We start from the raw sequence: 55,953 nt of genomic DNA, 5'->3' as shown, positions 1-55,953 counted from the left end.
GTGCGCACTGGTCGGTCCGTTGATCTCCACCTCCGCCAACCCGGCGGGTCGCCCTGCCGCGCGTTCGAGATTGCGCGTCGAGCAGTATTTCCGCGGGCAGATCGACGGGGTTCTCGGCGGCAGCCTGGGCGGGCGTCGGAACCCCAGCGTGATACGCGATATCGCAACCGCGCAGATCGTGCGCGCCGGCTGATGCTGACGCACACAGCGCGGGTTCAGTGGTAGATCAAGGGATCAGAATGGTCGAGCCAGTGGTGCGCCGGGCCGACAGCTCGGTCTGCGCCTTGGCGGCGTCCTTCAGGGCGTACTGCTGAATGCCATCGACCTTTAGCTTGCCGCTGGCGAGCATGTCGAACAGCTCGTCAGCCATTGCCTGCAGGTTCTGCGCATTGTTGGCGTAAGAGCCCAGCGTCGGGCGGGTGACATACACCGAACCCTTTTGCGCCAGAATCCCGAGATTCACGCCCGAGACCGGCCCGGACGCATTGCCGAAGCTCACTACCAGCCCGCGTGGCGCCACGCAGTCGAGTGACGTCAGCCAGGTGTCTTGGCCCACCCCGTCGTAGACCACCGGGCATTTCTTGCCGTCGGTCAGTTCCAGCACGCGCTTGGCGACATCTTCGTGGCTGTAATCGATGGTTTCCCAGGCACCCAGCGCCTTGGCGTGCGCGGCCTTCTCCGGCGAACTGACCGTACCGATCATTTTGGCGCCCAGCGCCTTGACCCATTGGCAGGCCAGCGAGCCCACGCCGCCCGCAGCGGCGTGAAACAGAATGATCTCGCCCGGCTTTACCTGATACGTCTGACGCAGCAGATACTGCACCGTCAGGCCCTTGAGCATCAGGGCTGCGGCCTGCTCGAAGCTGATCGAGTCAGCCAGCTTCACCAGATTCGCTTCAGGCAGCACGTGCACTTCGCTGTACGCCCCCAGCGGCCCGGTGCCGTAGGCGACACGATCACCGACCTTGAAGCGCGTCACCTCGGCCCCCACCGCCTCGACCACCCCCGCCCCTTCGGCACCGAGGCCGGAAGGCAGCGGCGTCGGATACAGCCCGCTGCGGTAATAGGTATCGATGAAATTCAGGCCGATGGCCTTGTTACGCACAACCACCGCCTGCGGCCCCGGAGCCTCCGGCTCGAAATCGACATATTCAAGAACCTCGGGTCCTCCGACAGCGCTGAACTGGATACGCTTTGCCATGTGCTCTCTCCTTGATGGTTAAAACAAGCTGCGAAAGCCCCCATCGGACTCCTTCCCCGGACCTTCGTCAACTGCCAGCCCGCGTCGCCGATGGTATGCTACGCGCCAATTTGCCTGCGCCTCTTTTGCTGCGGGGGCTCAGCCGTTTGACGTCAGCCGTAAGGGATCCTCATGAGTACCCGTACCGAGGCCGTAAAAGCCTACCTGCTCGACCTGCAAGACCGTATCTGCACTGCGCTTGAACAGGAAGATGGCAGCGCACACTTCATGGAAGATGCCTGGACGCGTCCGGCGGGCGGCGGTGGTCGCACGCGGGTGATCGAGAATGGCACGGTCATCGAGAAAGGCGGTGTTAACTTTTCCCATGTTTTCGGCAGCAATCTGCCGCCGTCTGCCAGCGCTCATCGGCCTGAACTGGCCGGGCGTGGTTTCGAGGCGCTGGGCGTTTCGCTGGTGATCCATCCGCATAACCCGCACGTGCCGACGTCCCACGCCAACGTGCGCTTCTTCATTGCCGAGAAAGAAGGTGAAGAGGCCGTCTGGTGGTTCGGTGGCGGTTTCGACCTGACGCCCTATTACGGCGTCGAGGAAGACTGCGTGCACTGGCACCGGGTTGCCGAGCGCGCCTGCGCGCCCTTCGGCGATGACGTTTACCCGCGTTACAAGGCGTGGTGCGACAGCTACTTCCACCTCAAGCATCGCGATGAACCGCGCGGCATCGGTGGTCTGTTTTTCGATGACGTGAACCAGTGGGATTTCGACACCAGCTTCGCATTCATCCGTGCCATCGGCGATGCATTCATCAATGCCTACCTGCCAATCGTGCGCCGCCGCAAGGCTGCGGCCTATACGGTGCAGCAGCGTGAGTTTCAGGAATTCCGTCGCGGTCGCTACGTCGAGTTCAACCTGGTGTATGACCGCGGCACGTTGTTCGGTCTGCAATCGGGTGGGCGTACCGAATCGATCCTCATGTCGCTGCCGCCGCAAGTGCGCTGGGGTTATGACTGGAAGGCCGCGCCGGGCAGCGAAGAGGCGCGCCTGACCGAGTATTTTCTGACCGATCGCGACTGGCTGGCGGAAAACTGATGGACCAGTACGTCGTCTTCGGTAATCCCATCGGCCACAGCAAGTCGCCGTTGATTCATCGCCTGTTTGCCGAGCAAACCGGTCAGGCACTGAATTACCAGACCGCGCTGGCACCGCTGGACGATTTCACGGCGTTCGCCCAGGCGTTTTTCCTGATCGGGCGTGGCGCCAACGTCACCGTGCCGTTCAAGGAAGAAGCCTGGCGCCTCGCCGACAGCCTGACCCAACGTGCGCAGCGCGCCGGGGCGGTCAACACCCTGAGCAAGCTCGACGACGGAACTCTGCTGGGCGATAACACCGACGGTGCCGGGCTGGTGCGCGACCTGACGGTCAATTGCGCACGCAGCTTGCGCGGTCAGCGCGTGTTGTTGCTGGGCGCGGGCGGTGCGGTGCGTGGCGCGCTGGAACCGCTGCTGGCAGAAAAGCCCGCCGTACTGGTGATCGCCAATCGTACGGTCGAAAAAGCCGAGCGACTGGCGCAGGAGTTTGCCGACCTCGGGCCGGTATTCGCCAGCAGCTTCGACTGGCTTGAAGAGTCGGTGGACGTGATCATCAATGCCACCTCGGCCAGCCTGGCCGGGGAGCTGCCGCCCATCTCCCCGAGCCTGATCCAGCCTGGTGCGACCTTTTGCTACGACATGATGTACAGCAAAGCGCCCACCGCCTTCTGCCGCTGGGCCACAGAACAGGGTGCGGCGCAGTCGGTTGATGGCCTGGGGATGCTGGTCGAGCAGGCGGCAGAAGCCTTCCTGTTGTGGCGCGGTGTGCGTCCGGAGTCGACTCCGGTGCTGGCGGAGTTGCGCAGATTGCTGGCTGCGGGTTAATCGGCTATCTGCGGACTATCGTGCCAATGCTCCGAGTTATACACAAGTCCGCTTTTGATTCTGGCCAAAGGCCGTGGAAGGCAACCGGGCGACGCTTCGCTTGTTCGCGAAGGCGGTATTTCAGATGATGTATTTTCGGCGATTATAGCTGCCCTTTCGCGAACAAGTTCGCTCCCACGCCCTCCGGGCAGAAGCCAAATCTACGGGCTTATCGGGACCTTTGTAGAACGCAGAGCGTCGCGACGATGAGTTACAGCTCAATCCTCAAACAGAATCGGGCAGTTCTCCGGCCCTTCCAGCTTGTGCAATTCCTCGATCACCTGCGGTCTGGCATTGCGCAGAACCAGCACTCTGCCCTGCCGGCCCAGTCGTCTGGCTTCCTGATGAAGCATCTCCACGCCTGAGTAATCGATGAAGTTGATCTGCTGCGCATCGATCACCACTCGCACACCTTCGGTACGTTGCAGGCGGGTTTGCAGGTAGTGACTGGCGCCGAAGAAGATCGATCCGCCGACCCGCAGGACCTCCTCGTCGCCCTCGCGCCATTGCTGGACGCGCGGTTGCGAGGTGCGCTTGAGGTAGAAGAACAGCGAGGCCAGTACACCGGCGTAGATCGCGGTTTGCAGCTCCAGCAACAAGGTGGCCAGACAGGTCAGCGCCATCACGAAAAACTCGGCGCGGCTGACGCGGAACAGCGCACGAATGCCTCGACGATCCACCAGCCCCCAACAGATCAGCAGAATTGAGGCGGCCATGGCCGGGATCGGAATGTGCGATATCAACGAGGCGCCGGCGACCGCGAACAACGCCACCCACAACGCAGAAAACACTCCCGCCAACGGCGAGCGCGCACCTGCCTCGTAACTCAATGCCGCACGGGTAAAAGACCCGGCTGACAGGTAGCCGGAGAACAGCGAGCCGACCATGTTCGACAGCCCCTGGGCACGCACCTCCTGATTGGCATTGAGCATCTGCTGCGAACGAGCCGACAGCGAGCGGGCAATCGACAGGCTGTTGACCAGCCCGAGCATGCCCACCGCCACGGCGGTCGGCAGCAGCTTGAGGATCAGTTCGAGGTCCAGCGGCAACGGGCTGAAGGGCGGCAGATGGCCGACGAAGGCGCTGACCACACGGACATGGCCGAACATCGCTGGCCACAGCCACACCAGCAGGCTGCTCGATACCAGTGCGATCAATAGCGTCGGCCAGCGAGGCACCAGAAGCTTGAGTCCGATGCCCAATGCCAGGGTCAACAGACCGAGCATCAGCGAAGACAGATCCACTTCACGCCAATGCTCGAGCAAGGCGGTCAGGCTTTTGAGGGCGGTGGTCTGACTCGGCAGATCGATGCCCAACAGATTGGGCATCTGCCCGAGCGCAATCACCACCGCAGCGCCCAGCGTGAAACCCAGCACCACCGAATGCGAAACGAAATTCACCAGCGCACCGAAGCGCATCATCCCCAGCAACAGCTGAAACACACCGGCGATGAAGGTCAGCAGCAGGATCAACATGATGTAGTCCTGACTGGCCGGCACGGCGAGCGGGCTGACACTGGCATACAGCACGATGGATATAGCCGCAGTCGGCCCACAGATCAGATGCCAGGACGATCCCCACAGACAGGCCACGAGGACTGGAACAATCGCAGCGTAGAGACCGTACTCAGGCGGCAGCCCGGCGATCAGTGCGTAAGCGATAGATTGCGGCAGCGCCAGAATGGCGCCACTCAGGCCCACCAGCGCATCACGCCCGACGCTGACGCGATTCTGCTGCGGCAGCCAAGCGAGAAAGGGTAGAAATTTATGGCGATTGAGCCAGCGCATCGGTCCCTCATGTTGGATGGGTCACTGCATCACTACGTCAGACCGTTTCTGCCCGGAGCCGTGAGCGAACGCTAGTTCATGGCGTAGCATTTCGAGGTGGCGACGTTTGTGTCTGACCCGGTTCCAGCGCCTCTGAGCATGCAGATAACATAGTGTTTCTTGTTCTTGAGGGTCACCACCGGACCAATGTCTGCCACGTACGAAGAAACGACCGTTGCTCCTGCATTGAGCATCTCTTCCATAGAGACATTGACGGCCTCCAGCTTGGTCGGATATTCCAGAGCGTTTCCAGGCACTTTGGCGCTGGTTTCTGGTGGCCAGCTACCCGCAGAGGCAAAGGATGCGCTCAGAATCAGGGCCAGCGAGAGGGGTATAAGTGACCTTTTCATACTGTTCTCCAGAGTTAGCGGACAGGCCGCACGGCAGTCTAGTGGTTTGTCCCCTTTCGTTGGTTCCTTATTGCTATTCCAGAATGACGCTTCGGAGCGCTAATATTGCTGAAAAACCGGCGCAGTGGAAACTCCTGACGCCGGGTCACTACTTAGTGTCGAGGCCTACAACTTCGCCTTCACTGCCGCCAGACCGTCCTTGCCATCAGCGGTCTGTACGCCCTCCAGCCACTTTTCCAGCACCGCCGGGTTGGCCTTGATCCAGGCTTTGGCGGCTGCGCTATTGCTGACCTTCTTGTTGACCACCTCGGCCATGATGCTGTTTTCCATGTCCAGGGTGAAGCTCAGATTGGTCAGCAGCTTGCCGACGTTCGGGCAGGCTTGAGCATAACCCTTGCGGGTCAGGGTGAAGACCGAGCCGGTGTCGCCGAAATATTTCTCGCCGCCCTTGAGGTAGTGCATGCCCTTGATCTGCACGTTCATCGGGTGCGGCGTCCAGCCGAGGAACACCACAAAGGCCTTTTTCTTCACGTTGCGATTGACCTCGGCCAGCATCGCGGTCTCGCTGGATTCCACCAGCTTCCATTTGCCCAGATCGAATTCGTTCTTCTTGATGATCTCCTGCAACGACAGGTTGGCAGGTGCGCCGGAACCGATGCCGTAGATCTTCTTGTCGAACTTGTCAGCGAACTTGTTCAGGTCGGCAAAGTTATGCACACCGGCATCCCAGACGTAATCCGGCACGGCCAGTGTGAATTCGGTGCCCTCAAGGTTTTTCGCCAGTTGCGTCACATCACCGGTGGCCACGAACTTGTCGTAAAAGCCCTGCTGCGCCGGCATCCAGTTACCCAGAAACACATCGAGCTTGCCGTCTTTCAAACCGCCATAGGCAATCGGCACGGCCAGGGTATCGACCTTGGGCGTGTAGCCCAGGCCCTCGAGTACCACGCTGGTAATCGCGTTGGTGGCCGCAATGTCACTCCAGCCGGGATCGGCCATCTTCACGGTACTGCAACTGGCGTCCTCTGCCTGCGCTGCAAGGCTGCCGAGGGTCATGACCGCGACCGCAACGGCTGTGGATAACTTCTTCATTGATGTACCCCTTTGGTTTTTTTGGTGTGGGCAGGGTCAAGGTTGCGGAAAACGTGCCTTGCGCTCCAGATCGTCCAGATCAATGTGGTTGCGCATGTACTGCTGACTGGCGTCGACCAGTGGCTGGTGATCCCAACTCTTCAGCTTGCCGGTTGCCAGCGATTTGGCGACGAAGCGCCTTCTGCGCTGGCTGGCGAGCACCTGTTGGTGTATCGCCGGGATGTCCCACTTGGCCCGAGCTTCGGCCAGGAATTCAGCGAACAGCTTTTCATGGGCGGGTGACTGGCTCAGGTCCTTCTGCTCTTTCGGGTCCTTTTTCACATCGAACAGCAGGCACGGGTCCTGCTCCGAATAGATAAATTTGTACGCGCCACGACGGATCATCATCAGCGGGCTGGTGGTGCCTTCGGCCATGTACTCGCCGAAGACCTCATCGTGTCCGCCCTTGCGTTTCAAATGCGGCATCAGCGAGCGTCCGTCCAATGGCAAACCGGCGTCCAGTTTGCCTTTGGCCATTTCAACGAAGGTCGGCAGCAAGTCGGCAGTCGACACCGACGCACTGACCCTTCCCGGTTTGAACTGGCCCGGCGCGTACACCACCAGCGGTACGCGCGCGGCCATTTCGAACCAGTGCATTTTGTACCAGAGACCCTTTTCGCCCAGCATGTCGCCGTGATCGCCGGAGAACACCACGATGGTGTCTTCCGCCAACCCGACTTCATCGAGCGTCTGCATCAGCTTGCCGACGTTGAGGTCAATGTAGCTGCACGCACCGAAGTAGGCGCGGCGAGCATCACGAATCTTGTCGGTCGGCATGGGCTTGTCCCACAGGTCATAGACCTTGAGCAGCCGTTGCGAATGCGGGTCCAGCGCGGCCTGATTGGCGTGCGGCGTGGGCATCGGTATTTCGTCGTCGGCGTACAGGTCCCAGAACGGCAGAGGGATGGTGTACGGGTCATGAGGGTGAGTCATGGAAACGGTCAGGCAGAACGGCGCATCCCCGTCCTGGCGCACATGGTCATAAAGGTATTGCTGGGACTTGAACAGCACCTCTTCATCGAAGTCCAGCTGGTTGGTGCGAATGCACGGACCGGCCTGCAACACAGAAGACATGTTGTGATACCAGCTTGGCCGCACGTCCGGCTCGTCCCAGTTGACCGACCAGCCGTAATCGGCCGGGTAGATGTCACTGGTCAGGCGTTCTTCGTAGCCGTGCAGTTGATCCGGTCCGCAGAAATGCATCTTGCCTGCCAGGGCGGTCTTGTAACCCAGCGCACGCAGGTAGTGGGCATAAGTCGGAATATCGGCCGGGAAGTCGGCTGCGTTGTCGTACGCACCGATCCTGCTCGGCAACTGGCCGCTGACCAGGGTAAAGCGCGACGGTGCGCATAGCGGGCTGTTGCAATACGCCGAGTCGAACACTACGCCGTTGGCAGCCATGCGGCTCAGGTTCGGCATCAGAATCGGGGACCGGGCGTAAAACGGCAACATTGGCGCGGCCATTTGATCGGCCATGATGAACAGAATATTTTTGCGCTTCATGTAATCGCTGCGTCCCATTGTGAAAAGTTATGCGAAAGTGCCGGGTATGAGAATGGAGTCCATAAGTTTCAGGGTAAAGCCCATACACAGCAATGCCTAGGATAAGCCCAGCTAATGTTTGAATCTTTCGGCGATGTGTCACTCGACCTGCTGCGTGCCTTTGAGGTCGCGGCGCGCTTGCGCAGCTTCACCGCGGCAGCCCTCGAACTGGGCACGACACAGCCCGCTGTCAGCCAGCAGATCAAGCGCCTCGAAGAGCAACTCGCTACACGCCTGTTCGACCGCATCTACCGTGGCATCGAATTGACCGACGCCGGTGAAGTGCTGTTCAGCCATGTGCAGGCCGGACTGCAATCCATCGACAGCGGATTGATAGCGATCACCGAACACCATCAGCACGAAGTGCTTCAAGTGGCGACCGACTTCGCCTTCGCCGCCTACTGGCTGATGCCACGCTTGCACCGTTTCCACAAGGTTAACCCGGACGTGGACGTCAGCCTGGTCACCAGCGAGCGTACCCACAGCATGTTACGCGCCGACATCGACGTTGCTGTGCTGTTCGGTGACGGGCGCTTCAAACAGGGCGAAAGCCACTGGCTGTTCAGCGAAGAGGTCTTCCCGGTGTGCAGTCCGCAATTGCTCGCCGGGCGCCAGACGCCGCTGCCAAACGATGCGCTGCGCGACTTTCCACTCCTGCACCTGCGTGGCGAAAACATCAACAACTGGTTCGACTGGGCGGGTGTATTCCGCGCCCTGGACATCCCCCAGGCCCCTGCGCCCGGCCAGTTGCGCTTCGACAACTACACCCTGCTGATCCAGGCGGCCATCGGCGGACAAGGCATCGCCATCGGTTGGAAGCATCTGGTCGACGACCTGCTCGATCAGGGCCTGCTCTGCCGCCCCATCGCCGGCGCGGCGATTTCCGGTCAGGGCTATTACGTGGTCCTGCCCCAGCGCAAACGCCGCCTGCAGATCGTTCAGCAGTTCGTGGACTGGCTGGCCAGCGAGCAGGCGTTGAGCGGGGTTTCGCTGGCGGGTAGGCCATTGCCGTCGATTGCGGTGTAATATTGCCGCGCTGAAAAGTGACCACTCGGTCCATCACCGCGCGCACATCAACAAAATGGTCACGCATACGCTTCAACCTCATGAGCTGCCTGCCATGGGCGATTGAACCAAATGCTGAAAGACCAGAATAGAGGATCATCAGAAATGCCGGATCTACTCATCGACGGTAAGACACTTCACTATTCCGACCAGGGCACGGGCCCGGTGGTATTGCTCGGTCACAGCTATCTCTGGGACAAGGCGATGTGGAGTGCGCAGATTGATACCCTGGCCAGCCAGTATCGGGTGATCGTGCCGGATCTGTGGGGTCATGGCGATTCCAGCGGGTTTCCTGAGGGCACTCGCAATCTCGATGACCTGGCGCGGCATGCGCTGGCGCTGCTGGATCATTTGAATATCGAGCGTTGCAGCATCGTCGGGCTGTCGGTCGGCGGTATGTGGGGCGCAATCGCTGCACTGCTCGCGCCAGAGCGCATCACCGGGCTGGTGCTGATGGACACCTATCTGGGCAAAGAGACCGAGGCCAAGAAAGCCTACTATTTCTCGTTGCTCGACAAGCTGGAAGAGGTCGGGAGCTTTCCTGAGCCGCTGCTGGATATCGTCGTACCGATCTTCTTCCGTCCCGGCATTGATCCGCAGTCGCCTGTGTACACGTCGTTTCGTGCAGCGCTTGCTGGCATGAATGCCGAGCAGTTGCGTCAGTCCGTGGTACCGCTGGGAAGGATGATTTTCGGTCGTGATGACCGGCTCGGGTTGATCGAACAGCTGAATGCCGACACCACGCTGGTGATGTGTGGTGATGCAGACATTCCGCGCCCGCCTGAGGAAACGCGTGAGATGGCGAACCTGATCGGCTGCCCTTACGTGCTGGTGCCTGAGGCGGGGCATATCGCCAATCTGGAAAATCCCGCGTTCGTATCGGATGCGCTGATGACGTTCCTGGCGCGGGTTAACCAGAAGCAGGGTTGAGCTGAGCCGCGCCTTCAGGGACGGATGCACCCCATCAATTCAACACGCCATCCAGAATCGCGTACACAATCCCCGAACCCACGGCGATCAGCACGACGTCGGTGCCCAAGCGGCGCCATTCGTAGCCGTCATACTGTGGCAGGTATTGCAGCGAGCGGCTGTCCAGGCGCTTGCCGTAACCAGGTGGCAACGGGCGGCCCTTGGCGATGTGTACGCCCGGCGGCAGTGGCTGGCCCCGGCCGATGACGTCGCGGTGTTGCTGGAAAGTCTCGCGTACCGGGCCGAAATCCTGCGGTGGGCGGTTGCCGCCGCGGTTGTCCTGATGCGCCTGTCTGCCTGGTTGGCTGGCCGGGCCTTTGTCGGGACCCCTGCCATTGTCATTGCCCGGTCCACGGTCATTGCCGCGCTGGTTAGGCCCGCCGTCGTTCGGCGGTCCTGGCTGTTGGGCGCCACGGTTGTCGTCCGGGCCATTACCGCGCTGATCAGGTGGTGCAGCTTGCAGCAGCGGACTGGCGCTGATCATCAAGATACCCAGTCCGGTGATAAAACGGTTTGGCAGTTTCATGGTGCTTCCTCGGCTTCACGCGATGCAGCAAAAAGGGGTTCATGACGTTGGTCATGAACCCCTTATGTCTTGCTACATAGAGCGGCCGCTCAGGCTTTGATTCCTCTGTATCAGAAACTTTACCCTCAGCGACGAGCGCTACGTACGCCCTCGGCCAGTGCCGCGCACAGCGTCAGTACGCCGTCGATTGCGTGCTCCGGCGACTCGGCGCTGGCGATCTTGTCGACGAAGGCCGAGCCCACGACCACGCCGTCAGCCAGACGCGCAATCGCCGCGGCCTGCTCGGGTGTGCGGATACCGAAACCGACGCTGATCGGCAGATCGGTGTGGCGGCGCAAGCGAGCGATGGCCTCAGTGACGTGCTCGGTGGTGGCCGAGCCAGCACCGGTCACACCGGCAACCGACACGTAGTAGACGAACCCGGAGCTGCGCTCCAGCACACGCGGCAGACGCGCATCGTCGGTGGTCGGCGTGGTCAGACGGATGAAGTCGATGCCGGACGCCTGTGCAGGCGTCGCCAGCTCGGCGTCGTGCTCGGGTGGCAGGTCAACGATGATCAGACCGTCAACGCCTGCTTCTTTTGCCTGCGCCACGAAGGCTTCGACGCCAAAGCGGTGGATGGGGTTGTAGTAACCCATCAGCACAATCGGCGTAGTCTGATCGTCGACACGGAACTCGCTGACCATCTGCAGAGTTTTCTGCAAGGTCTGGCCAGCGTCCAGAGCACGCAGGGTCGCCAGCTGAATCGCCACACCGTCGGCCATCGGATCGGTGAACGGCATGCCTAGCTCGATCACGTCAGCACCCGCAGCAGGCAGGCCTTTCAGGACTTTAAGCGACGTGTCGTAGCCAGGGTCACCGGCGGTGATGAAGGTGACCAGCGCCGCACGACCTTCGGTTTTAAGCTGGGCGAAACGATGTTCTAGACGGCTCATACCAGCTGCTCCTGAGTGTGTTCGGCGGCGGCCATGTGGTTCATGACGGTTTGCATGTCTTTATCACCGCGCCCGGACAGGCACACGACCATCAGGTGGTCATCGCGCAGGTTGGTCGCGCGCTTCATGGCTTCGGCCAGGGCGTGAGCGGTTTCCAGCGCCGGGATGATGCCTTCGAGCAGGCAGCACTGATGGAAAGCGTCCAGCGCTTCATCATCGGTGATGCTGACGTACTCGACGCGCTTCACTTCGTGCAGGAATGCGTGTTCCGGGCCGATGCCTGGATAGTCCAGACCGGCAGAGATCGAGTGCGCATCGGTAATCTGACCGTCGCCGTCCTGCAGCAGGTAGGTACGATTGCCGTGCAGCACGCCCGGTACGCCGCCGTTCAGGCTGGCCGCGTGCTTGTCGGTGCTGACGCCATGACCGCCCGCTTCAACACCGATGATTTCCACGCTGGCGTCATCCAGGAACGGATGGAACAGGCCCATGGCGTTGGAACCGCCACCGACACAGGCGACCAGGCTGTCCGGCAGACGACCTTCCTTCTCCAGCATCTGCTCTTTGGTTTCCTTGCCGATGATGGCCTGGAAATCACGGACCATCGCCGGGTAAGGGTGCGGTCCTGCAACGGTGCCGATCAGGTAGAAGGTGTCTTCAACGTTGGTCACCCAGTCACGCAGCGCTTCGTTCATCGCATCTTTCAGGGTGCCGGTGCCGGAAGTGACCGGAACGATTTCAGCGCCCAGCAGCCTCATGCGGAACACGTTGGCCTGCTGACGCTCGATGTCGGTAGCACCCATGTAGATCACACAAGGCAGGCCGAAACGTGCAGCGACCGTTGCCGTGGCAACGCCGTGCATGCCGGCGCCAGTTTCGGCGATCAGGCGTTTTTTGCCCATGCGCTTGGCCAGCAGCACCTGGCCGATGCAGTTGTTGATCTTGTGCGCGCCGGTGTGATTGAGCTCTTCGCGCTTGAAGTAGATCTTCGCGCCGCCGCAGAACTCGGTCAGGCGTTCAGCGAAGTACAGCGGGTTCGGACGGCCCACGTAATCGCGCTGGAAGTAGGCCATTTCCTTGATGAATTCCGGATCTACCTTGGCCGCTTCGTACTCGCGGTTGAGGTCGAGCACCAGCGGCATCAGGGTTTCAGCCACGTAGCGGCCGCCGAATGAGCCGAACAGGCCGTTGGCGTCGGGGCCGCTGCGGAAATTGGTCTGGGTCATGAAGTGCTCCAGTTGCAGTATTGGGCGAATAGGTTGAGCCGTATTGGCAATGGGTCCACTTTAACCAGCGCAAGGCCGGATGAAAACCGATAAGATCGCCGTAACCTGTCAGGAAAACTCACAGATCATGAGCCGCGACCTCCCTCCCCTCAATGCATTGCGCGCCTTTGAAAGCACTGCCCGGTTTGGCAGTGTCAGTCAGGCGGCTGAACAGTTGAACGTGACGCATGGCGCTGTCAGTCGCCAATTGAAAGTGCTTGAAGAGCACCTGGGTGTAAGCCTGTTCAGCAAGGACGGACGAGGCTTGAAACTCACAGATGCAGGTATTCGTCTACGCGATGTCAGCGGCGACGCGTTCGACCGGTTGCGCGGCGTGTGTGCAGAGCTGAGCAAGGGCAGCGCAGACGCGCCGTTCGTGCTGGGGTGCTCGGGCAGCCTGCTGGCGCGCTGGTTTATCCCACGCTTGAGCCGCCTGAATGCCGAGCTGCCGGATCTGCGTCTGCACTTGTCGGCAGGCGAAGGTGATCTTGACCCGCGTCGGCCAGGGCTTGATGCCCTGTTGATCTTTGCCGAGCCGCCGTGGCCGGCAGACATGCAGGTATTCGAACTGGCAAGCGAGCGGATCGGACCGGTGTTGAGCCCACGCTTCGCGCGATTCGAGCGTCTGTGCGATGCACCTGTCGAGGCATTGCTGGAAGAATCATTGCTGCAAACCACATCGCGTCCGCAGGCGTGGCCAAGCTGGGCGCAGCAGAATGGTATCGACCCGCAGTCATTGCGTTACGGGCAGGGTTTCGAGCATTTGTATTATTTGCTGGAGGCGGCCGTGGCGGGCCTTGGCATCGCGATTGCGCCGGAACCTCTGGTCATCGATGACCTGAAGGCCGGTCGCCTGGCTGCGCCTTGGGGGTTCAGTGAAACCCCGGCGCAGCTGGCGCTTTGGGTACCCAGACGTGCGGCCGATGGACGGGCGCAGCAGCTTGCTCAATGGTTGAAAAATGAGCTGAAGCGGTCCGGGGAACCGATCAGAAACTGATCAGTTACCGCGCTTGAACAGCATATAGGCAGCGATCAGGCCGATGGCACCTACCGCAACGCCGGCGGTGGTCCAAGGATGTTCCTGAGCGTAGTCACGAGTTGCCAGTGCGTTTTCGCGGGTTTTCTCTTTGACGTCTTCGTAGACATCGCTGAGCAGGCTGCGCGAATGGCTCAGCGCGCTTTCAGCGTTGGCTTTCAGATTCTTCAGAGTCTTGCGCGACTCGTCGGTAGCATCGGCTTTCAGGCCCTCGAGGGACTTCAGGAGGCTCTCGATTTCAGCTTCCATACTCTGCAACGAGGCTTTGCGAAGTGACGTAGTAGCCATGGTGTTTCTCCTGCAATGATGAGTGAGCGTGTTGTTTCGGACTCCGGGCTTTTTGGAAAGTGCGATGGGATTTTTGCAAAGGTCTGAACTTTTGCGCGCCTTCTCCTGACAGAAGCAGGGAGCGCGCTCTATATCGCGTCTTTTTCAGACCTCAGGAGAACTGCCATGTCGGATCATCACACGTACAAGAAAGTTGAAATCGTAGGCTCTTCCACGACCACCATCGAAGACGCCATCAACAATGCCCTGGCCGAAGCCAGCAAAAGCCTCGACCTGATGGAATGGTTCGAAGTGACTGAAACCCGCGGCCATATCGAAAACGGCAAAGTCGCGCACTTCCAGGTGACATTGAAAGTGGGCTTCCGCATCACCAACAGCTGAGGGTGATCTGAACCTTTCGGCTGGCCGATTGCCATAAATTGCGCTACACGCAGATGTGGCCACGCGTTCGCTGTGTGAGCGTGGGGATTTCAATGGGCGCCTGTACCGATGGCGTCTTCATTTGGCCGGACGAAAGGGATTACCCATGAAGAAGTTTTTGTTGGCTGTAGGCTTGCTGAGCATTGCAGGCACTGCCCTCGCGGCAGGCAAGCCATGTGAAGAGTTGAAAAGTGAACTCGATGCCAGACTCCAGGCGAAGGGCGTAACGTCCTACACGCTGGAAGTGGTCGAGAAAGGCAGCGCAGCCGACAAGCAAGTCGTCGGCACCTGCGAAGGCGGCACCAAGGAAATCGTTTACCAGCGCGGTTGATTGCCAGCCAGGCCCGGCTCAGGCCGGTTTGCCCGGCTAATCCCGTTTGCAGGTTTCACGAACAGAATCGCCCCGGGCTGTCATCCAGTCCGGGGCGATTCTGTTTGTGGCTGGTTTTTTCCGATTCGGAAAATCGCTTAGCCGTGTGCGACCTGCGCGAGGATCTCGTATGAGCGCAGTCGATCCTCGTGCTCGTACATGTCACAGGTGAAGATCAACTCATCAGCGTCGGTCTGCTCAAGCAGCACATCCAGCTTGGCGCGGATCTTGTCCGGGCCACCCACCATCGCCAGCCCGAGGAAGCTTGCTACGGCCTCACGCTCGTGTGGCAGCCACAGACCGTCCATCGATTCGACAGGCGGACGCTGCATCAGGCTGTGTCCACGCATCAGCGCCAGAATGCGCTGATAGACCGAGGTCGCCAGGTATTCGGCATGCTCGTCCGTGTCGGCTGCCGACAGGGGCACGCCGAGCATCACGTAAGGCTTGTCGAGCACTTCCGATGGCTGGAAGTGATTGCGATACACGCGAATCGCCTCGTGCATGTAACGCGGCGCAAAGTGCGAGGCGAAGGCATACGGCAAGCCGCGCATGCCTGCCAGCTGGGCGCTGAACAGGCTCGAGCCGAGCAGCCAGATCGGCACGTTGGTGTTTGAACCGGGTACGGCGATCACTTTTTGATCAGGCGTGCGCGGGCCCAAATATTCCATCAGCTCGGTGACATCATCCGGAAAGTCATCGGCACTGCCGGAGCGCTCGCGGCGCAAGGCACGCGCAGTCATCTGGTCAGAGCCCGGTGCGCGGCCCAGCCCCAAGTCGATGCGACCTGGATACAGGCTGGCCAGGGTGCCGAACTGCTCGGCAATCACCAACGGCGCGTGGTTGGGCAGCATGATCCCGCCCGACCCGACACGAATGGTCGACGTGCCGCCTGCAAGGTAGGCGAGCAGCACCGCAGTCGCTGAACTAGCGATGCCGTCCATGTTGTGGTGTTCGGCCACCCAGAAGCGGTTGTAACCGAGCTTTTCGACATGCTGGGCGAGGTTCAGCGAGTTGCGCAGCGATTCGGCGGGCCCTTTGTCGTGGCGCACCGGCACCAGATCAAGGGTGGAAATTTTTACATCTGCCAGACGTTTCATAGGCCGGGGTAGCTCCTCGAATTGTGATGGGCCGGCTGCTGGAGCTGCCCACGATGAAACAGCAGTGCGGGCGCAAGTCCGGCTTTTCAATGGGGCAGTGTAGAAAAACCTACTGAAATGGTAGGTCTTTCCGACGGTTGAACTTTCCAGAGCCGTCTATCCTCAGAATGCTGTAACAGCAACGATCCAAATTCATTCCAAAAGGAGCCACTATGAGCATCGTCAAGAAAGCATCCGCCCACTGGGAAGGTGATCTGAAAAGCGGTATCGGCAGCATCTCCACGGAAACCGGCGTGTTGCGCGAAGCACCTTACGGCTTCAAGGCACGTTTTGAAGGCGGCAAAGGCACCAACCCGGAAGAACTGATCGGTGCAGCCCACGCAGGCTGTTTCTCGATGGCACTGTCCATGATTCTGGGCGGTGCAGGCCTGACTGCTGAAAGCATCGATACTCAGGCTGAGGTGTCGCTGGATCAGGTAGAAGGCGGTTTCGCGATCAGCGCTGTGCATTTGACCCTCAAGGCCAAAGTGCCAGGCGCGACCCAAGAGAAGTTCGACGAGTTGACCAAGCAGGCCAAAGAAGGCTGCCCGGTTTCCAAGGTACTGAACGCCAAGATCACCCTGGATGCGACATTGCTGAGCTGATTCACAGCCAGCCTTGCGGGGGCGCCTTGTGCGCTCCTGTATCTGCTGTATAAAGCTGGCTTGCTTCATCGGTCATGCGTTGGTTGACGCATGGTTTGATTATGATCAGGAGTCGAGCATGAAACGTTTTATTCTGGCAGCGACCTGCACCCTGCTGGCAACCAGTGCCCTGGCGGCACCGAAATCCTGCGAAGAACTCAAGGCTGAAATCGAAGCCAAGATCCAGGCCAACAACGTCACGTCCTATACGCTGGAAATCGTGAGCAACGAAGAAGCCACCGATCCAAGCATGATCGTCGGCAGCTGCGACAACGGTACGAAAAAGATCATCTATCAGCTCAACGGACGCTGATCAGATGCAGTGCACCCCGCCCTCTTCTTCCTCCTCGGCCACCACCTTGCGCTCTGCATCGTAAAGCCAGGCATCGACACTGTTCGCCAGTGAGCGTACCTCCAGCACATAGCGCTGCCCGGCAGCGAAGTGGTCGTAACGAACACTGACGTAACAGGTGATCTCGGTGTACTCGTCGCCGATCATCCCCATGCCGCCCGAGCGGTACTCATAGTCATAACGCACCTGCAACTCATGGCTGCCCGGCGTGACTTGAAAGTAGCGCCCGTCATACGTGTTCTTGCCATCGAGCTTGTCGCCCATGATCAACTGGCCGGTGATGGTGCGCATGTCGACCCACGCCATGTCCGGATTGACGGCGGGCAAGGGACCGGCGCATCCGGCGAGGGTGGCTAGAGTGAATGCGGTTATCAGTATCAGAAGACGGTTTGGCACCGAGGTGTACCTCTGTTTAAAAAGGTTTAGTGGCAACCGTTGAGATGACCTGCTGTTGGCCATTCATCCAGTCTGCAGAAACTGCGCAGCGTGTTTCGGTCAAGCGTTGGATAACGGCAAAATCGCTTCTCAGGTTTCGTGAAAAGATTGGCTCATGATGAGCAATTCGATTTCGAAGCAATCGGATTTGTTCGAGATCAGCCGCGATCTTTGCTCGGTGGGCAGATACAGTGAAGCACTTTTCGAGGTTTGGAAAAAAGCGGTACAGATAAGGGGCCCAGATACGGCCTTCAAATCGTTTTGTGAACATTTTTTCCCAAAAGACGAATTTCAACTCCGCGATGACGGCGCCGGTTGTGCCACATTTCTGTCGGGCTCTTGCAAGCTCTTGTTTTGGCTTGAAAACCGGACCTGTAACATTGGGCAAGCTCTGCTCGAAGCCGGGACTCCAAGGCCACTCGGGGCCGTAAACCGAAGCGATTGCGTCTGCAACACCGTTACGAACAATCACCTCGCACAGGTGTAGAGGCGTAAGGAACGCTGCAGAGACGAGGGCGTTCCAGGCATACAAGGTGAGGGCCTCATCAAGACCTCGGCCCACAGCGCGCGCTGCGTTTTCATACGTCGAAATCCGGGCAGAGGAAATGGATAATCTGATTGCCTTTGCGACCTCTAAGGCTGACATTGACGACAACTGCAAATCTCCCTATAGTCTTTCCACTTGCCGAGGGCCTAGCTGGCTTATGCCTCCCCCCACGGACAGATGATATAGCAATACCTAAAGCCCACCTGCACGGTGGGTTTTCTGTTTGTGTCTGATGAAAATAGCTTTTTACACGGGCGCACAGCTTGGTACGTTCCAGCTCGTCCGTGGTTTGAGTCTCCATACCCTTCAATCCTCGTAACAGTTGCACATCCCCACTCCCCTCCTGCATAACATCACCGTACCCAAGCCACCAAAGTCCTTCCCTTTATGGCCACACACCCTCTACCACGCCATCGACACCTGCTAGCGCTGACGGCCGTCACGCTGCTTGCCGGCTGCTCCAGCGTTTCCTATTACGGCCAGTTGGCTCAAGGGCAGTGGCGGTTGCTGCAGGCACGCGAGCCGGTAGAGAAGATCGTGGCTGACCCGACTCGGGATGCGGGTTTGCGCGAGCATCTGGCCCGGTCGCAGTTGGCGCGCACGTTTGCCAGTGAGCATTTGCATCTGCCGGACAACAAGAGTTACCGCCTGTATGCGGACCTGGGCCGCCCTTATGTGGTGTGGAATGTGTTCGCGACGGATGAGTTCTCGCTGGAGCCGGTCACGCATTGTTTTCCGATTGCAGGGTGTGTCGCGTATCGCGGTTATTACAGCCCTGGCGGGGCGCGTGGCGAGGCTGCGTTGCAGCGCCAGGCGGGCAAGGATGTGTATTTGAGTGGCGTGGAAGCCTATTCGACGCTGGGTTGGTTCAATGATCCGATTCTCAGTTCGATGATGGGCTGGGGTGACGAGCGTCTGGCCACGCTGATTTTTCATGAGTTGGCGCATCAGCGTTTTTATGTGAAGGACGACACCGAGTTCAACGAGTCCTACGCCAGTTTCGTCGAGCAGGAAGGTACGCGGCAATGGCGTGCGGCGCGGGGATTGCCGCCGGAGAGTGTTTCGCAGTCGGCGCGGCGTGATCAGTTTACCCGGTTGGTGCTCGACACCCGGGAGCGACTCAAGGCGCTTTATCGTCAACCCCTGTCGGCCGAAGTGATGCGCGCGCGCAAGGCTGAAGCATTCGAGCGGATGCGTCGTGATTACCGCACGTTGCGGGATGAGCAGTGGGCTGGCGACAAGCGTTTCGATGCCTGGATCAACAGCCCGATGAACAACGCCAAACTGCTGCCTTTTGGTCTTTACGATCAATGGGTGCCAGCGTTCGAGACGTTGTTCAGGCAGGTGAATGGCGACTGGCAGGCGTTTTATCACGCTGTGGATAAGTTGGGCGCGATGCCGGTCGAGGCGCGCAAGGCGGCGCTACGGGCGTTGATGCCTTGAAGCTCCTGTGGGAGCGAGCTTGCTCGCGAAGAGGTCGGTACAGCGCCCACACAAAGGGCGTTTGAACCGCGGCCTTCGCGAACAAGCGAAGCGTCGCACCGGCTCGCGCCTACGGCCTTCGGCCAGAATTGAAGGCCGACTGAGTGCAGAGCGCAGTATTAATAGCGGGCCTCAACCCTTATCAAACCCCTCAGCCAGGTGCTGATCCTTGAGCTTCACGTAATTAGCCGCGCTGTACGGGAAGAAGGCGATTTCCTTTTCGGTGAGTGCGCGCACCTGTTTGACCGGGCGACCGACGTACAAAAAGCCGCTTTCCAGCACTTTGCCCGGCGGCACCAGGCTGCCTGCGCCGATGATCACCTCGTCTTCGACAACCGCGCCATCCATGATGGTGGTGCCCATGCCGACCAGGATGCGGTTGCCGATTGTGCAGCCGTGCAGCATGGCCTTATGACCGATGGTCACTTCATCGCCGATCAGCAGTGGAAAACCGTCCGGGTTGAAGGGGCCGGCGTGGGTGATGTGCAACACGCTGCCGTCCTGCACGCTGGTGCGGGCGCCGATGCGGATGCGGTGCATGTCGCCGCGTACCACGGTCAGCGGCCAGACGGAGCTGTCGGCGCCGATTTCGACGTCACCGATAACCACCGCTGAATGATCGACAAAGGCCCGTTCGCCGAGGGCTGGGGTGTGCTCCTGAAACTTGCGAATGGCCACGATAGGCTCCTTCTTTGGCAGTGATAGGCGTGTAGAGCGGGTTTGGTTGCTGCGGTCGGCGTCGATTGTAATTAAGATGGCTGAGTGTTTCTTCAAGGCAAGGTGCAAAACCGTGAGCGCGAACAACCCTCTTCTGCAATCGTACGACCTGCCACCCTTTTCGGCGATTCGTGCCGAGCATGTCAAACCTGCTATCGAACAGATCCTGGCGGATAACCGTGCCGCGATTGCCGACATCCTCGCCAAACAGGGTTCGACACCGACCTGGGCCGGGCTGGTGCTGACCATGGACGAGCTGAACGACCGCCTGGGCGCTGCCTGGAGCCCCGTCAGCCACCTCAATGCCGTGTGCAACAGCGCCGAGCTGCGCGAAGCGTATGAATCGTGCCTGCCGGCCTTGAGCGCCTACTCCACCGAGATGGGCCAGAACAGCGCACTGTTCCAGGCCTATGAAGCTCTGGCCAATGGCCCGGAAGCCGCCGGTTTCGACGTTGGCCAGAAGACCATTCTGGAGCAGTCGCTGCGTGACTTCCGCCTGTCCGGTATCGATCTGCCGCCAGAGCAGCAGAAGCGTTACGCCGAAGTGCAGAGCAAACTGTCAGAGCTGGGCAGCCAGTTTTCCAACCAACTGCTCGATGCCACTCAGGCCTGGACCAAGCTGGTCGCCGATGAGTCCGCCCTCGCCGGCCTGACCGATTCTGCCAAACAGCAGATGGCCGCCGCCGCCAAGGCCAAGGATCTGGAAGGCTATCTGATCACGCTGGAATTCCCGAGCTACTACGCGGTGATGACCTACGCCGAAGACCGCGCACTGCGCGAAGAAGTCTATGCGGCGTACGCCACCCGCGCGTCGGATCAAGGCCCGAACGCGGGCAAGAACGACAACACGCCGGTCATGGAGCAGATCCTCGACCTGCGTCAGGAACTCGCGCAATTGCTCGGCTATGCCAACTACGCCGAGCTGAGCCTGGCGACCAAGATGGCCGAGTCCAGCGATCAGGTGCTGAGCTTCCTGCGTGACCTGGCCAAGCGCAGCAAGCCTTTTGCTGCCCAGGACCTGGAGCAGCTCAAGGCCTATGCCGCCGAACAGGGCTGCCCGGATCTGCAAAGCTGGGACAGCGGTTTCTACGGCGAGAAGCTGCGCGAGCAGCGCTACAGCGTTTCCCAGGAAATCCTGCGTGCCTACTTCCCTGTCGATAAGGTGCTCGGCGGCCTGTTCACCATCGTTCAGCGCCTGTATGGCATCGAGATTGCCGAGCAGAAAGGCTTCGACACCTGGCACCCGGATGTTCGTCTGTTCGAGATCAAGGAAAACGGCCAGCACGTCGGGCGCTTCTTCTTCGATCTGTATGCCCGCGCCAACAAGCGTGGTGGTGCCTGGATGGACGGCGCGCGTGACCGTCGCCGTACGGCGCAAGGCACGTTGCAAAGCCCGGTGGCCAATCTGGTGTGTAACTTCACACCTGCTGTTGCCGGCAAGCCTGCGCTGCTGACCCACGACGAAGTGACCACGCTGTTCCACGAATTCGGTCATGGTCTGCATCACCTGCTGACCCGCGTCGAGCATGCCGGGGTATCCGGTATCAATGGCGTGGCCTGGGACGCCGTCGAGTTGCCGAGCCAGTTCATGGAAAACTGGTGCTGGGAGCCCGAAGGCCTGGCGCTGATCTCCGGTCATTACGAAACCGGCGAGCCACTGCCGCAGGATCTGCTGGAGAAGATGCTCGCTGCCAAGAACTTTCAGTCCGGCCTGATGATGGTGCGTCAGCTGGAGTTCTCGATGTTCGATTTCGAGCTGCACGCCACTCACGGTGACGGCCGCAGCGTGCTTGAAGTTCTGGAAGGCGTTCGTGATGAAGTCTCGGTGATGCGTCCGCCTGCCTACAACCGCTTCCCGAACAGCTTCGCGCACATCTTCGCAGGCGGTTACGCAGCCGGTTATTACAGCTACAAGTGGGCTGAAGTGCTGTCCGCCGATGCGTTCTCGAAATTCGAGGAAGATGGCGTGCTCAACGCTGAAACCGGACGCGCCTTCCGCGAAGCCATTCTGGCGCGTGGCGGTTCGCAGGCACCGATGGTGCTGTTCGTCGACTTCCGCGGACGCGAGCCGTCGATTGACGCATTGTTGCGTCACAGTGGCTTGAGTGAGGACGCGGCAGCATGACCGATACACCGGTAGTCATTACCAAGAAACGCTTTATCGCCGGGGCGGTTTGCCCGGCGTGCAGCGAGCCTGACAAACTGATGATGTGGAACGAAAACGACGTGCCGCATCGCGAGTGCGTCAGTTGCGGCTACAGCGATACGCTCAACGAGCAGGGTATTTCGATACCGAAGGAGTTGGGTACGCGGGTCAACAAGGCGGTGGTCAAACCGGCGGATCCCAAGGTTCAGGGTGTGCAGTTCTTCCCGAATCCGAAGTTGAAGAAGCCGGTTGATTTGGAGTGATCAACGTCTGACTCAGCATGTCGAGGGGCATCGAAAGTGCCCCTCACTCCTGACGGTCGTGTCGCTGTTTACTTGATGGAAAGATTCATTTTGGTGAATGCTTTGGCCAGTTCGATCAAAATGGCGTCATCCTTGCCATCGATTCCCTCTACCCCATCAACGTCGGCTTTGCTCTTGACCGTATCGTAACCGTCGCCGTTACCGGAAGCCGTTACAAACGCCGTAAACGCCACGTCTCCCTTGCGGCCTGTTCTTTCATTGACAGCTTCACTGTCCCAGAACTCTACGAGTACTTCAGGCGTCGCGTCGCCTTCAAGTTCGGCGCTTGAAAGTCTTACTTCATAATTAGCCATGTTCTCAATCCTCTTTTATTGATTGAGATGCCAGTACTGCATACCTTTCCGGCACCTGCGTAAATCAGGTTTTATTACCAGGCGTCACCAATCGGCCAACTCAGCCACCTTCTTCCTGAAGGCCAGCGCCAGAACCGTCAGCACTTCCTCATCTCTGCCCAGTTCGCCGCGAATCTTGTGTTTTCCCCGCGGGTGCAGCCTGACCCAAGCGTGTTCCTGCAGGTCATCGTTTTCGTAAAATTCAATGGCTATTTCAGGATGGTCATGTTCCTCAATGTCTTCAGCCCACAACCGAATCTCATACTTGGCCATCACCCACCCCGTTCTCAGGTAAATGCGCCAGTACCCGATAGCCGAGTTGGCGTTTCGCTACACTAGGCCTGAAGAAAAAGGGCGTCTACTGGCAGAAGTAACAGGTGGTTTTTTGTACAGGGCGGGAAGTCAAGACGCAGAATCGCAACAACGCTGCGGGGGAAGCAGGGACAAGCGGTGAGCACCACTTGTCCCTGGCAGGCAAACGTCAGTCTGCCGTCTGCAGCCTGCGCTTCTCGGCCAGACGACTTCTGCCGTACAGCACTGCAATGGCGATCAGGGCGATCGCCTGTGCGCCGAGCGAGTACAGGTCGGCGTGAATGCCCAGCCAGTCGAACTCGAAGAACGGCACCGGCCGTGTGCCGAATATGCCCGCCTCCTGCAGCGCCTTGACGCCGTGACCGGCAAACACCACGGACAGTGCGCAGAGCAGCGCAGCGTTGATACCGAAGAACAGCGACAGCGGCAGCTTCGCCGAACCGCGCAGGATGACCCACGCCAGGCCCACGAGCAGCACCAGCGCCGTGGCGCCGCCCGCCAGCACGGCATCGTGTCCGGCAGGGCCTGCCTGCAGCCACAGGGTTTCGTAGAACAGGATGACTTCGAACAGTTCGCGGTAGACCGAGAAGAACGCCAGCAGCGCGAAGCCGAAACGACCGCCGCCGCCGACCAGGCTGCTTTTGACGTAGTCCTGCCACGCAGCAGCGTGACGACGATCGTGCATCCACACCCCGAGCCAAAGCACCATCACACTGGCGAACAGCGCGGTGGCACCTTCCAGCAATTCCCGTTGTGCGCCGCTGACGTCGATGACATACGCCGCGAGCGCCCAGGTGGCCAGCCCGGCCAGCAGCGCCAGACCCCAGCCGATGTTGACGCTGCGTACGGCAGACTGCTGGCCGGTGTTGCGCAGAAACGCCAGAATCGCCGCCAGTACCAGAATCGCTTCCAGCCCTTCACGCAGCAGGATCAGCAGGCCCGAAATATAGCTCAGCGACAGGCTCAGGCCGTCGCTGCCTAGCAGATCCGCTGATTCCTTGAGCTTGCCTTTGGCTGCTTCCAGCTTCTGCGCAACCTGAGGTAGCGGCATGCTGTCCTGCAAGGACTGCCGGTAAGCCATCAGGCTCTTTTCAGTATCTTTGCGCACATTGGCGTCGACGTTATCCAGCGAGCTTTCGACCAGCTCGAAACCCTCCAGATATGCCGCGACCGACAAATCATAGGCCTGCTCGCGATCACCAGCCTTGTAGGCTGCCAGGCTCTTGTCCAGCGTTACACTGGTGTAATCCAGCAGTTGCGCCGGGCCGCGCTGCACCTGAGGTGGCTGAGCGCGTTGGGCCCGGAAGGTGGCGGTAGCGTCCGGACCTTCGGCAGCCTGGACTTCGGCCGGCGTCTGGCGAGCCAGATCGGCGAGGTTGAAGGTCTTGGCTGGCTGGGCGACAGGTTGTGCGCTGAAGCTGGCGATATAGGTCGCGATGTCCCAGCGCTGGCGATCGTCCAGCTGGTCGGCGAACGCGGGCATATCGGTGCCGGCAATCCCCAGCCCGGTCGCGTTGTACAGATCGTAAAGACTCAGGCGATCCAGCCGCGCGGTATCCCGCAGGTTCGAGGGGGGCGGTTCCAGGCCGATGCCTGCCGGTCCATCCCCTGCACCGCTGTCGCCATGGCACACCGAACAATGCTGAGCGTACAGGGGCGCGCCACGGGCGGGGTCCGGCGTAATGGCCGGGGCCTGACTGACCTCATAGGCAAGCGCGAGCTTCGCACTCAACTGCCGCGCCTGACGCGTGACCTGCGCAGCGTCCTGTCGACCCGCCACAGCGCTTTTCAGCTGGGTTACCGCCTGCTCCAGAGCCTCACGCTCGGCGCGCTGTGGCAAGGCAACGACCAAGCCCTGCAACGCAGCCAGGTTATCGACCTGTTGCTGATATTTGACGGTGTCCACAACCTTGCCATCCGCCACGGTCGCCGGATAATCGGCCCCCAGGTAATCGAGCAGATGCAGCGCCTGGGCCGCACCCTCGACCGGGTCGGCCAGCGCAATGCAACTGCCCAACGCCAGGAGCGGCAACAGTAACCAGGCAAGAAAACGAGAATGGACGGGCATTGCAGAATCTCGACGGGAATGCGAAGCGTTGCATTGTTAACGCCGCAACGGCACTACTCAATAGTCGAGGTCCATTTTTGTTACAGAATCTTACATTCAGCCTTCAGTCGCCCTGAGCAAAGCGGGTGTCTGCTCAGGGCTCAAGACCGACACGTTTCAGGCCGTACCGCGATGTAACGTCGCGAGGAAACCTGCCGCGCCCACGAACAGGCTGGCGAAGGTGCGATTCATGCGACGTTGCTGGCGAGGCGTCTTGAGCAGGCGCAGCACTTTGGAGGCCAGCCCGGTGTAGCCCGCCATCACGATCAGATCGACCACCACCATGGTCGCCGCGATGATCGCGTACTGGATGAGCAGCGGAGCGGCCGTGTCGATGAACTGTGGCAGGATCGCCAGAATGAAAATCAGCGCCTTGGGGTTGCTGATATTCACCAGAAAACCACGCAATACCAGTGTCATCGGTTTGCCCACCGGGCGCACGGCGGATTCATCGGCCAGGTCGGCTGGCAGGGCGCGCCATTGCTTGATGCCGAGATAGACCAGATACGCGACGCCGAACCATTTGATCAGCGTGAACGCCATATCGGAGGCCGCCAGCACTGCACCCAGACCTGCCGCGACAATGGCGATCTGTGCAACCAAGGCAATCTGCAAGCCCAGGGCATTCCAGTAGCCACGCCAGAAGCCGTATTGCAGGCCGCAGGACATCGAAGCGATGGCGCCCGCGCCGGGAGACAGACTGATAATCCAGCAGGCCGCAAAAAAGCCCAGCCACGTTTCAAGCGCCATCGTGCACCTCAAGCAAAGTCGAATGCTCAGTAAATTAATGCGGGTTGCTTTGGAACGCTAACGATTTCTAGGGTCTTTACGAAAAGTCGGCGAGCGGAGGTCAGGCAAGGCAAAAACAGGCGAGGAACGGCCGGGGTCGCGTTCGACTCTACGTGTTGTAAATGAGTATTCCGATCGGACTCGCGCTCGAGCCTGTTTTTAACGCAGCATCACCGAGCGCAGCCACTTTTCGTAAAGACCCTAATCCTGCTCATCCGGCTGCTTTGCAACCACCATCTGCGGAAACAGATCGCTGCCGCGCCAGCGGCGCACCGACTTCTGGAAAAACTGGCTGTTGGGCACCTGAACCAATGCGCCACCGGCTTCCGGGGTTTCGATCAGCGTGGTGAACATCAGATTGATGGCGACCACCCTGCCCTTCACGCCCGGCTTGTCCAGCGTATCGACCAGCTCGACCATGTCACCGATACGGAACGGGCCGATGGTGAAGATCAGAATGGCGCAGAGCAGGTTCGACAGCACGCTCCACATGGCGAAGAACGCCACCGCCGCAACGGCGACGAAGCCCGACAGTGCCGTCCACAGCACCGTGGCCGACACCCCGAGTCGGCCCAGGACGAGGACAAAGGCGCTGCCCATAATGAACCAGCGCAGGCCGCCGCGAACCGGCACCAGCAATTCTGGTGGCAACGGATAGCGCTGGCCCAGACCGGTCAGAAAACCACCGACGATGCGTTGCAGTACGTAACCGGCTAACAGGATCAGCAGAATCTGCGCACCCACCAGCAGCGGTTCAAGCCAGTAAGCGGATACTGGCAGGCCCAACACGTCCATCACTTGCCTGCCTCGCTCACGACAATGCTTCCAGTTCGGCCTGCATTGATTCCAACAGTTCCAAAGCGTGCATCCAGGCGTCTTCCAGCTCGGATTCACGCACTTTCAGCTTGGCCTGTTCGGCCAGCAGATCGCGCAGCTTGTCCTTGTTGGCCGCCTCGTAGTTGGTGCTGTCGGCCAGTGCTTCTTCGACCTTGGCGAGCTTTTCATTCACCAGTCCGAGATCACGCTCCAGCTTGTCGGCCTCGCGCTTGTGCGGCGCCAGTTGCTGACGCAAGGCCGCTGCCTGCTGGCGCTGGGCTTTCTTGTCGGTCTTGTCGGCATTGACGGGCGTGTTGCTGACCGGCGCGTTGCGCAGCCGGTAATCAGCCAGCCAGCGCGTGTAGTCATCCAGATCGCCGTCGAACTCCTGCACGCGACCGTCGGCCACCAGCAGGAAGTCATCGGTCGTGCTCTTGAGCAAGTGCCGATCGTGAGACACCACCAGTACCGCGCCACCGAACTCCTGCAAGGCCATGGTCAGCGCCAGGCGCATTTCCAGGTCGAGGTGGTTGGTCGGTTCGTCGAGCAGCAGCAGGTTGGGCTTTTCCCAGGCGATCAGCGCCAGCGCCAGACGGGCTTTCTCGCCACCGGAGAAATTCAGCACCGGCTCATCCAGACGCGCGCCACGGAAGTCGAAACCGCCAAGAAAATCGCGCAGCGTCTGTTCACGCTCAGTTGGTGCCAGGCGCTGCAAGTGCAGCAACGGCGTCGCCTTGGCGTCCAGTGAGTCGAGCTGATGCTGGGCAAAGTAGCCCACGGTGAGGTTTTCGCCACGCACCAGCCGACCGCTTTGCGGCTCAAGCTCGCCGGCGAGGTTTTTGATCAGCGTCGACTTGCCTGCGCCGTTCGGACCCAGCAGACCGATGCGTGCGCCCGGCGTGAGTTGCAGCTTGACCTTCTCGAGGATGGTCTTGTCGCCATAACCCAGACGCGCGTCGGACAGGTCCAGCAGAGGGCTGGATATCTTGTCGGACTCACGGAAGACGAAGTTGAACGGTGAGTCGACATGCGCTGCGGACAGCTCTTCCATGCGCTCCAGCGCCTTGATCCGGCTTTGTGCCTGACGGGCCTTGGTGGCCTGAGCCTTGAAGCGCGCAATGTATTTTTCCATGTGCGCACGTTGCACCTGCTGCTTCTCGTAAGCCTGTTGCTGCTGGGCCAGACGTTCGGCACGAGCCCGCTCGAAGGCGCTGTAGCCGCCGCGGTACAAGGTGATCTTGCGTTGCTCGACATGGGCGATGTGATCGACCACGGCATCCAGAAAATCCCGGTCGTGGGAAATCAGCAGCAAGGTGCCGGGGTAACTCTTGAGCCAGTCTTCAAGCCACAGAATGGCGTCGAGGTCCAAGTGGTTGGTCGGTTCGTCGAGCAGCAGCAGGTCCGAGGGGCACATCAATGCCTGCGCCAGGTTCAGGCGCATACGCCAGCCACCGGAGAAACTGCCGACCTGACGCTCCATCTGCTCGTTGGTGAAGCCCAACCCGGCCAGCAGCTTGCGAGCGCGTGCGTCGGCGGTGTAACCGTCGGCGCTGTCGAGCTCCGAATGCAGACGTGCCTGAGCGGCGCCGTCCTGCGCGGCTTCGGCCTCGGCCAGCGAGCTCTGTACTTCTCGCAGGCGCTCGTCGCCATCGAGCACGTAATCCACGGCCAGGCGTTCGAGTGTGTCGACCTCCTGGCGCATGTGCGCGATACGCCAGTCGGCGGGCAGCAGGCAGTCGCCGGCATCCGGCGTCAGCTCTCCACGCAACAGGGCAAACAGGCTGGATTTACCGGCGCCATTGGCACCGATCAGACCGGCTTTATGGCCGGCGTGCAGAGTCAGCTCGGCGTCTTCTAGCAGACGTTGCGGACCACGCTGTAAGGTAAGGCTTTGAAGTCGAATCATAATGGCGGCGGAGTCTACCAGCTTCGTCCTGAACAGGTGGATCACTATGCCTTCAGCGCTCTGGAGTTTCACCCTCGATTTCTACGCCCGGCCGGGTGTGGAACAGGCTTGTCTGACGCTGCAAGCCAACGGGGCCAACGTGTGCATGGTGCTTTGCGGGGTGTGGCTGGGCACGCGCGACGTGGCGTGTGACGCTCAGCGAGTGGTGCAAATAAAGCAATTGGCGACACCCTGGCATGACGATGTGGTGCGTCCGCTGCGGGATTTGCGTAATCAATGGCGCAATGCGGCGCTTGAAGATGCGTTGCTCACCCCATTACGAATGAAGGTCAAGGCGCTGGAACTGGAGGCCGAGCAGGGTCTGATGATGAAGCTTGAGGCACTGACCGGGGATTGGCCGGCAGGTGAGGCGAGGAATGCAGAGGAGTGGCTGCTCGAGCTTGCCGAAGGGGACGCAGAAAAAAACCGCGATGCGCTGCATGTGCTGCGCATCGCGGTTGGACTTGCCGTCGACCAGACTTAGGAAGCGCTGGTTGGCGTTGCGCCATTGGCAGGTGTTGCCGGTGCGGCAGCTGGCGCAGCAGGTGCAGGCGTTGTCGGCTTGGCTGCAGCAGCAGGTGCTGGCGTGGCCGGTTTGGCGGCGGCTGGCTTCGCTGCTGGCTTGACCGCAGGTTTGGCGACAGGCTTGGCCGCTGCTTTCACAGGTGCCTTGGCAGGTGCTTTGGCCGGTGCCTTGACGGGCGCTTTCACAGGCGCTTTCGCCGCAGGTTTGGCGGCCGCCGCTTTTGCTGCTGGTTTGGCAGCGCTGCTGGCGGTGGGCTTGGCAGCCGGCGCCTTGGTGGCAGCAGGCTTGGCCGCAGCCGGTTTGGCGGCAGTGGTCCTGGCTGCGACAGGCTTGGCTGCTGCAGTCGTGCGGGCGGCCGGTTTGGCAGCGGCTTTTACCGGGGCCTTGGCAGCAGCGGTTTTGACAGCTGGCTTGGCAACTGCGGAAGGCTTGGCTGCGGCTTTGGCGACTGGCTTGGCGGCGGCCGCTTTAACCGGCGCTTTGGCTGCGGTTTTTGCGGGAGCTTTGGCAGTGGGTGTCTTGGCAACAGGTGCCTTGGCGGCGGCTTTAGGCGCGACAGGCTTGGCGTCGCGAGTGGTCAGGATCTTGCCGACCGCCTCTTTCACGCGGCCAATACCCTGGGCCAGTTTCAGGCTTTCCTGTGCATCACGCTTGAGGTGCAGGATGTAAGTGCGGGTTTCAGTCTGACGATCCTTGAGAGCGTCCAGCAACTCTTCCAGCTCGGACACGGCACCTTTGGCCTTGGCCTGCGCCTTGGATTTTCCGGCAGTGGCAGCGTCCTGCAGCTTGATGCGGGAGTTGTGCAGTTTTTCCTGCGCCTTGCCGCGTTGTTTCTCAAGCTTGGCGAGCAGTTTCTCGGCATCAGCCAAGGCTTGGGAACAGGCGTCTTCCAGATGTTCAAGCAAGCTGCCCGATAATTGTTGGAGCAAATGCAACGGAGTATTTACTGGCTTCTTTTTGGCCGACATGACTTACCTCCTGGGTGACGAAATTGCGGCTCATACTAGGCTTCTGCGCGCATCGCCGCTAGGGCATCTTGACAGCATCCATGGGTCCCTGTTGCATACTGAGAGAAATGATTGCTCGACACGATGCAAAGGCATTGTGAAATTCACGTCACAAGACTCGTCACTACTCGCGCTGGCGCAGGCATAATCGCTGCCTTCCCAGGCCGGAGAGCATTAATGTCGCGCTACCTGTTAACGTCGTTGTTCCTCTTGCTTCCCCTGGCTCAGGCCGCCGAGGCGCCACCGGCGTCCAGTGACGGCCATGATCTCGCCTACAGCCTGGGTGCAAGCCTTGGCGAGCGGTTGCATCAGGAAGTCCCTGATCTGGACCTCAAGGCGTTGGTAGAAGGCTTGCAGCAGGCTTACCAGGGCAAGCCGCTGGCGCTCAAGCAGGACCGCATCGACCAGATTCTGCGCGAGCATGACGCCGCTATCGCTCAGGCCGAGACTGCCGGTACGGATGCGCCGACCGAGGCGGCCCTCAAGGCCGAGCGCACGTTCATGGACAGCGAGAAGGCCAAACCGGGTGTGAAGGTGATGGCTGACGGCATTCTCATGACCGAGCTGACCCCGGGTACCGGCCCCAAGCCCAGTGCCGATGGCCGGGTTGAAGTGCGTTATGTCGGTCGTTTGCCGGACGGCACGATCTTCGATCAGAGCACCCAGCCCCAGTGGTTCCGGCTCGACAGCGTGATCAGCGGCTGGACCAGCGCCTTGCAGAACATGCCGACCGGCGCGAAGTGGCGGCTGGTGATCCCTTCGGATCAAGCCTATGGCGCCGAGGGCGCTGGTGATCTGATCGATCCGTTTACACCGCTGGTATTTGAAATCGAGCTGGTTGCGGTTTCACAGTAAGCGGGCGTAAAACCGGCGTTCAGACATGCGAAAGGGTGCGATAAGCACCCTTGGCGTGTAGCGCAGTCACCGGCACGGTCACGCCTGAGCGGCGATCTCTTCCTTGTGCGAGTTGTGCAGCACTTCAATCAGGCAGTCTTCCAGCTCGAAACGCTCGTGCAGCAGTTGCCCCAGCTGATTGAATTCCCGGGCTACCACCGCCGCATCCGAGCAGTCGCCCTTTTCGCAGCGATCATTGAACGTCAGGGCAAACTTGGTGATGACGTCCAGACGTGGATAGATCGTGTCTGCCAGTTCGAGCCCACGCTCGTCATTGAACGCCCGGGCTTCATCACCCAGTTGTTCGTAAACTTCAAAGTGCCCGGCAGAGACGTAATCCACAAGAATCCCGCAGAAGTTCTGCAGGCCCTCGAGGTCGGCTGCCAGCGCTTCGGGCGTGTCGCCCAGCGCATCGTAGGCTTCGACCAGTTCGAGACGGCTTTGAAGCCAGCGATCGATCAGCTTGTTCACTCCGCCCCAGCGTTCCTGAGCATTCTGACAACTTTCCAGCATGGTCTTCTCTCTTCCCTTCAGGGGCATGCAGTCCTGTGCCGGTCCGGGTGATTAGCCGGGACCAAGCCTGATAAATGCGTCAGGACAGCATATTTCCAGTGACGCGTGCGGCCCAGATTATGCCCGCTCGACAAGGCCATCAAGGTACGCAGGAGATAAAGTTCATACAAGCGTTTAATAGCTGCCCCGATCTCTGGTCGCCAGCCAGTGGCTGAATTCGCTGAAAAGGGGATACAGCGGCAACAGCGCCAGACCCGTAAAACCCAGCAGACTCCACTCCGGCAGGCTGATACCGAACAGTGTCCAGGTGATTTCGGCGCAAAATAGCGCGTCGCTTCGCAGCCGGTCGATGCACATGTCCAGGGAGAGCAGGCTCAGTACGTGCTCCAGTCTGGTAATAACAGGTATCAATTGATCGGCCGAGGCGGTCTGCAACCACACCTGTGTGCCTGCCGTGGCAAGCCCGGCCAGAGCGACCAGCAGAAGCGCCAGGCTGTAGCGCCGCGTGCCTGTCGGGCCAGGGGCGTGGCAGGCAGCGCAGAGCGCAAGTACGCCACAGACGATGAATGCAGCCCGTTGCACTATGCACAGCGCGCAAGGGTCGAGACCGACAGCTTGCTGCAGGTAAAAGGCGACGCCAATGATTGATGCACAGGCCAGCGATGCCAGGAAAAACAGAAAGCGTGTGCGAGCCAGATACATGGCAAATCCGTAACAAAGGACGAGACGATTACGGTAGAGGAAAGGGGGCGGCGCATTCAAGGTGGCGGCGTACGGATGCGTCGCTGTTTACCGAGGAAAAAGAACACACTGGCGCGTGGTTCTTTTACACATGTATGTAGGACGATTCTCGCGCATTGAATTTGACGGGTTGGCGAGGCAGCACGGAGAGCCCTCACCGAGGACTCTCCGGTGGATTCACGCCTTGGTCAGCACCGGCAAGGGGCGCGACAGGAGGCGCTCGTCGAGCAGGCCCAGGCCTTCCTGAAACAGCTGATTGCTGCGATCCGTCTCGCCCAGCTGGCCCAGTAGACGAGCCAGCTCGGCACAGGTTTCGGGATTGCGTTCCATACGCAGACTGCTCTCCAGATAATCCCGCGCCTTGCCCCACAAGCGGCCTTGCAGACAGATACGTCCCAGGCTCAGCAACAGGCTTGGATCAGCAGGATGGTGCTTGAGCCAGCCTTCCGCCGCTTGCAGCTGCTTCAACGGATCGGTGCCGCGAACCAGCCCGTACAGACGCGCCAGATGGCTGTTGTACTCGCGCTTGAGGGCGCTACGAAGCACCTCTTCAGCCTGGGCTTCGGCACCTAGACGGCGCAATTGATCGGCATACGCCAGCACCAATTGCGGCTCCTGACGTTGCGCAGAACCCAGCCCTTGCCAAGCGCTTTCCAGTGAAGGCAGACCGGTCGGTGCGCCTTCGATGCCTTCACTGTACGCCGCCAGGCTCAGGTTCTCGCCCCAGGCGCGGCGTTCCAGCTCGGCCAGTTCCTTGGGGGGCAGGACCTTGTCCTTGCGCAGTTCCGGCATCAGACGGACAACATCGGACCAGTCACCACGTTGCTGATGCAGGCGTTGCAGCTGACGAAGCACCTGTGGGTTATGCGGATGACGCTCTTTCATGGCCAGCAGTGTGGTCAGCGCACCGTCGGTGTCACCGCGGTCCTGCTGCAGTTGAGCGTGATTCAGGGCGATCGCCAACTCGGCTTGTGGCTGACGCTCGAGCGCGCGTTCCAGCAAGGCGTCGCAGTCTTCGTAGCGGCCCTGCTCGTTGGCAGCACGTGCGGCACCGATGTAGTAGAGCAGCGGATGAGTATCGGCTTCGGCCGCGCGTTGCAGATGACGTTGGGCGCTGGACCAGCGGCCCTCGGCAAGGTCCATCTGGCCTTGCTCGATGGCTATTTGCACGCGACGACGGCGGTTGCGACGCGACCAAGGGTTGACCACGCGGCCTGAGGTCGTCAGCAGGCTGATCAGCAGCCTCAGCAGCGCGATCACCAGCAGCGCAACGACCAGCAGCGCCAGGGTCGCCCACAGGCTCGATTCATAGCGGAAGTTCTGATAGGCGATCAGGACATAGCCGGAATGCTCGGCGACGGCGACCCCGATCAGCGCCGCAGCGGCGATCGCGATGAATAACAGCACATAGAAGCGCTTCATCGGCTGGTCCCCTGTTGCGCCTCGGCTGGCTGGCCGGCAGCGTGACGGCGTTCAAGGTAGGCCTGCACGGCGCTCAGGGTCGGTGCCAGATCCGGTGTCTTCACCGATACCGGCTGGCTGGCGACAGCATCAAGCCCCTGGCCGAGTGCCTTGCCCTGTGGGTCGTCCTGATCGAAGTTGGCTTTCAGAACGCTCTGCGCTTCGGTGATGGCCTTGGAATAAACCTCGGGCTCGCCGTTAAGCGCTGCCCACTGCGCCTGCTCCAACGCCAGGCTCAGGGCCAGGCGTACCTGCGAAAGGCTCTGGCCGGCGAGTACCGGGCGGATGTCCTTGTCGGCGTTGAAGTCGATGCGGAAGTAATGGGAGATCTCGTCCCACCACTGCGTCCACCGGCTGGTTTCGGTCTTGTCGGCGGTCAGCCCCATAAGCGACTCGCCTTTGTCTTCGTATTCGGGAGCCAGCTTGTTGAGCTGCACAGCCTGCTCACGCAATGCCGCCAGTTGTAGAAACAGCCCCGTGCGGTCCGGCTGCTCGACGCTGCGCAGGGCGGCAAGGCTCTTGGCCAGTTGCTCGCGGGCAGCGAATGAGCCTGGATCGTCCTGCTCACGCAGAATTTCGTCGGCTCCCTGAACCAGCGCTTGCGCACTGTTGATGTCCTGCAGCGCTGAAAGGCGCAGGCTGGCCAGACGCAGCAGATGCTCGGCCTCGGCCAGACGCCAGTCCTTGCGGCTCGCCCCCAGCACGGTTTCGAGTCGCTGGCTGAGGCGCTGCTGATCGCCTTGCAGTTGCGCGACCAGACGTCGGCTGTCTTCCAGCTGATTGGCGGGCGGGAATTGTGCGATGCGTGCGCTCAGTTGCTGGTCATTCTGCGCCAGCACCAGGGTCTGTTCCGCGATGTCCTCGACCTGCCCGCGCTGTTGCTGATGCCCGGCCTGTAACATGCGCAGTTGCCAGACTCCCCAGCCGGCGACGGCGATACCGGCAATTGCCAGCAGCAAGGCCAGGAACACCAGGCCACTGTTGCGGCTGCCGGTGCGCTCGGTGCGGACTGGCTCAGGCTTGGATGCAGGCGTTTTCAACACCGATTCTTCGTCTTTAGGCAAGGCTGTTTCGCTCACGTATCCCATCCTTTGCATTTTGGCGTAATAGCGTAAACGACAGGTGTCGATCATTACGCCTTGACGGCAGGCTGAGGTTGTTCCCGCAACGCTGCCAGCAATGCCGCGGCGCTGGCGCCACGACAATCAATAACGGTCCTTGCTCCGGCTGCCCGCGCAATGCTGGCAACCCGGGGGCTCGGTACAAACAGCGGTAGATCGGCCAGGTCCGGCCATGAATCCCCCGCCAACTGAAGCAAATGTTCAAAACCCTGCCCACTGCTGACCACCAGCCCGTTCAAGCGTTCCACCGCGACACGTTGCGCAAGGGCGCCGGGCGCATGCTGCGGCAGGTAGCGACGATACAGCGGCAGGTAATCAACGCCCACCCCCAGCCCGCGCAGTTGCTCGGCCAACAGTTCGCGCCCCTCGTCACCGCGCATGATCAACACACGGCTTCCCGGTACGGCAATCGCCTGTTTGAGGCGCGGCAGTTCAAGCAAGGCTTCGCTGTCGTCGCCCTGCTCCGGCCAGCTCGCATCGAGCCCGTAATCGAGCAGTATCTGCCCGGTTGCTGAACCCACACTGAACCAGGGTTGCAAGGGCGGCTGCGGCCATACTTCGTCGATCAGCTCGATGGCCAGTCGCGCGGCAGGTTTGCTGACCACGATCACTGCACAATAATTGAGCAGCTCGAAAATGATCGAACGCTGTGCAGGCGTCAAGGGCAACGGCTCGGTTTCAAGCAGGGGCAGACTGCTGCTGAAGATACCGTCCTCGGCCAGCACCCTGGCCAGCGCTGTCGACTCTTCGGCCGGGCGGGTCAGCAGCAGACGCCAGCCACTCATTCGTTATTGGCCTCGCCGTAGACCGCTTTCAGGATGTCGGCGGCGCCCTGCTCCAGCAGCGCTTCGGCCACCTGCACACCCAACGCCTGGGCGGATGTCTGAGGTGCCCGGGCATCCGCGTGCAGCAACACGCTGCCGGATGGATCGCCTACCAGGCCGCGCAACCAGACGTCATCGCCTTCCAGCACGGCGTAGCAAGCGATCGGCACCTGACAGCCACCGTTGAGGTGCTTGTTCAGTGAGCGCTCGGCAATCACGCGCACGGCGGTGTCTTCGTGATGCAGAGGGGCAAGCAGCGCATGAATTTCGGCGTCGACGCTGCGGCATTCGATACCCACCGCGCCTTGGCCGCCGGCTGGCAGGCTGTCATCGACGCTGATCGCCGAGGTGATACGGTCTTCGAAACCCAGGCGGATCAGGCCAGCGGCAGCGAGGATGATGGCGTCGTACTCACCGGCATCCAGTTTGGCCAGACGGGTATTGACGTTGCCGCGCAGGAAACGGATCTGCAGATCGGGTCGGCGCGCCAGCAATTGGGCCTGACGGCGCAGGCTGGAGGTGCCGACAATGCTGCCCGCCGGCAACTGATCCAGACTGGCAAAGGTGTTGGAGACGAATGCATCGCGCGGGTCTTCACGCTCGCAGATGCAGAACAGGCCCAAGCCTTGTGGAAAATCCATTGGCACGTCTTTCATCGAGTGCACGGCGATGTCGGCGTTGTTCTCTAGAAGCGCGGTTTCCAGTTCCTTGACGAACAGGCCTTTGCCACCGATTTTCGACAGCGGGGAGTCGAGCAGTTTGTCGCCACGGCTGACCATGGGCACCAGCGTCACGAGCAGGCCGGGGTGGGCCTGTTCCAGGCGAGCCTTGACGTATTCGGCCTGCCAGAGTGCCAGCGCGCTTTTGCGAGTGGCGATGCGGATTTCGCGAGAGGACATTGAACAATCCGTACTGAGTGAATGCGACGGATAATAACAGCTCAATCTCGGTCGGGGCGGCTTCGGCGCCGATTGGAACTTGCTTCAGACACCAAGCCGATCAATCAAACGGCAGTGCCTGAGGGGCGCATGGGGAAGGCGGCCCGCAGGCCAGCCGAAAAACACATGGATCCGGGATTCTCCCCGTTCCATGTATCGGCCTGGGCGCAGAGGCTCCAGAGCGGCTGAGCGCTAGAGCTGCTGCATCATTTTGCGGACTCCGGCGACGTGGCGGCGGCTGACGATCAGTGCATCGCCATTGAGCCCTCTGAGGAACAGCTGGAAATGCCCCAGCGGGGTGCGCTGCAACCGTTCTATTCGCTCGCGGGCCACCAGCGCATTGCGGTGAATGCGCACGAAACGGTCGCCGAACTCGTCTTCCAGCGCTTTGAGCGGTTCGTCCAGCAGCACTTCGCCGCCCTCGTGACGCAAGGTCACGTACTTGTGATCGGCGATAAAGTAGATCACCTGATCCAGGGGAATCAGCTCGATGCCTTTGCGGGTACGCGCGCTGATGTGGCTGCGTGGGCCTGATCCGCTTTCGGCAGCCGGGCGGGTCAACGCCGCCAGTTGCACGCGGTTTGGCCGCTCGGCCTTTTTCAACGCATCGATAAGGTGCTCGGGACGCACTGGCTTGACCAGATAGCCGACCGCACTGACCTGGAAAGCTTCCAGGGCGAACTCATCATGAGCGGTGCAAAAGACCACTGCAGGCGGTGCTTCGCGCTCGCACAGCCGCGCTGCGACCTGCAGGCCATCGAGACCCGGCATGCGGATATCGAGCAGCACTACGTCCGGTTTGTGGGTTTCGATCAGCGCCAAGGCTTCTTCGCCATTGGAAGCGCTGGGTTCCAGTACTCGATAACCCTCGATTTCATTGACCATGCGGCTCAATCGCTCGCGGGCCAGGGGTTCGTCATCAACGATCAGGACATTCATATAGCTCTGGCTTCCTGCGTGAGTCTCGCACAAGGATAGCGTAGACAGGTGTAGTGACGACCGTCACGGCGCTCCACGCTCAGACTGGCGTGCGGGCCAAAAAGTGCCGCAATTCGTGCGCCTATATTCGTCAAAGCCTGCTGAGTACCGTTGGAAGTCTGCCGATTGGCAACTTCTTCATAGGGATTGCTGACGCTCAATATGAACTCTCCCCCTTCATAGTTCGCTTCGACTGTTACAACGCCCCCTTCGACCCGCGGAGCAATGCCATAAATCAAAGCGTTTTCAAGTAATGGCTGCAAGGTTAGCTGGGGGATTGGCAAGTCATCGGGAATTGCACTCACCCTCCAGTCCAACTGTAGACGCTCGCCAAGACGATATTGCTCAATCGATAAATATCGTTTTGCCAATGCCAGCTCTTCACCCCATGTCACCAGGCTGCCCGGCTTGGCCAGACTGGCGCGAAACAGGTCCGAAAGATCCAGCACCGCCTGCTCGGCCTTGACCGGGTTGCTGGCCACCAGACTGGCGATACTGTTGAGTGTGTTGAAGAGGAAATGCGGGCGTATGCGCGCCTGCAGCGATTCGATCCTGGCGCGCAGTTCGCCCTGTTGCTGCTTGCGCCACTGACTCTGCAGATAGAAGTAGCGCAGCATCAGGGCCGACATGATCAGGGCAATCGTCGAGTAGCGCAGGTAACGCTCGACCATGCCGCTGACCGAAATTCGCCCGGTAAGCTGACAGACATCGGTGACGGCTGTGCACAGCAGCGTCAGGCCGACCACCAAAAGGCAGCTGAGCATGCCCGCCAGGCCCGGCGTCAATCGCGCCAGCCAGGGCCGCAACCCGCACAGCAGCGCTGCGGACAGTAGCACGATCCATTGCACGAACAGCGACATCAACGCCAGGCGTACCCAGTCGAAGCCGCTGCGCATCGGTTCTACCAGCACCAGAACCAGTACCAGCAGCTCCGCCAGCACGACGAGCACCAGCAATGCCTGCGGCAGGCACAGTTCAGGGAGGAAAAAGTCTTTGCCGGGCGCGGGCCGGGCATCGTGTTTCACAGGTTCGATTCGCATGGCTCCAGTCTCTGCCCTGGCCTCGTCAGCGGCAAGCTGTCCGGGGATAAAAATGCATCAACCCTGTTATCATCGCGTTCGTTCTTGTGCCAGGTATCGGGCACGTCACTTTCAGTCAGCAACGAGCGAATCCATGAGCACCGACAAGACCAACCAGTCCTGGGGCGGCCGCTTCAGTGAACCCGTCGACGCGTTTGTCGCGCGTTTCACCGCCTCCGTCACCTTCGATCAACGCCTGTATCGCCACGACATCATGGGCTCTATCGCCCACGCCACAATGCTGGCCAAGGTGGGCGTACTGACCGACGCCGAGCGCGATACCATCGTTGACGGCCTGAACACCATCCAGGCCGAGATCGAGGCTGGCCAGTTCGACTGGCGCGTCGATCTGGAAGACGTGCACATGAACATTGAAGCACGCCTGACCGACCGCATCGGTATCACCGGCAAGAAGCTGCACACCGGTCGCAGCCGCAACGATCAGGTTGCCACCGATATCCGTTTGTGGCTGCGCGACGAAATCGACCTGATCCTCAGCGAAATTACCCGTCTGCAGCAAGGCCTGCTGGGCCAGGCCGAGCGTGAAGCTGAAACCATCATGCCCGGTTTTACCCACTTGCAGACGGCCCAGCCGGTAACATTCGGTCACCATATGCTGGCCTGGTTCGAAATGCTCAGCCGCGACTACGAGCGTCTGGTCGACTGCCGCAAGCGTCTCAACCGCATGCCGCTGGGCAGCGCGGCGCTGGCGGGCACCACCTACCCGATCGACCGCGAGCTGACCTGCACACTGCTAGGCTTCGACGTGGTGGGCGGCAACTCGCTGGACGGCGTATCGGATCGCGACTTCGCCATCGAATTCTGCTCGGCTGCGTCCATCGCGATGATGCATCTGTCGCGCTTTTCGGAAGAGCTGGTGCTCTGGACCAGTGCGCAGTTCCAGTTCATCGACCTGCCGGACCGCTTCTGCACCGGCAGCTCGATCATGCCGCAAAAGAAAAACCCTGATGTCCCTGAGCTGGTTCGCGGCAAGAGCGGCCGTGTGTTCGGTGCCTTGATGGGCCTGCTGACCCTGATGAAAGGCCAGCCGCTGGCGTACAACAAGGACAACCAGGAAGACAAGGAACCGCTGTTCGACGCCGCCGACACCCTGCGTGATTCGTTGCGTGCGTTCGCCGACATGATTCCTGCGATCAAGCCCAGGCACGCGATGATGCGTGAAGCGGCGCTGCGCGGTTTCTCGACCGCCACCGATCTGGCCGACTACCTGGTCCGTCGTGGTCTGCCGTTCCGTGACTGCCACGAAATCGTCGGTCACGCAGTGAAGTACGGTGTGGAAACCGGCAAGGACCTGGCAGAGATGAGCCTGGAAGAGCTGCGTCAGTTCAGCAACCAGATCGAACAGGACGTCTTCGCCGTGCTGACCCTGGAAGGCTCGGTGAATGCCCGTAACCACATCGGCGGCACCGCCCCCGAACAGGTCCGCGCTGCCGTGGTTCGCGGCCAGGAACTGCTGGCCGGTCGCTGAACATACCCCGCGCAGCCCCTGATGACGCGGAGCATTGGCACGATAGAAATCTCAAGGTTTTCATCGTTCCCATGCTCCGCGTGGGAATGCGCTTCTGGACGCTCTGCGTCCTATCCTGAAGGTGCGCCGCAGAGCGTCACAAAACGACCGTGTTCTCGTGCACCTATCGTTCCTGCAACTCTTTCAGCACCTGCCGATTTCCCTCCAGCGCACCCCGCCGCTATCATCCCCGCTTCTTGTGGGGGACTTATCCGATGCTCAATGGCCTGTGGCTTGGTTTTTTTGTCGTGGCGACGATTTCCGCGCTGGTGCAGTGGCTGGTAGGCGGCAACGCCGGCATTTTTGCCGCGATGGTCGAAAGTATCTTTGCCATGGCCAAGCTGTCGGTCGAGGTCATGGTGCTGCTGTTCGGCACGCTGACTCTATGGCTGGGCTTTTTGCGCATCGCCGAGAAGGCCGGCATCGTCGACTGGCTGGCCAAGGTCCTCGGGCCGCTGTTTCTGCGCTTGATGCCGGAAGTGCCGCCCGGCCACCCCGCGCTGGGGCTGATCACCCTCAACTTCGCTGCCAATGCGCTGGGGCTCGACAACGCCGCCACGCCGATCGGCCTGAAGGCCATGCGCTCGCTGCAGGAACTCAACCCCAGCAAGACCGCCGCCAGTAACGCGCAGATCCTGTTTCTGGTGCTCAACGCCTCATCCCTGACCCTGCTGCCGGTAACGATCTTCATGTACCGCGCCCAGCAAGGTGCGCCTGACCCAACCCTGGTATTCCTGCCGATCCTGCTGGCCACCAGTGTCTCGACCATCGTCGGCCTGCTGTCGGTCGCGTTCATGCAGCGTCTGCGTCTGTGGGACCCGGTGGTGCTCGCCTACCTCATCCCCGGCGCCCTGCTGCTGGGCACCTTCATGGCCTTTCTCGGCACGCTGTCTGCGGCTGCGCTGGCGGGTCTGTCGTCGATTCTGGGCAACCTCACGCTGTTCGGCCTGATCATGATGTTTCTGATCATCGGCACGCTACGCAAGGTGCTGGTCTACGAGGCCTTTGTCGAAGGTGCGAAGGAAGGTTTCGACGTCGCCAAGAGCCTGTTGCCTTATCTGGTCGCCATGCTCTGTGCGGTGGGCGTGCTGCGCGCATCCGGCGCGCTGGACTTCGGTCTGGAAGGCATTCGGCATCTGGTGCAGTGGCTGGGGCTGGACACGCGCTTCGTCGATGCGCTGCCGACCGCGATGGTCAAACCCTTCTCGGGCAGCGCCGCCCGTGCCCTGTTGATCGAAACCATGCAGACCCAAGGCGTGGACAGCTTCGCTGCATTGGCCGCTGCCACGATTCAGGGCAGCACCGAGACCACGTTCTACGTACTTGCCGTGTACTTCGGCGCCGTGGGCATTCAGCGCGCTCGCCATGCGGTGGGCTGCGCGCTGCTGGCCGAGTTTTCCGGTGTCGTGGCCGCGATCTTCGTCTGCTACTGGTTCTTCGGCGCGACCGCCACCTGAAGCATTACTGCGCCGGAGCCTGAGGCGCAGATTCAGCGGGGGCAGACTGCTCAGGTGCCGGCGCAGCCTCCTGCTTCTCCTGCTTCGGCTCATCAGCCGGCGCGGATTCAGGTGTGGTCTCTTCAGCCGAGTCGCCGCCCGGCTTGAGCTTGATTATCCGCCCGGTAGGTCGCTTGACTGCCGGCTGGTCATTGTCAGTGACGACAAAACGCAGTACGCCGATCATCTGGCCGTCCTCGGTCAGCACCCTCACCTGCCAGCGTCCCGTCACGTCCTCCGGGAAGTTCTGCTTGCGCGTCCAGGCGCGATAGCCTTCCTTGCGGCCGCCGTGGATATCCAGCGCGATGCGGTCCATCTCTTCGCCTTCATGCCACCACACATGGTAGATACGCTCATCCAGGCCACGCGGCGCGTTGATCGCGGTGTACGCATACAGGCCGCCGTTGCGCAGCTGCTTGGCGCTGATCAGCGAAATACTGTCGCCCGGCGTACGGTTCTTGTTATCGAAGTCCGGGCTCACCGCCACTTCGGTCAACCACAGCGTCGCAGGCGGCACCCAGGAACGCAGCAACCAGCCCGCCGCGCCGATGGCCAGGATGATGCTGATCACGGCCAGTGCGCTGCGCCAGGTGTTGAGCGGGAAATTCGACATCAGGCTGGGCGCCGACAGCAGCATCGCCACGCCCAGGGCCAGTTTGTAACTCTCGGCGGTGGTCAGGTGCAGGATGATCGGCAGCGCGGTCAGCAGTGCGGCGAACAGCGTCAGGGTGTGCAGCGTCATGAACAGCCAGCGCCTGGGCGCCAGCCATTTGTAGTAGAGAGGGTCGATGATCGAAATCAGCCCGGCAGCCCCGAGCACCGCAGTGAACACCGCCTGACCACTGTTCCAGGTGGTGGTGATGAAAAAGAACGGCAGCACGAAGAACAGGCTTTCCTGATGGATCATCTGCGTGCCGTAGCGCAGCAAACCCTGCGGGATCTCACGGCCCAGCGCCTTGTTGAGTAACCCGACCATGGTGTTTTCGACCATTAGCCACAGCCAGCTGATCAGCATCACCACCGCGATCCAGGTTGCCAGCCCTGCCTGGCGATCGACCAGAATGAAACTGGCGATACCGGAAACGAAACCAAACGCCGCAATGAGCCCCGGATAGCGCTGCATCAAGTTGAGCACGGGTGTCACGTAGCGATTCACGTCAAGCATCGGAGGGGTCACTCGGTTCTGTTCATACAAAAAAACGCGCAGCGTAACAACGCGGCGCGGTGCCTGCACTCTGGGTGCAGTTCGGCGTTAGGATTCTATTTGCTGCGTGCACGCCAGCGCCACAGGGCCAGCAGTGCGATGAAACCCAGTACCCCGCCAATCAGCCAATACAGACCGTCATAACTGAACAGCGGCTTTTCAATGCGCATGTAACCCGGCTGGGCAAGCAACTGGCGCATCGCCTGATTGGCGGTTTCCAGCTTCACTGCCTTGATCCGTTTGGCCGGATCCTCGAAGCGCCCGTTTTCATAATCGTTGAGCGCGCTCCAATAGTAGTCGGCCAGCGCACTATTGCCTTGAGTGGCCCAAGATTGCCGGTCTATGGCGAGCTGTTGCAGCCGCGCAAACGTGGCGGGTTGCATGCCTTCTTTTTGCAGGCGCTCGACCAGAGCGCGAATGTCGCGCTCGGCTTCATCGGCATCGTCACGCTCGACATCGGCATTCAGGCTCAGAAACCCGACATCGCCGAACACTTCGCGCTCTGCAGAGGGACCGTAGGACAAACTGTGTTTCAGGCGCAGCTCAGTGTAGAGCGTCCAGTCCAGATAGGCTTTGACCAGCTCCCAGGTTTCGTCGTGCTGATCGTCGAGCTGCGGCTCGGGGTAGATCAGGTGTAGCTTGGCGCTCTCGCCCAGCCCGCCGCGTTCAAGCTCGCGGCGTGGTTCGGCAGAGCCGCTGCCCTGCGCCAGCGGCGGGTGGTCGATCGGGTCGGTGGGTGCGAGCTTGCCGTAGGTGCGCTCCAGATAGGCTGGCAGCAGCTTGTCCAGATCACCCACCGCAATCAGCGTCATGTTGTTGGGGGCATACCAGTTGGCGAAGATGTCTTCGATGTGCTCCAGCTTGATGCCGTCCACCTCGGGACGGTCGGCACATTTTAGCCCCAGTTCCACGGCGAGCTGGCTGCTGGCGCTGCGCCCGGAATCACGCCGGTCAAGCAGGCGCTGCAAGTGCGAGAAGTGCCCGCCATCTTCACGCTCGACCACGCGTTTGACGCCGTCCAGCCGCGCCTGACTCAGCTCGGTTTTGGTCATGATTTCCAGCAGCAGATCGAGCACCTTGCGCTGGTTTCGCGCAGGCGCTTCGATCACGAAGGTGGTGTCGGCGTTGCTGGTGAAGGCGTTCCACTCGCCGCCCAGTGCCTGCATACGCTCTTCCAGCCCGCCTTCACCGCTGTCATCCACGCCGCTGAACAGCAGGTGTTCCAGCAGATGCGGCAGTTCCTTGTCCTGGCACGGGAAGTCATCGAAGCCGATACCCACCACCAGGCGAATGGCGACGTGACCCTTGTCGTAACCGGGTTTGAGAATGACTTGCAAACCATTGGGCAGCAGGTAGCCCTCGACCTGAAGACGGTCAAGGGCGAATGAGGGGAGTGAACCGAGGAGCAGACAAGCGAACAGCAGGCAACGCATAAAACAGCTTTCCTGGCGGGCCGGTATGTTTAACAGACTTCACCTCCGCCCTTACGTTCATAGTGATCTGTCTGCCTCGCCCTCGCTTGACAAGGCTCCTGTGTCAGCGGTTTCCAGCACCACGTAGGCGCTGCTGCAAAACAGCGAGTTCAGACGCTTCATGTCGGCAATCAGTTCCAGGTGCAGCGAACTGGTTTCGATGCTCTGGACCACCTTGTTGCGCAAACGGCTGACGTGGGCGTGCGCCAGGCGTCGCTCCTCGGCCCTGAACTGGCGCTTCTCGCGCAATAACTGACGTGCGCTTTCGTGGTCGCCGCTGAGGAACACCGAGAGGCCCAGACGCAGGTTCGACTGTAATTGGATCTGCAGATCGGCAAGTTCTTCAAGACCGACTTCAGAGAACGACCGGCGATGCGCTGTCTTCTGCTGCTGGATCTTGCGCAGCATGCGTTCGATCAGGCCGCTGGCCAGTTCCAGGTTGATGGTCAGCTCGATGATCTCGGCCCAGCGCCGGTTATCGTGCTCGCCGAGGTCTTCACGCGGCATCTGCGCCAGGTACAGCTTGATTGCGCTGTACAGCGCTTCGACGTCGTCGTTGAGGCGGCGCACTTCCTGAGTCACCGCCGTCTGTGTGCCACGCAGCACCGCCAGCATCGAGGCGAGCATGCTCTCGATCAGATCGCCCATCCGCAGGGTTTCACGCACCGCGTTGGCCAGCGCGAGGCTGGGTGTCGACAGTGCGGTCAGGTCCAGGTGACGTGGCTTGGCCAGGCCGCCGACTTCGTTCTGCTGCGGCAGCAGATACGAGCACAACCGCGCCATCGGGGCTACGGTTGGCAGCATGATCAGGCAGCGCACCGTGTTGTAGAGCAGGTGAAAGCCGATAACCAGTTCCTGCGGACTAAAGCCGAGCGTGTCGATCCAGGCAACCAGCGGGTCGAGCACCGGAAAGATCAGCAGCAGGCCGAGCAGCTTGTACAGCAGACTGCCCAGCGCCACCTGCCGACCGGCAACGTTCTGCATGCTGGTACTGAGAAAGGCCAGCAGGCCGCTGCCGATATTGGCCCCGATCACCAGGCCGATCGCCACCGGCAAGCCAATGACTTCGGTGCCTGCCAATGTCGCCGTCAGCAGCACTGCCGCCAGGCTGGAATAGGAGATCAGCGCGAACATGGCGCCCACCAGCGCATCCAGCAGCAGGTCGCCGGTCAGCGAGGCGAACAGCACCTTGACCCCCGCGGCCTGGGTGATCGGTGCGGCGGCCTCGACGATCAGCTGCAAGGCCAGCACGATCAGGCCCAGGCCGATACCGACCCGCCCCAGTTGACCGGCACGGGTCTGCTTGCGCGACAGGAAGAACACCACGCCAAGGAAGATCAGCAAAGGCGACAGCCATGACAGATCGAAAGTCAGCACGCGAGACATCAAAGCGGTGCCGACATCGGCGCCAAGCATGATCACCAGCGCAGGCGTCAGCGTCATCAGCCCCTGGCCGACAAACGATGTCACCAGCATGGCGGTGGCGTTACTGCTCTGTACCAGCGCTGTCACCAGAATGCCGGCGATGAACGCGAGCGGTCGTTTGGACATGTTCTGGCTGAGCACACGACGAAGTTGTGTACCGTAAACACGAAGGATGCCAGTGCGCACGATATGCGTGCCCCAGATTAGCAGGGCGACGGCAGATAGCAAATCGAGCAGGGTCAGCATGCGAAAAGCCCCCTGAGGTTTGCCCATACAGGCGATGAATTGAAAGATGCAGCGTGTAGAGAGCGGGGATGGGTGTAACGCTCTACTAGGCTCTGTACGAAAAGTGGCTGCGCTCGGTGATGCTTCGTTAAAAACAGGCTCGGATGCGAGTCCAATCGGAATGCTCATTTACAACACGTAGAGTCGAACGCGACCCCGGCCGTTCCTTGCCTGTTTTTGCCTCGCCTGACCTTCGCTCGCCGACTTTTCGTACAGAGCCTAAGCTTTTAGTCGGCCACGGGCCTTGGCGTCAGCATCGCACAGCGCGGATTCCATTGAAATAAAAGTGTCATAAATCAGTATTTTGATATCGCTCGGGCATTCGCCATGGACCCGACGCACGTGTCTCATGGCTGTTCATCCGCCCTGCCGCCCGAAGGCGGCGGAAACGTTACCGGGTCAATCCATAGTGAACGCAATGTTGGGCTCGAGTTTCATGCCGACGGCTTTTGCGACGTGCATGCCTTTTTCATACGAAAACGATTTATCTGCTGTGGGCTGGAAGAACTCCACGAAATCCAGGCTGCGGCGACTGAACACGAACCCGCCGATGAGCGGCTGATTGACTGCATACAGGTGCGGACACAGCGCCATCATCGACGAAGCAGGCACGCCGATCAGGTGTTCCTCAAGATCGCCGGTCTGTTGAGTTTCTTGTGGGTAGAACCACAGTGGCGTGCTGATGAACAGATAGGCATCCGGCCCCAGGCTGGAAAGCAACGTGCGCACCAGCCATCTCGCCGTATCGGCCGTCAAGTGCTCGACCACATCCAGCAGACAGATTATCCGGTACTGGGCCAGCCGCTCGGATGACAGCTCTTGAGCCAGGCCGTGCCAGATGTTGCGGTAGGTAGCGTTCTCATGCAGCTGCGAATTCTGGCAGTTGGCTTCCCAGCCATCGATGCCGTCCACCGACCAGTGCGCCGTGTCCGGGTTTGCCTTGATCAACGCGCCCAGTGTTCCAGAGCCGAACCCGATATCCAGTACTTCAACATCGGCGCTGAGATCTTTCAGGATATGGAAAATCATCGCCTTGGGAGAGACCGAGTCGCCTTCCACATGGCCGGTTGCAGGCGCGAAGCCTTCGGTAGGCTGATAGTTTTCAACATATTGCTTCATTGTCTGGATCCTTGACGATGGTTAGCGAGGCGGGGTTTACCGTAGATCCTGTTGAAGCATCTGCGTTGGGGTGTGGGAACAGTGTAGGGGGTTTCGAGTGCCTGGCCGTTAATCCTGCAAGCTGGCCAGAAACGCTTGGTGACACTAATGGCGCCTGCAGCGACATAGCAGGCTTTGACGGGTATTCAGAAACTGACGCAAGCGTCCGAAACAGCGTGCCAACGCCGAGCCTTGGCACACTGTTCGGTCCGTTTTTAACGGAACCGGTCAACCTCGTGACGCAGTTCTGTCGCCAGGCCATTCAGCTCTTGGGCAGTGATGGCCAGGTTGGACATGACCTGGCGCTGTTCGCTGTTGGCCATGGCGATGCTTTGCAGGTTGCTGCTGAGCATGGTCGCGGTGCTGCTTTGTTCCTGAGTGGCAGTGGTGATCGCGGCGAACTGGTGACCGGCCGAGCGGCTTTGCTCGTCGATCTGGGCCAGTGCGGAGGCCACTTTGGCGTTGAGCGACAAGCCTTCCTGCATCAGTGTGTTGCCCTGCTGCATGGTGCTGATGGCGTTGCCGGTTTCCTGCTGGATGCTGGCGATCATGCCGGAAATCTCATCCGTGGCTTCACGGGTGCGCGAGGCCAGGCTGCGGACTTCGTCAGCCACCACGGCAAAGCCGCGACCCTGCTCACCGGCGCGTGCGGCCTCGATGGCAGCGTTGAGCGCGAGCAGGTTGGTCTGGTCGGCAATCGAGGTAATCACCCCGACAATGCTGCCGATTTCCTGCGAGCGTTGGCCCAGCGTGTCGATGACTTTCGCGGTGCTGCTCAGCGAAGTGGCGATCTGTTGCAGCGACGAAGAGGCCTCTTCCATCGAAGTACGACCAATGCGTGTCTGCTGGGCATTTTCCTGTGCCAGTCGTTCGGTATTGCCCATGTTGTCGGCGATGTTCATCGACGTGGCGCTGAACTCTTCGACCGCACCGGCCATGCTGGTGATCTCGCCGGATTGCTGCTCCATGCCCTCGAACGCACCGCCCGACAGGCCGGACAGCGCGTTGGCGCGGGTGCTGACTTCCTGCGCCGCGGTACGGATATGCGCGACCATTGATGACAGAGCTTCGCTCATCTTGTTGAAGCTGCCCGACAACTGCCCTATCTCGTCATTGCTGGTCACATTCAGGCGTACGCTCAGGTCGCCTGCACCCAGTGCGTCGGCCTGGCGTACCAATTCGGACAGTGGGCGAAGCTTGCTGCGCAGCAGCCAGATGGCGCTGATCACCGCGATGATCATGGCCAGCAGACTGCCGATCGCCAGTTGCGTGCCGACGTGCCAGGTCACTTCGCTGATTTCCTTGCGCGGCATGCTGGCGATGACGGTCCAGGGGCCACCAGCGAACGGCTGGCCGACGCTGTAATAGTTGTCATCCCCGTCATCCCAGAACTGCGCCTTGCCCGGTTTGCTGGCGAGCTCTGCAACTGACTTGGCTGCGCCGTCGAGGGATTTGACGCCTGCCGGTGGCACCAGCCAGGTGCCCTTTTCGTCCAGCAGTGCCAGTGAGCCGGTTGAACCGATACGGAAGTTCTTGAGGTTATCGAACTGGGTTTTCTGCGCATCGGTGTAATCGAACCCTACGAACAGCGCCGCAATGATCTTGCCGCTGCTGTCGCGGACCGGGCTGTACTGGGTCATGTAATAACGATCGAACAATACCGCTTTGCCGACATAGCTCTGACCGGCGATCAGGCGCTCGTACGCTGCGCCCTTGCGGTCCAGCACGGTGCCGATGGCGCGCGTGCCATCCTGCTTGCTCAGGGAGGTGCTGATCCGGATGAAGTCGTCGCCGCTGCGCACGAAAATGGTCGCGACGCCGGCGGTCATCGAGCGGAATTCATCGACTTCGGTGAAGTCGTTATTCAGCGCGGCATCACGCAGGAACAGGCCTGGCGTGGACGTGCCCGCCACCGTGACCGGCTTGTCGGCTTGCAGGCTCAGGCCAGCGGCGAAGCGTTTTTCGAACAGGCCACTCAAGCGCTGAGTGCTGTCGCGCAGCGTGCTGTGGAAAGTGTTGAGCTGGTCAGCGAGGAGCCTGGCTTCACTCGACATGTGCTCTTCACGAATGACCAGGTTGGACGCGTCCAGGGACCTCAACGCGAAGAGGGTGCTACCACTGATAACCACCGCCAGGATCACGGCCAGAGCAATACCAAGTTGCGAAGCAATTCGGGTACGAGGCTTGGACATAGAGACTCCGTGCCGAATGATTGGAGTCGCCGGGTCCGTGGCTTGCCATTCAGCTGATAAATTTAGTTAGTGTTTTTACGCTATTTGAACGAGCAATCTTCAAGCAATGCTTCGGCCATCAAGGTCGTTACTTGAGAGCGAAGCGAGACATTTACAGATGATGGCAGTTCAATATTAAACTAAATTTTAATAGAGTACTTCAACTAACGGCAACTGCATGGCGCCCACCTCCGCCTGAAGAAAATCGCTGAGGCGTCGCAACCGCTCTGCGCCGGGCCTCGTACGCGGCCAGACCAGATAATAGTTTTCGCCACTGAACACCGCCGTGCGCCACGGCAGGCTCAGACGGGCCTGCGCCACGTCCTCGGCGACCATCAGCAGATCACCCATCGACACACCGTAGCCACGTGCTGCGGCAATCATGCCTAGCTCCAGAGTGTCGAAGACCTGCCCGCCTTTGAGCGACACCTGATCGGCCAGACCCATGCGGTTCAGCCAGGTGCGCCAGTCACGGCGATCAGGGGTGGGATGCAGCAATTCAGCCTTTGCCAGGCGTTCGACGTCCCATGGCGGGTCCTGCAACAAGGTGGGGGCACCGACCGGAATCAGCAACTCGGGAAACAGCAGTGTGGCTTCCCAGTCCGACGGGAAATGCCCCTGACTGAGCAGAATCGCGCAGTCAAAAGGCTCCTGGGTAAAGTCCACCGCATCGATTTCCATCCACGCGCTGGTCAGTTGCACCTCGTTGCCCACCTGCAGATGACGAAAACGGCTGAGCCGCGCGAGCAGCCAGCGCATGGTCAGAGTTGACGGGGCTTTCATGCGCAGAATGCCCTCGTCGGTCTGCAAGGTGCTGCAAGCGCGTTCCAGTGCCAGGAACCCATCGCGTACGCCGGGCAATAGCGCGCGTGCCGATTCAGTGAGCTGCAAGTTACGCCCGTTGCGCTGAAACAAGCGGCAGGCAAAGTGCTCTTCCAGCGTACGAATATGCCGGCTTACTGCACTTTGGGTGATCGAAAGTTCCTCGGCCGCGCGGGTAAACGAGGTATGCCGCGCAGCCGCTTCAAAAGCCCTTAGTGCATAAAGAGGAGGGAGGCTACGGGGCATGGGGCGCTTCCTGCGAACGATGAACGGCTACTTTACTGCAAATGCTGAAAATAGCTTCAGATGAGTTTTAGTCATGCTGAGCATCGGATTTATCGTTTTGTGTTTAGTCGAGCAACTGCCCAGAATACGTCGCTCATTTGTCCTTTTGCCGTAGAGCTCCGTCACCATGCAGCCGTCCGCCCTCAAAGAACTCTGGATCATCCTGCGCCTGGCGGGGCCGCTGATTGCGTCACAGATGGCGCACATGCTGATGGTCTTCACCGACACCGTGATGATGGGCAAGATCGGCCCGGAGGCCTTGGCCGGCGGGGGTCTGGGCGCTGCCACGTACAGCTTCGTGTCGTTCTTTTGCGTTGGCGTGATGGCCGCGGTCGGCACGCTGGTTTCGATCCGTCATGGTGCCGGCGACACCGAAGGCGCGACCCGTCTGACCCAGGCCGGTCTGTGGCTGGCCTGGGGCATGGCGCTGGTTGCCGCGCTGTTGCTGTGGAACCTCGAACCCATCCTGTTGCAGTTCGGTCAGGCCGAAGCCAACGTGCATATGGCGGCTCAATTTCTGATCACCCTGCCCTTCGCCCTGCCCGGCCTGCTCAGCTTCATGGCATTGCGCGGCTTCACCAGCGCACTGGGTCGTGCGGGGCCGGTGATGACCATCAGCCTGGCCGGTGCGGCAGCCAACTTCGTGCTCAATTACGCATTGATCCATCAATGGCTGGGGCTGCCCAACCTGGGGCTGATGGGCATCGGGCTGGTCACCGCGATCGTCACCAACTGCATGGCCCTCGCGCTGGCGCTGCATATCAGGCGGCATCCGGCCTACACGGCGTACCCGATCAGAAAAGGGCTTTCGAAACTGTCGCGCAGTCACCTGGGCGAGCTATGGCGTCTCGGTTTGCCGATTGGCGGCACCTATGCAGTGGAAGTCGGGCTGTTCACTTTTGCGGCGTTCTGCATGGGCGCGATGGGCAGCACGCAGATGGCGGCGCACCAGATCGCCCTGCAGACCGTGTCCATGGCGTTCATGGTTCCGGTGGGGATGTCCTACGCGGTCACCATGCGTATCGGCCAGCATTATGGAGCAGGCAACCTGTTGATGGTGCGCATGGCCGGGCGTTTGGGCATCGGTTTTGGCGGCTGTGTGATGCTCATGTTCGGGCTGCTGTTCTGGCTGGCGCCGCACCTGGTCATCGGGCTGTTTCTGGACATCAATGACCCGGCGTTTGCCGAGATCGTGGTATTGGCCACAAAACTGCTGGCCATTGCCGCCTTGTTCGAGTTTTTCGACGGCACCCAGACCATTGCCATGGGCGCCATTCGTGGGCTCAAGGATGCACGCACCACCTTCCTGATCGGCCTGGGCTGCTACTGGCTGATCGCCGCGCCTGCCGCGTGGTTGCTCGGTTTCTCTACCGATGCCGGTGCTTCAGGTGTGTGGTGGGGGCTGGCGCTGGGCCTGTTCTGCTCGGCTGTGGCGCTGACTTATGCGTTTGAATGGAAGACGGCTCGGCTGTTGCGTAGGGATGCAGCCGGGGTGGCGGTGCCGGGCTGATCCGGCGCACCGTCACCCGGACCTGGATGTATCTGCGTGCGCGGCTTGCGAACGCAGATAGGTCACCAGTTCTTCCACCGGCAGCGGCCGACTGATCAGATAGCCTTGCACCTGATTGCAGCCAAAACTGCGCAGCAACTCCAGTTGCCCGGCGGTTTCCACACCCTCGGCGACTACCTCCAGGTTCAAGTTGTGCGCCAGATTGATCATGGCGTTGACCAGCTTGCGGTTCTCTTCGCGTAACTCCATCTGCCCGACAAAGCCCATGTCGATCTTGAGTAGCGCGATGGGCAGGCTGTTGAGGTGCATGAACGACGAATAGCCGGTGCCGAAATCATCCAGCGAAAAGCGCACGCCCAGTTGCCGCAATGCATCCATGGTCTGCCTGACCTGATCGCTGCGCCGCATGACGGCGGTTTCGGTGAGTTCGAACTCCAGCCAGCGTGGGTCGACATTGTGTTCCGCGATCAGGCGATTCAAGGTCGGCAGCAACTGGCTGTCCTGAAACTGCCGGAACGACAGGTTGATCGCCATGTGCAGCGGGGCAAAGCCTTGTTCGCGCAGGGCCTGCATGTCACGCAATGCGCGGAAGATGACCCAGTAGCCGAGCGGCACGATCAGGCCGCTTTGCTCGGCCAGTGGCACGAACTCGCTGGGTGGCAGCAGCCCGCGCTCCTGATGGCGCCAGCGCACCAGCGCTTCCAGGCCGACGATACGCCCGCTGTCCAGGCACAGACGCGGCTGGTAATGCAGTTCCAGCTCATCGCGGCGCAAGGCGCGTCGCAGTTCACCTTCCAGGTCGGCGAGGCTGCGGGCGTTGCGGTTGATGCGCTCGTCGAACAGGTGATAAGTGCAGCCCTGCATGCTCTTGGCCTGACGCATGGCGATATGCGCATGCCACATCAGCGGGTCGGCTTCGGGCTGGGCCTGGGAGTGAGCGATGCCCAGGCTGCAACCCAGAAGCAGGCTTTCGCCATCGACCCAATAGGGTTCGGCCAGCACGTCGGTGATACGTTCGGCCATTTGCAGGGCGCGTTCGGGGGCTGTTCGGGTGTCGATCAACAAGGCGAATTCGTCGCCCCCCAGGCGGGCGATCTGATCACCGGCATCGAGCTGGTTTTTCAAGCGTGCCACGACTTGCAGGATCAGTCGGTCACCGGCCTGATGACCCAGTGAATCGTTGGCGCGGCGAAAGTTGTCCAGGTCCAGATGCCCCAGCGCCACGCTGCCGCCTTCGCTCAGGCGAGCCGAGAGCAGCGCCTGAAAACCCTGGCGGTTGGCGATGCCGGTCAACGGGTCCTGGCCGACCAGGCGTCGCAGGCTGTCTTCCAGGCGACTGCGCTCGTGGACATAGCGCAGGCAGCGCCGAAGCGTGTCACCGGTCAAGGCATCGCGCACCAGCCAGTCACTGACGCCGGTCGGTCCGACCAGTGGTTCGGTCTCGAGCAGCACCACGGTAGGCAACAGGCAGGCCCCGGTCCTGGGCTGCAGATCAGGCGTGGTCAGCAGCACGGTATTGCGCTCGTTAGCGTAGCGGGCACTGAAAACGTCCCAGTTCGCGCCATGCAGAAGTATCACGTTGCCTCCCGGCGCAGTGAGGCAGCCGCTAAGCAGCGCCTGCCAGAAAGGCTCGTGCGCCAATAACAGCAATCGCAAGGGTTCGACAGGTGTAGGCAATCTAACTTCCTAAGTGCAAAGGAAAAACCGGTGGCCGCTCTCTCGCAGGAGCGCGACAAATACACGTATCGCGCGTCGCGGCGCAAATGTAACAAAAACAGAAGAATTAGATAGCAGTCACTGTCTGACGACGATGAGCACTGCACAAAACCGTGGGCCTGTTAAAATGCCCGACCTTTTTTGCAGACGACTCTTCATACCGCCATGTCCCGACTCAATCCCCGGCAGCAGGAAGCCGTGAACTACGTCGGCGGCCCTCTTTTGGTGCTCGCCGGTGCCGGTTCCGGCAAGACCAGCGTGATCACCCGCAAAATCGCGCACCTGATCCAGAACTGCGGCATTCGCGCCCAGTACATCGTCGCCATGACCTTCACCAACAAGGCCGCGCGCGAGATGAAGGAGCGGGTCGGCACGCTGCTCAGGGGCAGCGAAGGACGTGGCCTGACGGTCTCGACCTTCCACAACCTGGGTCTGAACATCATCCGCAAAGAGCACACGCGGCTGGGCTACAAACCGGGCTTCTCAATCTTTGACGAAACCGACGTCAAGGCGCTGATGACCGACATCATGCAGAAAGAGTATTCCGGCGACGACGGCGTCGACGAAATCAAGAACATGATCGGCTCGTGGAAAAACGACCTGATCCTGCCCGCCGAGGCGCTGGAAAACGCCCGCAACCCCAAGGAACAGACCGCTGCCATCGTCTACACCCACTATCAGCGCACGCTCAAGGCGTACAACGCGGTGGACTTCGACGATCTGATTCTGCTGCCGGTCAAGCTGTTCCAGGAACACGCCGACATCCTGGAAAAGTGGCAGAACAAGGTGCGTTACCTGCTGGTCGACGAATATCAGGACACCAACGCCAGCCAGTACCTGCTGGTGAAGCTGCTGATCGGTACGCGCCATCAGTTCACCGTGGTGGGCGACGACGACCAGTCGATCTACGCCTGGCGTGGCGCGCGGCCGGAAAACCTGATGCTGCTCAAGGACGACTACCCGTCGTTGAAAGTGGTGATGCTGGAGCAGAACTACCGTTCGACGAGCCGTATTCTGCGCTGCGCCAACGTGCTGATCTCCAACAACCCGCACGCCTTCGAAAAGCAACTGTGGTCCGAGATGGGCCACGGCGACGAGATCCGCGTTATCCGCTGCCGTAACGAAGACGCCGAGGCCGAGCGGGTGGCCATGGAAATCCTCACCCTGCACCTGCGCACCGACCGCCCGTACAGCGATTTCGCCATTCTGTATCGCGGCAACTACCAGGCCAAACTGATCGAGCTGAAATTGCAGCACCATCAGGTGCCGTATCGACTGTCGGGCGGCAACAGTTTCTTCGGCCGCCAGGAAGTGAAGGACCTGATGGCTTATTTCCGTCTGCTGGTGAACCCGGACGACGACAACGCCTTCCTGCGGGTGATCAACGTTCCGCGTCGCGAGATCGGCTCGACCACGCTGGAAAAGCTCGGTAACTACGCCACCGAGCGCAAGGTGTCGATGTACGCCGCCACCGACGAGATCGGCCTGGGCGAGCATCTGGACAGCCGATTCACCGACCGTTTGCAGCGCTTCAAGCGCTGGATGGACGGCGTGCGCCAGCAGTGCGCGCAGAACGATCCCATCGCCGCGCTGCGCAGCATGGTCATGGACATTGATTACGAGAACTGGCTGCGACAGAACAGCTCCAGCGAAAAGGCTGCCGATTACCGGATGAGCAATGTCTGGTTCCTGATCGAGGCGTTGAAAAACACGCTGGAAAAGGACGAAGAAGGTGGCATGACCATCGAGGAAGCCATCGGCAAGCTGGTCCTGCGCGACA

At 60.6% G+C, this 55,953-nt stretch carries 54 protein-coding genes (2 of these 54 only partly in view); 19 read left to right on the top strand and 35 right to left on the bottom strand.

Annotation, left to right across the window (positions count from 1 at the left end; all coding sequences use genetic code 11):
* On the top strand, window positions 1–193 hold the end of the coding sequence (locus JOE34_RS06160; protein ID WP_003340101.1) for an L-threonylcarbamoyladenylate synthase. It extends 365 nt beyond the left edge of the window; 193 of the gene's 558 nt are visible here — the last part of the coding sequence; the start codon falls outside the window, past its left edge; it ends in the stop codon at window positions 191–193.
* A gap of 33 nt (window positions 194–226) precedes the next feature.
* On the opposite strand, the gene JOE34_RS06155 is transcribed toward JOE34_RS06160, so the two are convergent.
* Entirely contained in the window at window positions 227–1,201 is a 975-nt protein-coding gene (locus JOE34_RS06155) for a quinone oxidoreductase (protein WP_003318470.1), read from the bottom strand.
* Window positions 1,202–1,372: 171 nt separating this feature from the next.
* Here JOE34_RS06155 and hemF point away from each other — a divergent pair, with 171 nt between their 5' ends.
* Window positions 1,373–2,287: an oxygen-dependent coproporphyrinogen oxidase gene (gene hemF / locus JOE34_RS06150; RefSeq protein ID WP_003421541.1), complete on the top strand. Its 915-nt coding sequence runs from the start codon at window positions 1,373–1,375 to the stop codon at window positions 2,285–2,287.
* Window positions 2,287–3,111 carry a shikimate dehydrogenase gene (gene aroE, locus JOE34_RS06145; protein WP_209995294.1) on the top strand — a complete coding sequence of 275 codons (825 nt, stop codon included), beginning with the start codon at window positions 2,287–2,289 and terminating at the stop codon, window positions 3,109–3,111. The genes hemF and aroE overlap by 1 nt, the downstream gene beginning before the upstream one ends.
* Before the next feature lie 257 nt (window positions 3,112–3,368).
* On the opposite strand, the gene JOE34_RS06140 is transcribed toward aroE, so the two are convergent.
* The 4 genes from JOE34_RS06140 to betC all read right to left on the bottom strand — a co-directional run bounded on the left by JOE34_RS06140 (window position 3,369) and on the right by betC (window position 7,960).
* Window positions 3,369–4,937 (bottom strand): SulP family inorganic anion transporter, encoded by a 1,569-nt coding sequence (locus JOE34_RS06140; RefSeq protein WP_046266544.1) that lies wholly within the window; start codon window positions 4,935–4,937, stop codon window positions 3,369–3,371.
* 71 nt (window positions 4,938–5,008) lie between these two features.
* The gene (locus tag JOE34_RS06135) at window positions 5,009–5,326 is read right to left on the bottom strand and encodes a hypothetical protein (protein ID WP_003340090.1); all 318 of its coding nucleotides are present in this window, start codon (window positions 5,324–5,326) and stop codon (window positions 5,009–5,011) included.
* Window positions 5,327–5,491: 165 nt separating this feature from the next.
* Entirely contained in the window at window positions 5,492–6,418 is a 927-nt protein-coding gene (locus JOE34_RS06130) for a choline ABC transporter substrate-binding protein (RefSeq protein ID WP_010423050.1), read from the bottom strand.
* A 36-nt stretch (window positions 6,419–6,454) separates the two neighbouring features.
* A complete protein-coding gene (gene betC / locus JOE34_RS06125; protein WP_010423053.1) occupies window positions 6,455–7,960 on the bottom strand; it encodes a choline-sulfatase in 1,506 nt (501 codons plus the stop codon).
* A gap of 114 nt (window positions 7,961–8,074) precedes the next feature.
* On the opposite strand from betC, the gene JOE34_RS06120 reads away from it, so the two are divergent.
* Window positions 8,075–9,025, top strand: coding sequence for a LysR family transcriptional regulator (locus tag JOE34_RS06120; protein ID WP_010423057.1), 951 nt, complete (start codon window positions 8,075–8,077; stop codon window positions 9,023–9,025).
* 144 nt (window positions 9,026–9,169) lie between these two features.
* On the top strand, window positions 9,170–9,994 hold the full coding sequence (locus JOE34_RS06115; RefSeq protein ID WP_003318461.1) for an alpha/beta fold hydrolase: 825 nt from the start codon (window positions 9,170–9,172) through the stop codon (window positions 9,992–9,994).
* Window positions 9,995–10,028: 34 nt separating this feature from the next.
* Here the strand turns inward: JOE34_RS06115 and JOE34_RS06110 are convergent, their stop codons facing one another.
* From JOE34_RS06110 to trpB, 3 genes are all read right to left on the bottom strand, one after another.
* Window positions 10,029–10,559, bottom strand: a complete 531-nt coding sequence (locus JOE34_RS06110) for an anti-virulence regulator CigR family protein (protein WP_096113457.1) — start codon at window positions 10,557–10,559, stop codon at window positions 10,029–10,031.
* Window positions 10,560–10,684: 125 nt separating this feature from the next.
* Entirely contained in the window at window positions 10,685–11,494 is an 810-nt protein-coding gene (gene trpA / locus JOE34_RS06105; RefSeq protein WP_003318459.1) for a tryptophan synthase subunit alpha, read from the bottom strand.
* Window positions 11,491–12,720: a tryptophan synthase subunit beta gene (gene trpB / locus JOE34_RS06100; protein WP_003318458.1), complete on the bottom strand. Its 1,230-nt coding sequence runs from the start codon at window positions 12,718–12,720 to the stop codon at window positions 11,491–11,493. The genes trpA and trpB overlap by 4 nt, the downstream gene beginning before the upstream one ends.
* A 79-nt stretch (window positions 12,721–12,799) precedes the next feature.
* Here trpB and JOE34_RS06095 point away from each other — a divergent pair, with 79 nt between their 5' ends.
* The gene (locus JOE34_RS06095; RefSeq protein ID WP_096113456.1) at window positions 12,800–13,756 is read left to right on the top strand and encodes a LysR family transcriptional regulator; all 957 of its coding nucleotides are present in this window, start codon (window positions 12,800–12,802) and stop codon (window positions 13,754–13,756) included.
* On the opposite strand, the gene JOE34_RS06090 is transcribed toward JOE34_RS06095, so the two are convergent.
* Window positions 13,757–14,083, bottom strand: a complete 327-nt coding sequence (locus JOE34_RS06090) for a DUF883 family protein (RefSeq protein WP_003318456.1) — start codon at window positions 14,081–14,083, stop codon at window positions 13,757–13,759.
* A 165-nt stretch (window positions 14,084–14,248) separates the two neighbouring features.
* Here JOE34_RS06090 and JOE34_RS06085 point away from each other — a divergent pair, with 165 nt between their 5' ends.
* Window positions 14,249–14,464 carry a dodecin gene (locus JOE34_RS06085; RefSeq protein ID WP_003318455.1) on the top strand — a complete coding sequence of 72 codons (216 nt, stop codon included), beginning with the start codon at window positions 14,249–14,251 and terminating at the stop codon, window positions 14,462–14,464.
* A 145-nt stretch (window positions 14,465–14,609) separates the two neighbouring features.
* Window positions 14,610–14,834, top strand: coding sequence for a DUF1161 domain-containing protein (locus tag JOE34_RS06080; protein WP_003318454.1), 225 nt, complete (start codon window positions 14,610–14,612; stop codon window positions 14,832–14,834).
* A gap of 137 nt (window positions 14,835–14,971) precedes the next feature.
* On the opposite strand, the gene JOE34_RS06075 is transcribed toward JOE34_RS06080, so the two are convergent.
* On the bottom strand, window positions 14,972–15,973 hold the full coding sequence (locus tag JOE34_RS06075) for an LLM class flavin-dependent oxidoreductase (protein WP_003413807.1): 1,002 nt from the start codon (window positions 15,971–15,973) through the stop codon (window positions 14,972–14,974).
* A 212-nt stretch (window positions 15,974–16,185) separates the two neighbouring features.
* On the opposite strand from JOE34_RS06075, the gene JOE34_RS06070 reads away from it, so the two are divergent.
* Window positions 16,186–16,617: an OsmC family protein gene (locus JOE34_RS06070; RefSeq protein WP_003340074.1), complete on the top strand. Its 432-nt coding sequence runs from the start codon at window positions 16,186–16,188 to the stop codon at window positions 16,615–16,617.
* A gap of 118 nt (window positions 16,618–16,735) precedes the next feature.
* Window positions 16,736–16,969, top strand: coding sequence for a DUF1161 domain-containing protein (locus JOE34_RS06065; RefSeq protein ID WP_003318449.1), 234 nt, complete (start codon window positions 16,736–16,738; stop codon window positions 16,967–16,969).
* On the opposite strand, the gene JOE34_RS06060 is transcribed toward JOE34_RS06065, so the two are convergent.
* Complete coding sequence (locus tag JOE34_RS06060; protein WP_004408777.1) at window positions 16,970–17,335, bottom strand: hypothetical protein; 366 nt, start codon at window positions 17,333–17,335, stop codon at window positions 16,970–16,972. It lies immediately after the preceding gene.
* Window positions 17,336–17,420: 85 nt separating this feature from the next.
* Complete coding sequence (locus tag JOE34_RS06055) at window positions 17,421–18,089, bottom strand: hypothetical protein (RefSeq protein WP_004403484.1); 669 nt, start codon at window positions 18,087–18,089, stop codon at window positions 17,421–17,423.
* 288 nt (window positions 18,090–18,377) lie between these two features.
* Here JOE34_RS06055 and JOE34_RS06050 point away from each other — a divergent pair, with 288 nt between their 5' ends.
* Window positions 18,378–19,433, top strand: a complete 1,056-nt coding sequence (locus tag JOE34_RS06050; RefSeq protein ID WP_209995292.1) for an aminopeptidase — start codon at window positions 18,378–18,380, stop codon at window positions 19,431–19,433.
* Window positions 19,434–19,604: 171 nt separating this feature from the next.
* Here JOE34_RS06050 and JOE34_RS06045 read toward each other — a convergent pair whose 3' ends face one another.
* The gene (locus tag JOE34_RS06045) at window positions 19,605–20,150 is read right to left on the bottom strand and encodes a gamma carbonic anhydrase family protein (protein ID WP_003318447.1); all 546 of its coding nucleotides are present in this window, start codon (window positions 20,148–20,150) and stop codon (window positions 19,605–19,607) included.
* A 112-nt stretch (window positions 20,151–20,262) separates the two neighbouring features.
* On the opposite strand from JOE34_RS06045, the gene prlC reads away from it, so the two are divergent.
* Together prlC and JOE34_RS06035 are read left to right on the top strand one after the other, a co-directional pair.
* Window positions 20,263–22,314 (top strand): oligopeptidase A, encoded by a 2,052-nt coding sequence (gene prlC / locus JOE34_RS06040; protein WP_010423103.1) that lies wholly within the window; start codon window positions 20,263–20,265, stop codon window positions 22,312–22,314.
* Entirely contained in the window at window positions 22,311–22,598 is a 288-nt protein-coding gene (locus JOE34_RS06035; RefSeq protein ID WP_003318444.1) for a YheV family putative zinc ribbon protein, read from the top strand. The genes prlC and JOE34_RS06035 overlap by 4 nt, the downstream gene beginning before the upstream one ends.
* A 68-nt stretch (window positions 22,599–22,666) precedes the next feature.
* Here the strand turns inward: JOE34_RS06035 and JOE34_RS06030 are convergent, their stop codons facing one another.
* From JOE34_RS06030 to JOE34_RS06005, 6 genes are all read right to left on the bottom strand, one after another.
* The gene (locus JOE34_RS06030; RefSeq protein ID WP_003318443.1) at window positions 22,667–22,951 is read right to left on the bottom strand and encodes a hypothetical protein; all 285 of its coding nucleotides are present in this window, start codon (window positions 22,949–22,951) and stop codon (window positions 22,667–22,669) included.
* Between the two features lie 84 nt (window positions 22,952–23,035).
* Window positions 23,036–23,263: a hypothetical protein gene (locus tag JOE34_RS06025; RefSeq protein ID WP_003437135.1), complete on the bottom strand. Its 228-nt coding sequence runs from the start codon at window positions 23,261–23,263 to the stop codon at window positions 23,036–23,038.
* Between the two features lie 208 nt (window positions 23,264–23,471).
* Window positions 23,472–25,370 (bottom strand): cytochrome c/FTR1 family iron permease, encoded by a 1,899-nt coding sequence (locus JOE34_RS06020; protein ID WP_024664237.1) that lies wholly within the window; start codon window positions 25,368–25,370, stop codon window positions 23,472–23,474.
* Window positions 25,371–25,526: 156 nt separating this feature from the next.
* Window positions 25,527–26,159 carry a LysE family transporter gene (locus JOE34_RS06015; protein ID WP_003421569.1) on the bottom strand — a complete coding sequence of 211 codons (633 nt, stop codon included), beginning with the start codon at window positions 26,157–26,159 and terminating at the stop codon, window positions 25,527–25,529.
* Window positions 26,160–26,399: 240 nt separating this feature from the next.
* Window positions 26,400–26,993 (bottom strand): mechanosensitive ion channel family protein, encoded by a 594-nt coding sequence (locus JOE34_RS06010; protein WP_209996833.1) that lies wholly within the window; start codon window positions 26,991–26,993, stop codon window positions 26,400–26,402.
* A gap of 16 nt (window positions 26,994–27,009) precedes the next feature.
* Entirely contained in the window at window positions 27,010–28,920 is a 1,911-nt protein-coding gene (locus tag JOE34_RS06005; RefSeq protein ID WP_004403512.1) for an ATP-binding cassette domain-containing protein, read from the bottom strand.
* A gap of 46 nt (window positions 28,921–28,966) precedes the next feature.
* Between JOE34_RS06005 and JOE34_RS06000 the strand changes: the two genes are divergently transcribed.
* The gene (locus tag JOE34_RS06000; protein WP_198699859.1) at window positions 28,967–29,443 is read left to right on the top strand and encodes a TIGR02444 family protein; all 477 of its coding nucleotides are present in this window, start codon (window positions 28,967–28,969) and stop codon (window positions 29,441–29,443) included.
* On the opposite strand, the gene JOE34_RS05995 is transcribed toward JOE34_RS06000, so the two are convergent.
* Entirely contained in the window at window positions 29,440–30,453 is a 1,014-nt protein-coding gene (locus tag JOE34_RS05995) for an AlgP family protein (protein ID WP_209995290.1), read from the bottom strand. The genes JOE34_RS06000 and JOE34_RS05995 overlap by 4 nt on opposite strands.
* Window positions 30,454–30,669: 216 nt before the next feature.
* Here JOE34_RS05995 and JOE34_RS05990 point away from each other — a divergent pair, with 216 nt between their 5' ends.
* The gene (locus JOE34_RS05990) at window positions 30,670–31,347 is read left to right on the top strand and encodes an FKBP-type peptidyl-prolyl cis-trans isomerase (RefSeq protein WP_003340040.1); all 678 of its coding nucleotides are present in this window, start codon (window positions 30,670–30,672) and stop codon (window positions 31,345–31,347) included.
* A 78-nt stretch (window positions 31,348–31,425) separates the two neighbouring features.
* Here the strand turns inward: JOE34_RS05990 and JOE34_RS05985 are convergent, their stop codons facing one another.
* The 8 genes from JOE34_RS05985 to JOE34_RS05950 form a co-directional block, all read right to left on the bottom strand.
* A complete protein-coding gene (locus tag JOE34_RS05985; protein ID WP_003340038.1) occupies window positions 31,426–31,899 on the bottom strand; it encodes an Rsd/AlgQ family anti-sigma factor in 474 nt (157 codons plus the stop codon).
* Between the two features lie 174 nt (window positions 31,900–32,073).
* Complete coding sequence (locus JOE34_RS05980; protein ID WP_004403522.1) at window positions 32,074–32,601, bottom strand: disulfide bond formation protein B; 528 nt, start codon at window positions 32,599–32,601, stop codon at window positions 32,074–32,076.
* Window positions 32,602–32,817: 216 nt separating this feature from the next.
* On the bottom strand, window positions 32,818–34,062 hold the full coding sequence (locus JOE34_RS05975; RefSeq protein ID WP_004403524.1) for a heme biosynthesis protein HemY: 1,245 nt from the start codon (window positions 34,060–34,062) through the stop codon (window positions 32,818–32,820).
* On the bottom strand, window positions 34,059–35,180 hold the full coding sequence (locus JOE34_RS05970; protein ID WP_032659634.1) for a uroporphyrinogen-III C-methyltransferase: 1,122 nt from the start codon (window positions 35,178–35,180) through the stop codon (window positions 34,059–34,061). The genes JOE34_RS05975 and JOE34_RS05970 overlap by 4 nt, the downstream gene beginning before the upstream one ends.
* A 53-nt stretch (window positions 35,181–35,233) precedes the next feature.
* Complete coding sequence (locus JOE34_RS05965) at window positions 35,234–36,007, bottom strand: uroporphyrinogen-III synthase (RefSeq protein ID WP_003421578.1); 774 nt, start codon at window positions 36,005–36,007, stop codon at window positions 35,234–35,236.
* Window positions 36,004–36,945, bottom strand: a complete 942-nt coding sequence (gene hemC, locus JOE34_RS05960; RefSeq protein ID WP_003318426.1) for a hydroxymethylbilane synthase — start codon at window positions 36,943–36,945, stop codon at window positions 36,004–36,006. Before hemC ends, JOE34_RS05965 begins: the two co-directional genes overlap by 4 nt.
* 231 nt (window positions 36,946–37,176) lie before the next feature.
* A complete protein-coding gene (locus JOE34_RS05955) occupies window positions 37,177–37,923 on the bottom strand; it encodes a LytTR family DNA-binding domain-containing protein (RefSeq protein WP_003421579.1) in 747 nt (248 codons plus the stop codon).
* Window positions 37,920–39,002, bottom strand: a complete 1,083-nt coding sequence (locus JOE34_RS05950) for a sensor histidine kinase (protein ID WP_003318424.1) — start codon at window positions 39,000–39,002, stop codon at window positions 37,920–37,922. Before JOE34_RS05950 ends, JOE34_RS05955 begins: the two co-directional genes overlap by 4 nt.
* A gap of 133 nt (window positions 39,003–39,135) precedes the next feature.
* Between JOE34_RS05950 and argH the strand changes: the two genes are divergently transcribed.
* Window positions 39,136–40,530, top strand: coding sequence for an argininosuccinate lyase (gene argH, locus JOE34_RS05945; protein ID WP_003340027.1), 1,395 nt, complete (start codon window positions 39,136–39,138; stop codon window positions 40,528–40,530).
* Between the two features lie 254 nt (window positions 40,531–40,784).
* Window positions 40,785–42,026 carry a spore maturation protein gene (locus tag JOE34_RS05940; protein ID WP_003367703.1) on the top strand — a complete coding sequence of 414 codons (1,242 nt, stop codon included), beginning with the start codon at window positions 40,785–40,787 and terminating at the stop codon, window positions 42,024–42,026.
* A 4-nt stretch (window positions 42,027–42,030) separates the two neighbouring features.
* Here JOE34_RS05940 and JOE34_RS05935 read toward each other — a convergent pair whose 3' ends face one another.
* The 6 genes from JOE34_RS05935 to JOE34_RS05910 all read right to left on the bottom strand — a co-directional run bounded on the left by JOE34_RS05935 (window position 42,031) and on the right by JOE34_RS05910 (window position 50,908).
* Window positions 42,031–43,230: a DUF5924 family protein gene (locus JOE34_RS05935; RefSeq protein WP_096112888.1), complete on the bottom strand. Its 1,200-nt coding sequence runs from the start codon at window positions 43,228–43,230 to the stop codon at window positions 42,031–42,033.
* A 95-nt stretch (window positions 43,231–43,325) separates the two neighbouring features.
* Window positions 43,326–44,702, bottom strand: coding sequence for a pitrilysin family protein (locus tag JOE34_RS05930; protein WP_010423185.1), 1,377 nt, complete (start codon window positions 44,700–44,702; stop codon window positions 43,326–43,328).
* A 57-nt stretch (window positions 44,703–44,759) separates the two neighbouring features.
* Entirely contained in the window at window positions 44,760–46,412 is a 1,653-nt protein-coding gene (locus JOE34_RS05925) for a Na/Pi cotransporter family protein (protein WP_003421583.1), read from the bottom strand.
* A 438-nt stretch (window positions 46,413–46,850) separates the two neighbouring features.
* The gene (locus JOE34_RS05920) at window positions 46,851–47,570 is read right to left on the bottom strand and encodes a methyltransferase domain-containing protein (RefSeq protein WP_096112887.1); all 720 of its coding nucleotides are present in this window, start codon (window positions 47,568–47,570) and stop codon (window positions 46,851–46,853) included.
* Between the two features lie 254 nt (window positions 47,571–47,824).
* The gene (locus JOE34_RS05915; RefSeq protein WP_010423199.1) at window positions 47,825–49,801 is read right to left on the bottom strand and encodes a methyl-accepting chemotaxis protein; all 1,977 of its coding nucleotides are present in this window, start codon (window positions 49,799–49,801) and stop codon (window positions 47,825–47,827) included.
* Window positions 49,802–49,987: 186 nt separating this feature from the next.
* Complete coding sequence (locus JOE34_RS05910) at window positions 49,988–50,908, bottom strand: LysR substrate-binding domain-containing protein (RefSeq protein ID WP_003318415.1); 921 nt, start codon at window positions 50,906–50,908, stop codon at window positions 49,988–49,990.
* Between the two features lie 166 nt (window positions 50,909–51,074).
* On the opposite strand from JOE34_RS05910, the gene JOE34_RS05905 reads away from it, so the two are divergent.
* Entirely contained in the window at window positions 51,075–52,457 is a 1,383-nt protein-coding gene (locus JOE34_RS05905; protein ID WP_010423201.1) for a NorM family multidrug efflux MATE transporter, read from the top strand.
* Between the two features lie 12 nt (window positions 52,458–52,469).
* Here JOE34_RS05905 and JOE34_RS05900 read toward each other — a convergent pair whose 3' ends face one another.
* Window positions 52,470–54,134, bottom strand: coding sequence for a bifunctional diguanylate cyclase/phosphodiesterase (locus JOE34_RS05900; protein ID WP_209995287.1), 1,665 nt, complete (start codon window positions 54,132–54,134; stop codon window positions 52,470–52,472).
* Between the two features lie 204 nt (window positions 54,135–54,338).
* Here JOE34_RS05900 and rep point away from each other — a divergent pair, with 204 nt between their 5' ends.
* On the top strand, window positions 54,339–55,953 hold the 5' portion of the coding sequence (gene rep, locus JOE34_RS05895; RefSeq protein ID WP_003318412.1) for a DNA helicase Rep. It continues 395 nt past the right edge of the window; the window shows 1,615 of its 2,010 coding nt (coding positions 1–1,615); its start codon is at window positions 54,339–54,341; the stop codon falls past the right edge of the window.

The organism is Pseudomonas sp. PvP028, from assembly GCF_017832255.1.
Lineage (GTDB): Bacteria > Pseudomonadota > Gammaproteobacteria > Pseudomonadales > Pseudomonadaceae > Aquipseudomonas > Aquipseudomonas syringae.
This window is presented reverse-complemented; position numbering and strand designations above follow the sequence as displayed.

What these genes read in the sequence shown, in the direction of transcription:
- JOE34_RS05930 (WP_010423185.1), bottom strand. Translation starts at nt 44,702, where the DNA reads ATGCGTTGCCTGCTGTTCGCTTGTCTGCTCCTCGGTTCACTCCCCTCA.
- JOE34_RS06115 (WP_003318461.1), top strand. Translation starts at nt 9,170, where the DNA reads ATGCCGGATCTACTCATCGACGGTAAGACACTTCACTATTCCGACCAG.
- JOE34_RS05935 (WP_096112888.1), bottom strand. Translation starts at nt 43,230, where the DNA reads ATGCTTGACGTGAATCGCTACGTGACACCCGTGCTCAACTTGATGCAG.
- JOE34_RS06140 (WP_046266544.1), bottom strand. Translation starts at nt 4,937, where the DNA reads ATGCGCTGGCTCAATCGCCATAAATTTCTACCCTTTCTCGCTTGGCTG.
- hemF (WP_003421541.1), top strand. Translation starts at nt 1,373, where the DNA reads ATGAGTACCCGTACCGAGGCCGTAAAAGCCTACCTGCTCGACCTGCAA.
- JOE34_RS06025 (WP_003437135.1), bottom strand. Translation starts at nt 23,263, where the DNA reads ATGGCCAAGTATGAGATTCGGTTGTGGGCTGAAGACATTGAGGAACAT.
- JOE34_RS06110 (WP_096113457.1), bottom strand. Translation starts at nt 10,559, where the DNA reads ATGAAACTGCCAAACCGTTTTATCACCGGACTGGGTATCTTGATGATC.
- JOE34_RS05915 (WP_010423199.1), bottom strand. Translation starts at nt 49,801, where the DNA reads ATGTCCAAGCCTCGTACCCGAATTGCTTCGCAACTTGGTATTGCTCTG.
- JOE34_RS06095 (WP_096113456.1), top strand. Translation starts at nt 12,800, where the DNA reads ATGAAAACCGATAAGATCGCCGTAACCTGTCAGGAAAACTCACAGATC.
- JOE34_RS05925 (WP_003421583.1), bottom strand. Translation starts at nt 46,412, where the DNA reads ATGCTGACCCTGCTCGATTTGCTATCTGCCGTCGCCCTGCTAATCTGG.
- JOE34_RS06135 (WP_003340090.1), bottom strand. Translation starts at nt 5,326, where the DNA reads ATGAAAAGGTCACTTATACCCCTCTCGCTGGCCCTGATTCTGAGCGCA.
- JOE34_RS06005 (WP_004403512.1), bottom strand. Translation starts at nt 28,920, where the DNA reads ATGATTCGACTTCAAAGCCTTACCTTACAGCGTGGTCCGCAACGTCTG.
- JOE34_RS05995 (WP_209995290.1), bottom strand. Translation starts at nt 30,453, where the DNA reads ATGTCGGCCAAAAAGAAGCCAGTAAATACTCCGTTGCATTTGCTCCAA.
- JOE34_RS06020 (WP_024664237.1), bottom strand. Translation starts at nt 25,370, where the DNA reads ATGCCCGTCCATTCTCGTTTTCTTGCCTGGTTACTGTTGCCGCTCCTG.
- JOE34_RS06010 (WP_209996833.1), bottom strand. Translation starts at nt 26,993, where the DNA reads ATGGACGTGTTGGGCCTGCCAGTATCCGCTTACTGGCTTGAACCGCTG.
- JOE34_RS05990 (WP_003340040.1), top strand. Translation starts at nt 30,670, where the DNA reads ATGTCGCGCTACCTGTTAACGTCGTTGTTCCTCTTGCTTCCCCTGGCT.
- JOE34_RS06055 (WP_004403484.1), bottom strand. Translation starts at nt 18,089, where the DNA reads ATGTCAGCCTTAGAGGTCGCAAAGGCAATCAGATTATCCATTTCCTCT.
- JOE34_RS06155 (WP_003318470.1), bottom strand. Translation starts at nt 1,201, where the DNA reads ATGGCAAAGCGTATCCAGTTCAGCGCTGTCGGAGGACCCGAGGTTCTT.
- JOE34_RS06090 (WP_003318456.1), bottom strand. Translation starts at nt 14,083, where the DNA reads ATGGCTACTACGTCACTTCGCAAAGCCTCGTTGCAGAGTATGGAAGCT.
- JOE34_RS05940 (WP_003367703.1), top strand. Translation starts at nt 40,785, where the DNA reads ATGCTCAATGGCCTGTGGCTTGGTTTTTTTGTCGTGGCGACGATTTCC.
- JOE34_RS05905 (WP_010423201.1), top strand. Translation starts at nt 51,075, where the DNA reads ATGCAGCCGTCCGCCCTCAAAGAACTCTGGATCATCCTGCGCCTGGCG.
- JOE34_RS06000 (WP_198699859.1), top strand. Translation starts at nt 28,967, where the DNA reads ATGCCTTCAGCGCTCTGGAGTTTCACCCTCGATTTCTACGCCCGGCCG.
- JOE34_RS06070 (WP_003340074.1), top strand. Translation starts at nt 16,186, where the DNA reads ATGAGCATCGTCAAGAAAGCATCCGCCCACTGGGAAGGTGATCTGAAA.
- aroE (WP_209995294.1), top strand. Translation starts at nt 2,287, where the DNA reads ATGGACCAGTACGTCGTCTTCGGTAATCCCATCGGCCACAGCAAGTCG.
- JOE34_RS06120 (WP_010423057.1), top strand. Translation starts at nt 8,075, where the DNA reads ATGTTTGAATCTTTCGGCGATGTGTCACTCGACCTGCTGCGTGCCTTT.
- argH (WP_003340027.1), top strand. Translation starts at nt 39,136, where the DNA reads ATGAGCACCGACAAGACCAACCAGTCCTGGGGCGGCCGCTTCAGTGAA.
- JOE34_RS06015 (WP_003421569.1), bottom strand. Translation starts at nt 26,159, where the DNA reads ATGGCGCTTGAAACGTGGCTGGGCTTTTTTGCGGCCTGCTGGATTATC.
- JOE34_RS06035 (WP_003318444.1), top strand. Translation starts at nt 22,311, where the DNA reads ATGACCGATACACCGGTAGTCATTACCAAGAAACGCTTTATCGCCGGG.
- JOE34_RS05965 (WP_003421578.1), bottom strand. Translation starts at nt 36,007, where the DNA reads ATGAGTGGCTGGCGTCTGCTGCTGACCCGCCCGGCCGAAGAGTCGACA.
- trpA (WP_003318459.1), bottom strand. Translation starts at nt 11,494, where the DNA reads ATGAGCCGTCTAGAACATCGTTTCGCCCAGCTTAAAACCGAAGGTCGT.
- trpB (WP_003318458.1), bottom strand. Translation starts at nt 12,720, where the DNA reads ATGACCCAGACCAATTTCCGCAGCGGCCCCGACGCCAACGGCCTGTTC.
- JOE34_RS05985 (WP_003340038.1), bottom strand. Translation starts at nt 31,899, where the DNA reads ATGCTGGAAAGTTGTCAGAATGCTCAGGAACGCTGGGGCGGAGTGAAC.
- JOE34_RS05980 (WP_004403522.1), bottom strand. Translation starts at nt 32,601, where the DNA reads ATGTATCTGGCTCGCACACGCTTTCTGTTTTTCCTGGCATCGCTGGCC.
- JOE34_RS06050 (WP_209995292.1), top strand. Translation starts at nt 18,378, where the DNA reads ATGGCCACACACCCTCTACCACGCCATCGACACCTGCTAGCGCTGACG.
- JOE34_RS05910 (WP_003318415.1), bottom strand. Translation starts at nt 50,908, where the DNA reads ATGCCCCGTAGCCTCCCTCCTCTTTATGCACTAAGGGCTTTTGAAGCG.
- JOE34_RS06030 (WP_003318443.1), bottom strand. Translation starts at nt 22,951, where the DNA reads ATGGCTAATTATGAAGTAAGACTTTCAAGCGCCGAACTTGAAGGCGAC.
- JOE34_RS06085 (WP_003318455.1), top strand. Translation starts at nt 14,249, where the DNA reads ATGTCGGATCATCACACGTACAAGAAAGTTGAAATCGTAGGCTCTTCC.
- JOE34_RS06065 (WP_003318449.1), top strand. Translation starts at nt 16,736, where the DNA reads ATGAAACGTTTTATTCTGGCAGCGACCTGCACCCTGCTGGCAACCAGT.
- JOE34_RS05950 (WP_003318424.1), bottom strand. Translation starts at nt 39,002, where the DNA reads ATGCGAATCGAACCTGTGAAACACGATGCCCGGCCCGCGCCCGGCAAA.
- JOE34_RS06130 (WP_010423050.1), bottom strand. Translation starts at nt 6,418, where the DNA reads ATGAAGAAGTTATCCACAGCCGTTGCGGTCGCGGTCATGACCCTCGGC.
- JOE34_RS05955 (WP_003421579.1), bottom strand. Translation starts at nt 37,923, where the DNA reads ATGAATGTCCTGATCGTTGATGACGAACCCCTGGCCCGCGAGCGATTG.
- JOE34_RS05975 (WP_004403524.1), bottom strand. Translation starts at nt 34,062, where the DNA reads ATGAAGCGCTTCTATGTGCTGTTATTCATCGCGATCGCCGCTGCGGCG.
- betC (WP_010423053.1), bottom strand. Translation starts at nt 7,960, where the DNA reads ATGAAGCGCAAAAATATTCTGTTCATCATGGCCGATCAAATGGCCGCG.
- JOE34_RS05920 (WP_096112887.1), bottom strand. Translation starts at nt 47,570, where the DNA reads ATGAAGCAATATGTTGAAAACTATCAGCCTACCGAAGGCTTCGCGCCT.
- hemC (WP_003318426.1), bottom strand. Translation starts at nt 36,945, where the DNA reads ATGTCCTCTCGCGAAATCCGCATCGCCACTCGCAAAAGCGCGCTGGCA.
- JOE34_RS06080 (WP_003318454.1), top strand. Translation starts at nt 14,610, where the DNA reads ATGAAGAAGTTTTTGTTGGCTGTAGGCTTGCTGAGCATTGCAGGCACT.
- JOE34_RS06075 (WP_003413807.1), bottom strand. Translation starts at nt 15,973, where the DNA reads ATGAAACGTCTGGCAGATGTAAAAATTTCCACCCTTGATCTGGTGCCG.